This is a genomic window from Streptomyces sp. Ru72 (assembly GCF_002920635.1).
Taxonomy (GTDB): domain Bacteria; phylum Actinomycetota; class Actinomycetes; order Streptomycetales; family Streptomycetaceae; genus Streptomyces.
On the sequence record NZ_PQSR01000052.1, the window covers coordinates 1 to 52,171 of the forward strand.

Here is a 52,171-nt window from a genome sequence, read left to right on the forward strand (position 1 = left end):
CGGGCAGGGACGCCTTCGGCACGTCCGTGTCGTCCTCCGGTACGTCTCGGGGGCTCCCGCGATCTCCGAGCGCTCGGCGCGCAGCGCACGCGCCGTGCGGCGGGTGTCGTCGGCGGCGCGCTGGGCGGCGCGCCGGTCCTCGTCGGCGGCGCGGGCCCGCTCCAGGCAGGCCTGGGCGCGGGCCTCGGCCTCGACCGCCTCGTCGGCGAGTTCGCGCAGTTTCACCTGCCAGCCGGCGCGTTCGCGCAGTCGGAAGGCGAGTCCGGCCAGGGCGTCGGCGGCGCGGCGGGCCTTCTGCGCGGCCTCCTGGCGCTCGTCGCGCACCTGGGCGGCCTCGGTGGCCGTCTCCTCGGCCTCCGCCCGGGCGGTGCGTGCCTCGGCCAGTTCGGCCTCGGCCTCCTCTGCGAACGCGCGGGCGTCACGGGCGGCCTGCGCCAGCTCGGTGAGCCGGCCCGCCGGGCATCCGGTGCGCCAGGAGGCGAGCCGGGCCGCGAGTTCCCGGTCCTTGCCGAGCCGGGCCGCGAGCGCCCGGATCTCCTCGTCCCGCTCCGTGGCGCGGGCGCGCAGCGCCTGCCGCTCCTCGTCGGCTGCGTGTTCGTCGTGCATGGCCGGGTTCGGCGGGACGAGGAACACATAGCCGCTGTCGTCGCATTCGTCGACGGGCGGGGTCGGAGCGAGCAGCGCGGCGGCGGTGCCGACGGCGACGGCGGAGCGGGGCAGCAGCGCGGCCTCGCTCAGGGCCTGACGGGCCCGGAGGTGCGACTCCGGGTCGGTGATGATCACACCGTCGACCAGCTCGGGCCGGGCGGTCAGCACGCGTGCGTGGTCCGCGGGGTCGACGGCCTGCGCGAGGTAGCGCCAGCCGGGCAGCGCGGGAATGCCGTGCTCGCCGAGGTACTCGACGGTGGCGAGTACGTCCGGGCCGGGGGGCAGCAGCCCGCCGTCGCCGAGGGCGCCGAGGATGCGCGCGTCGTCGGCCGCCGCGGTCCGCAGTTCGAAGAGCTGCCGCTCGGCGGAGGAGACGGAGTCGTCGAGCAGTTCGCGCAGTTCGTCGGCGAAGCGGTCCAGTTCCTCGGCGGTGAGACAGCCTTCCGGTGCCGTCGCGGCGTCGGCCTCGCCGGTGTCCTCGTCGCGCCGGGGCCCGGGGACCCGGGGACGCGCGCCGGTGCCGGACAGGCCCAGCAGTTCCGCGAGGCGCTCCTCGGCCGCCAGCGCCTCGGCGGTGCGCCGCTCGGCCTCGTACGCCCGCTCGGCGGCCGTGGCCGCGTCCGCGGCGCGGGCCGCCGTCAGCTCCGCCCGGGACTCGGCGGAGGCCGCCTCGCGCGCGTGCTCGGAGGCCCGGCGGGAAGCCTCACGTGCGGCGTCCCAGGCGGCGACGGCGGTCTTCTCGGCGTCGCTCGCGGCGAGCGCGGCCCGCGCCGGGTCGGCGTCGGGGGCGCTGTCGTCCAGCCAGCCCGCGCGCACGGCCTCGGCGGTCTCCTGCTCGACCTCGGTCAGCCGCTGGCGCAGATGCCCGGCCTCGCTGCGGGCGCGCTGCGCCTCGGTGGCGGCGGAGGTCGAGTCCCGGTAGGCGGACTCGCTCACCTCCTGCAGGGCGGCGGACCGCTCCTCCTCCTCGTTGGCGAGGGACTCGGCGCTCTCGGCGGCGGCGTGCAGCGCCCGTACGAGATCGACGGCGGCCTTGGCGCGGGCGGCGAGCGCGGGGGCGGCGTCCCGTTCGGCCTCCTGGATGGCGGCCGACACGCGGGCCACCCGGTCGGCGGCGGCACGGTGCCGCAGCACCGCCTCGGCGGCCTGCCACGCGGAGTAGAGCTGGCGGGCGTCGGCCAGTTCGCGCTTCTGCGCGGCGGCGGCCTTCTCGGCACCGGCGAGCGCCAAGGAGGCGTGGCGGTAGGCGAGTTCGGCCGCGATGAGCGCGCTGCGCCCGCGGGCGGTCTCGGCCTCGCTGACGGCGTGCGCGGCCGCGGTCACCTGCTCGGCGAGGTCGGCGGCGCGCATCCGCTCCTGAACCCCGCGCGCGGACAGGCGCCGCGCCAGCGTGCGTGTCCGCCGCTCGGCGCCCGCGTGGATGTCGCGCGCCCGCGAGCGGGCCTCGGCGGCGTCGACGATACGCCCGAGCAGGTCCACGGACCCGGCGGTGAAGTCCCGTTCGGCGATCAGCTCGGCCCGTCGGCCCAGCTTGTTGCCGAAACCGCTGACCAGGTCCGCGAGTCCGTCGGTGTCCCGGGTGTCGGTGACGGCACGCAGCAGCAGATCCGTGAAGTCGGAGTCCTTCTTGACCGCGAAGAGACCGGCGGCCTCACCCTCGTCCGCGTTCATCTCCCGCTGGTAGCGGAAGAGTTCGGGGTCGAGGCCGAGGTCCGTCAGGTGCTCGTTCCACCGGTCGTGGATCTCCTCCCAGTGCACCTCCAGATGCGGGTACGCCTTGCCCGCCTCCATGAGGGCGTCCCGGAAGCCCTTCATCGTGCGGCGCCGCCCCTGGGCCCCGGAGGTGCCCTCGACGGGCGGCCGTACCGCGGTGGACTCGGCGACGGGCAGGTTGTCCAGGGTGAGTCCGGGGCCCGGACGGAAGGAGTACCAGGCCTCGGCGAACTTCCGCGGGTCGTTGGACACCTGGCGCCCGCGCCACTCGCTGACCTTGCCGACGACGACGCACTCACCGGTCTGCACGTGCTGCCACTCCAGGGCCACGTGTCCGCAGTCGTCGGCGAGCAGGAACTTGCGCAGCACGCCGGAACTGGCGCCGCCGAGCGTGTTGCGGTGGCCCGGCAGCATCACGGAGAAGATCAGCTTGAGCAGGACGGACTTGCCGCCGCCGTTCTCCAGGAAGAGCACGCCCGCGGGGGCGGGCCTGCGCGGCGGCCCGACGGGCTCCTCCTCGAAGAACTCCGCCTGGGTGGGCGCGGGTTCGGGCACCGGATCACCCACGCCCCGCAGGTCCAGCACGGTGTCGGCGTAGCGCGCACCGGCCGGGCCGATGGAGTAGAGGCGGACCCGGGACAGCTCGTACATGGCGGCGGACTCTCGTCGTAAGTCTTGCTGGTGTTCGGAAAGGGCGGGGTCAGGAGTGGAACGGAAGTCCGGCGTCGGCCACGAGCTCGAGGTCGTCGGTGTCCTCCGCGGGAAGCAGGGTCGCCGTGCCGTCGGTGACCGGGACGATGCCCAGCTCGAGGAGTTCGGCCATGGCGGCGCTGCCGGCCATGTCGCGCACCTGGAGCTGGTAGCGGGCCGTCGTGCGATACGTGCCGCCGTTCTCGTCGCCCGTGCGCTGGAGGAATCCGGAGTCGGTGAGGAACCCGACGGCCTTCGCGACGATGCCGGTGGTCGAGGCGGCCGGGCGGCGCGCGTCCTTGGTGGCCCCGGTCGCGCTGCGTCTGGCCCAGACCCGCCAGGCGGCCTCCAGTCCGGGCGCGTCGGTGGCCGGGTCGGTGTTCTCTCCCTGCTCCTCGGCCCGCTCCTCCAGGCGGCGGCAGGCCTGGCGGACGAAGGCGTCGACGCCGTTGACCGTGACGCGCCCGATGTAGCCGTCGTCGGCGAGGTCCTCCGGGCGCGGGAACGCCAGGGCGGCGACGGCCAGATGGGCGAGCCCGTGCAGGAAGCGGTCGGCGGAGTCGGCCGATGTGCGACGCGCGTAGTCGCCCATGCGCACCGCGAACACCGAGTCCTCGGCCGCGGTGACGGCCATGCCCGCGCGCGGGGACACCTCCAGGACGATCAGGCCGAGCCCGGTGGCGACGGCGTCGGCCAGCCGCGCGAACGGCGGGTCCTCTCGGTAGCGGCGCAGCAGGTCCGCGTACTCCTGGTCGCGTGCCGGCTGCAGCTTGGGCTGCAGGCCGAAGGCGACGAGCCGCGCCGCGTCGGCGGCGTCGGCGGGGGTGACGGCGCTGCTCACCGGCGTGGCGGCGGCCTCCGGCTCACTCCACTCGACGTGCTCGGTCACGGTTGGGGCTCCTTGGTGCGCTGGTGCTTGTTCGTGGTCATCGGCATCAGGCCGCTTCCGTCCGGTCCGCCGCCATGCCCGCCGCGTCCAGCAGGGCCGTGCCCACGATCAGATCGGCCCCGCCGAACTCCGGGTCGTCCAGCTCCGTGCCGTCGTCCACCGCGAACAGCAGCTTCTCCTCCCCCTGCCGGTACGCCGTGCCCACCGGCGGGCTCGCCGCGTGCACGGCCAGCAGGGCGACCAGATAGGGCAGGTCGGGGTCCTTGCGGCGCGCCTCGGCCAACAGCCCCGACAGTCGCCGTGGCGCGTCCGCCGGCAGGTCGAGCAGTTCCATGGCGGCGGCCATCTGCTCCTCGCTGAACCTGCTGTCGTCCGGTGTGGCGATCAGGTCCGGCTCGGGCATCTCGGCGCCCAGGTGCTCGCGCTCCACCGGAGGCGTCAGCAGCAGGTCGACGAGGTCTCCGGTCCGCACGGAGAACGGCGTACGCAGCCCCGTACCGTGCGTGAAGAAGGCGTCCGTGACGCGGGTCGCCCGCTCGAGCGCCAGGGGCAGCACTTGCGCGACGAGCTGCCCGTACAGGTCGATCCCCGACGTCGCGACGGGCGTGGCGAACGCCTGCCGGTCCTGCTCGGCGCGGAACAGCGGGCCCGCTTCGAGGAGCCGGGACTGCAGCTGCGTGTGCCGGCGGATGCAGTCCTTGACGATGTCGACGAGTTCGGCGGCGCGCCGCTTCTGATCGGGGTCCTCGGACTCGTCCCGGGCCTTGCGGATGTTGGTGAGGATCGCGTTCTCGTGGCGGTAGCGCTCGGCGACGTGGTCCAGGGCCTCGGTGATCATGTCCGGGACCGCGTTCAGCCAGTCCACCGCGCGGACGTTGCGCCGGGTGGCGTCCAGGGCCTTGCGCAGGGACTCCGAGTACTGCACGGTCCGGTAGCGGGCCTGCTCGGCGGCGAGCTGGGCGTCGGCGAGGCGGCCCCGGCTGATCAGCACCTCCAGTTTGACCTCGGCGGCGATCTGGGCGCTGGTGACATCGGTGTCGAGGGCGCCGACGAGGACGTTGACCGCCTCGTCCGTCGTCCGCAGGTAGACGCCTCCGCCGTAGCCGGGGACCTCCTCGATCAGCTTGAAGTCGTAGTCACGGCGGACGTACGTGCCGTCCGGGGCGAACGTGCCGTAGACGGCCCGGAAGCCGCGGTCGACGCTGCCGACGTTGATCAGGTTCTCCAGGACCCAGCGGGCCACGCGCTCGTGCTCGGCGGGCGGGCGCCGCGGTGCCTGGGCGGCGATGCGCGGGATGAGGCGGGCGACTATCTGGTCGTGGTCCGCGCCCGTGTCGAAGTCCATGTTCAGCGTGACCAGGTCGATGGCGGCGAGGGCGATCTCCGCCATGCCGTACACCGAGTACTCACCCGCGAGGTTGGCCTTGCGTGCGTCCAGGTCGTGCAGCGGCGCGGTGCAGGCGAGCGCGCGCAGACGCCGGGCCAGCCCCTCGTCGGCGGCCGGCCCCGGAGCGGGGCGCGGCCCCGTGCTGAACTGGGGCGGAACACGATCCGTCGATGCAGGCGAAGTCACGGTGCACAGATTAGGTCCTGGGTCTGACAACGACCCAAATCGCCGGGTGCGCTCCGCCGGCCGCGCCCCGCGGGAAAGCCGCCGGTGTCAGGCCCCGCGCCCCGGACCCGTGTCGGCCACCCGGCGCCCGTACACCTCGACCAGGCCCGCTCGCGAGTCGTCGAGGTAGGCCGCAAGGAGCTGCTCGGCGCTCTCGCGCTGCCCGGCCTGCAGGGTCCGGAGGATCTGTTCGTTGCGGGCCAGGTAGGGCTCGTGCAGCCGGCGCGGGTCCGCCACCACGTGGAACGCCAGGCGCAGTTCGGCGAAGACGCTGCGCATCAGTTCGTCCGTGCGTTCGCTCCCGGCGAGTGCCACCAGTTCACGGTGGAAGTGGATGTTGGCCGTCGAGACCCCTTTCCAGTCACCTTCGCGTGCCGCCCGCTGCCCCTCAGCGACCGCAGCGGCGAGACCTTCCACGGCGTACGGCGGCTGCCCGAGGCCCCGTACGACGGCGCACTCGACGAGCGTGCGGGTGCGGTAGATGTCCTCGACGTCGTCCACCGTCAGGACTCGCACGAAGACGCCCCGGTTCAACTCGTGGACGAGCAGCCTCTCGTGCGTGAGCAGCCGGAAGGCCTCGCGCAGCGTGTTACGCGAGACGCCGAGCGCGCCGCCGATGCTGTCCTCCGACAGCCGGGTGCCGGGCGGGAAGTAGCCCTCGGCGATACGGCTCCTGAGGATGTCCGACACCCGCTCGGCGGTGCTGGTGCGCCCGAGCAGCGCGCGGTCGTCGGCCAGTCCCGTCAGCTCCTCTGCCATGCCCGGAATTCAAGCGCAGAGACAAGGACGAGACAACACGGGTATTGAAGGATCGTTCAACGATCCTCTACCTTGCTGGACACGGCACCGCTCCGCTCACCGTGGCGTCGCGGCTTCCGCACCGCACGGCTCATCCCGCAAGCACCCTCCGTCCCTCACTGCGAGGTGCCCATGAGCACGACTCCTTCCTCCCCGGCCCCGACGGCCGACGCCCGTTCCGGCGCCGGTGAACTCGGCGCCGACGACGGCGCCTTGGGCTGGTTGCGCGCCCTCGGCCCCCGTGGCCGCCGTGCCTTCGCGGGCGCCTTCGGCGGCTATGCCCTGGACTCGTACGACTACTTCACGCTGCCGCTGAGCATGGTCGCGCTGGCGGCGTACTTCGGTCTGGACAGCGGTCAGACCGGCCTGTTCACCACGGTCACGCTGGTCGTCTCGGCGGTCGGCGGCGCCGTGGCGGGTGTGGTCGCCGACCGCGTCGGACGGGTGAAGGCCCTGATGATCACCGTGGTGACCTACGCCGTCTTCACGGTCGCCTGCGGCTTCGCTCCGACCTACGAGACCCTGCTGGTCTTCCGTGCCCTCCAGGGCCTCGGCTTCGGCGGCGAGTGGGCGGTCGGCGCGATCCTGGTCGCCGAGTACGCGAGCGCCCGGCACCGGGGCCGTACGCTCGGCGCGATCCAGAGCTCCTGGGCCGTCGGCTGGGCGCTGGCCGCGGTCGTCTACACCCTGGTCTTCTCGTTCCTGGGTGACGACCTGGCCTGGCGGGTGATGTTCTGGACCGGTGCGCTGCCCGCGCTGCTGGTGATCTGGATGCGCCGCCGGGTGCACGACGCCCCGGAGGCGACGGCCCAGCGCGAACGGAGCGCCGAGAAGGGCTCGTTCGCCGCGATCTTCAAGCCGGGCAGGGACGGGCAGCCCGGCCTGCTGCGCACGACGGTCTTCGCCGGGCTGCTCTCCACCGGTGTCCAGGGCGGCTACTACACACTGGCGACCTGGGTGCCGACGTACCTGAAGTCGGAGCGAGGCTTGTCGGTCGTCGGCACCGGCTCCTACCTGACGTTCCTGATCTCCGGGGCCTTCCTGGGCTACCTCACCGGCGGCCACCTCACCGACCGGCTCGGCCGCAGGCGCAACATCTGGCTCTTCGCCCTGCTGTCGGCGATCTGCATCCTGGCGTACGCGAACATCCCCAGTGGCGCCAACACCCTGCTGCTGGTGCTCGGTTTCCCGCTCGGGTTCTGCATGTCGGCCATCTTCAGCGGCTTCGGGTCGTACCTGAGCGAGCTGTACCCGACGGCGGTGCGCGGCACGGGACAGGGCTTCACCTACAACGCCGGTCGAGCGGTGGGCGCCGCCTTCCCGACCCTGGTGGGCTTCCTCGCCGACAGCTGGGGCGTGGGCGGTGCGCTGGTCTTCGGCGCGATCGGGTACGGGATCGCGGCTCTGGCGCTGCTGGGCCTGCCGGAGACGCGCGGGAAGGAGCTGCGGTGAACCGGACGGAAGACCACTCCCCGACCCTCGCGGAAGACCGACCGCTGATCCTCGTCGACGAGCACGCGCACGCGTGGAGCGCGAAGGACGCCCGGGCCCGTGTCCGGGAGGGCCTGAGCGGCCCCACCGCCGGGGTCGCCGCGGGTCACACCCAGGTCAACCTGATCTCGGTGCCCGCCGACTGGGCCTACGACACCCTGCTGTTCTGCCAGCGCAACCCCAAGCCCTGCCCGGTCCTGGACGTCACCGACGCGGGCTCCCCCAGGACGGTTCTCGCGGAGGACGCCGACCTGCGGACCGATCTGCCGCGCTACCGGGTGTGGCGGGACGGGGAACTGGTGGACGAGCCGACGGACGTGCGCGCCCACTGGCGCGACGATCTGGTGTCGTTCCTCATAGGGTGCAGCTTCACCTTCGAGTGGGCGCTCGGCGAGGCGGGCGTGCCCCTGCGCCACATCGAGCAGGGCCGCAACGTCCCGATGTACGTCACCACCCGCCCCTGCCGTCCGGCAGGGCGGCTGCACGGCCCCATGGTGGTGTCCATGCGCCCGGTCCCACCACGGCACCTGCCCGCCGCGATCCGGGAGAGCAGTCTGCTGCCCGCGGTACACGGCGGCCCCGTACACTGCGGCGATCCGTCGGCCCTCGGCATCGCGGACCTGGGCCGACCCGACTTCGGCGACCCGGTGGACGCCGAACCGGACGACATCCCGGTGTTCTGGGCCTGCGGCGTGACCCCGCAGGCCGCGGTGACGGCCTCGCGCCCGCCGTTCGCCATCACCCACGCACCGGGGCAGATGTTCATCACCGACGCCCGCGACGACCAGTACCGCGTGCTCTGACGACGACCGGCACCGCGTCGCCCGACGGCGACCGGTGCCGCGTCGCCCGACGGCGCCCGACCAGGAGGGACCATGATCGATCTGAACGCCGATCTCGGCGAGGGCTTCGGCCGCTGGCAGCTCACCGACGACGAGCGGCTCCTGTCGGTCGTCACGAGCGCCAACGTGGCCTGCGGGTTCCACGCGGGGGACGCGGCCACCATGCGCCGGGTGTGCGAACTGGCGGCCGAGCGCGGCGTACGGATCGGCGCCCAGGTCTCCTACCGTGACCTGGCCGGTTTCGGGCGGCGCTCGATGGATGTGCCGCCCGACGAACTGGCCGCCGAAGTGGCGTACCAGATCGGCGCGTTGGAGGTCTTCGCGCGCGCGGCGGGCTCCCGCGTGTCGTATGTGAAGCCGCACGGCGCGCTCTACAACCGGGTGGTCCACGACGAACGGCAGGCTCAGGCGGTCGTCGACGGCGTGCTGCTCGCCGACGCCACGCTGCCCGTGCTGGGACTGCCCGGGTCGCGATTCCTGGAGGTGGCCGGCAAGGCCGGGCTCCCGGCCGTGACCGAGGCGTTCGCGGACCGCGCCTACACCGAGGAGGGCACGCTCGTGCCGCGCGACCGGGACGGGGCGGTGATCACGGACCCCGACACGGTCGTCGCGCGCTCGGTGGGCCTCGCCCGTGCCGGGACCGTTGCCGCCCACTCGGGGCGCGAGATCCCGGTGCTCGCACGCTCCTTGTGCCTGCACGGCGACACGCCGGGCGCGGTCGATCTGGCCCGCCGGGTGCGCGCCGAGCTGGAGGCCGCGGGCGTACGCGTGGAGGCCTTCGCATGAGGGTGCTGTCCGTCGGTGACGAGGCGCTGCTGGTCGAGCTCTCCAGCGGTGACGAGGCACAGGCCCTGCACGCCGAGCTGCTGCGCCGTCGGGCCTGTGGTGAGCTGAACGCGCGTGAGGTCGTCCCCGCGGCCCGCACGGTCCTCCTCGACGGTGTCGCCGAGCCCGCCCGGCTCGCGGCCCGGATCGCCGAGTGGGACATCCCGCCGGTCGCCACGCGCGCGGAGAAGCCGGTCGAGATCCCCGTACGGTACGACGGTCCCGATCTACAGGAGGTGGCCGCCGCGTGGGGCGTTTCGCGGCAGGAGGTGGCGCGGATCCACGCGGCGGCCGAATTCCGGGTCGCCTTCTGCGGGTTCGCGCCGGGGTTCGGCTATCTCACCGGCCTGCCGGACCGCTACCACGTGCCGCGCCGGGCCACCCCGCGCACGGCCGTCCCGGCCGGTTCGGTGGCGCTCGCGGGACCGTACACCGGGGTCTATCCACGTTCGTCGCCAGGGGGCTGGCAGCTCATCGGCACGACCGACGCGGTGCTGTGGGACCACGCGCGCGTGCCGGCCGCGCTGCTCACCCCGGGCGTCAGCGTCCGCTTCGTCCCGGTGGGGTCCTGATGGCGGACCGAGCTCTCGTCGTCGTACGCGCCGGGCTGCTGACCACCGTGCAGGACCGGGGCCGGCCCGGCCACGCCCATCTCGGCGTGCCGCGTTCAGGGGCGCTCGACGCACCCGCGGCGGCGCTCGTCAACCGGCTGGTCGGCAACCCACCGGAAGCCGCCGTCCTGGAAACCACGCTCAACGGCTGTGCGCTGCGCCCGCGTTCGACGGTCACCGTCGCGGTCGGCGGCGCGCCCGGCACGGTCACCGTGGACGGCCGCCCCGCCCCCTGGGGAGCGCCGGTCCGCGTGCCGGGCGGGGCGCTGCTGGAGGTGGGGCCCGCACGGGCCGGAGTTCGCGGGTACGTCGGTATCGCGGGCGGAGTGGCCGTGGAGCCGGTGCTCGGCAGCCGCTCCACCGACCTGCTCTCCGGGCTCGGCCCGCCACCGCTCGCGGACGGTGCCGTACTGCCCCTGGGGGTGCCGGCCGGCCCTCACGCGCACGTGGACACCGTTGCCCAGCCGGGGCCGCCGGACGAGCTGGTGCTGCGTGTGACGCTGGGGCCGCGCGCCGACTGGTTCACCCAGGACGCGCTGCGCACGCTCGTCACGCGCGCGTACCGGGTGTCCGCCGCGAGCAACCGCATCGGCCTGCGCACCGAAGGCCCCGCCCTGGAGCGCGCCCGGGCCGGTGAACTCCCCAGCGAGGGCATGGTGCTGGGCGCGGTGCAGGTGCCGCCCGACGGCCGCCCGGTCGTCTTCCTGGCGGACCATCCGACCACCGGGGGGTACCCGGTGATCGCGGTCGTCCGCACCGCCGACCTCGCGGCCGCCGCCCAGGCGGCCCCGGGCACCCCCGTGCGGTTCACGGCCGTCAGCCGCCGGTAGGCGGGCCGCTCACGCCGCGTCCGGCTGCTCCGCGACCGACAGCGCGGCCAGCGCGGAGGCCACCGTGGGCGAGGCGGACAGGTCCAGCCGGGCGCTGGTCCCCCCTGGCCTCGTGGCGGACCTCGTCGGCGGCCAGCGTGAGCAGCTGCGGCAGCCGATCGGTGCACCGCCCGGCCACCCAGCCCGTCCCGGCGGTGGCCGGCCACCACAGGCTCGCCGAGCGGCTCGGCGCCGGGAACTCGGGCTCCGCCGAAGCACGGCACCGGTGGCGAGACCCGCCTGCGAGAGCAGCGCGTGGAAGCGCAGGGCGAGCTGCCGGTGCCCGCGCTCCCCCGGATGCAGCCGGTCAGCGCTCCACATCGCGCGGTCGCTGATCCAGTCCCCGTCCGCCCCGTGCACATGCACCGCCCCGTGCCGCTCGGACAGCGCGTGCACGACCGTGTCGACGGCCCGCTGCCTGCGCGCCAGCGCCCCGGGCAGCCGCAGCATCGTCCACCAGGGTCGGGCAGACAGGCCGTGAGCAGCACCGTGCCGTGCGCGCGGAACACGCCGTACACCTGGTCGAGGCGGGCGGCCACGGCGTGGATGTCGAAAGTGCAGCGCAGGGTGTCGTTGACGCCTATGACCACGGAGACGACATCGGGGCGCAGGTCGAGCGCGGCCGGGGTCTGCCGCTGAAGGAGGTCCCGGGTCTGGGCGCCGCTGACGGCGAGGTCGGTGAACTCCGCGGGGCTGTCCGCCGGGGCGAGCCCGTCGGCGAGGAGCGCGGCCACCCCGCCAGGTGTCCCCGACGGGGTCGCCCACACCTTCCGTCAGCGAGTCGCCGAGTGCGACACGAACCGCAGGGGTCTCATCGCACGCCCTCCCGGGCCGCCTGCGGGCGGGCGTCACCGGCCGCCGGCGGAGCGTCGAACGGCAGGGCGTCATGGGCCGCGAGGAACGCGTTTACCGCCGTCTTCCAGCCGAAGCACTCGGCACGCGCGCGTGCCGTCTCCCGGCGCTCGCCCTCGGATCGCTCCATGAGCAGCTCCACCGCGTCGGCGAAGGCCTCACCGGTGTTCACGGCGGTCGCCCCGGCCGAGCCGATCACCTCGGGCAGCGCGGACAGGGCGCTGGCCACCACGGGTGTGCCGCACGCCATCGCCTCCAGGGCGGCGAGCCCGAAGGTCTCGGCGGGCCCGGGGGCCAGGCACACGTCCGCCGTGGCCTGCAGCGCGCCGAGCAGATCCCGGTCGGCGACGTGGCCGAGGAAGGTGACGGGCAGGCGCCGCTCCTCGGCCCGCTGTTGGAGCCGGGCCCGCAGCGGCCCGTCCCCGGCGACCGCCAGCGCCACGCGCCGTCCGCGGTGCAGCAGGGCCTCCAGGGTGTCCAGGGCCGTGCCGGGCTTCTTCTCCACGGACAGCCGGGAGCACAGGACGAGCAGCGTCTCGTCCCCGCGCGCGTACCGTGCGCGCAGCCCCGCGTCCCGCAGCGCCGGGTGCCGCTGGTCGAGGTCGACGCCCAGCGGTGCACGTACGACGTTGCGGGCGCCGATCCGTACGAACTCCCGCTCGGCGAACTCGGTGGTGCACACCACGCGCGCGTAGGTGTGCGCCGTACGGGTGTTGAGGGCGTCGGCGGCGCGCCGGGACATGGCCTCGGACAGGCCCCAGGTGCGCAGGACGCCGTCGGCGGTCTCGTGGGAGACCATCACGGCGGGGACCCGGGCGCGCCGGGCCCACTTGCCGGTCCAGCGCAGGGTCGTGCGGTCGGAGACCTCGAGACGGTCGGGGTCGAGTTCCTCCAGGAGGGCGGCGACGCGGCGCTTGTCCACGAGGACGCGGTAGCCGCCGGTGCCGGGCAGCAACGGCCCCGGCAGGGTGATGACCCGGCCCTGCTCGGTCGTCTCGTCGCAGTGGCGCTCGCCGGGCACGATGAGCAACGGCTCGTGCCCGGCCTCCTTGAAGCCCTTGCCCAGCTCGCGCAGCGCGGTGCGCAGACCGCCGGATGCGGGGGCGACGAAGTTGGCGAGCCGCACGATGCGCAGCCCGGCGCCGGTCCGCTCGGTGGCGAAGCTCATGCCGCCACCACCGTCCTGCGCGCGGCGAGCACGTCCGCGTAGTGGCCGATGAGCCGGTCGCCGACGGCAGCCCAGGTGCGCCCCTCGACGAGGGTGCGCGCTGCGGCCCCGTAGGCGGCCCGCAGCGCCGGGTCGGCGGCCAGGGACCATACGGCGTCCCGGAAGGCGGCCGTGTCCCCGGGCGGCACGAGGAGTCCGGTTCGGCCGTGGGCCACCAGGTCGAGCGGGCCGCCGGCGGCGGGCGCGACGACCGGCACGCCGCTCGCCATGGCCTCCTGCACGGTCTGGCAGAACGTCTCGAAGGGGCCGGTGTGCACGAAGACGTCCAGCGAGGCGAAGATCCGGGCGAGTTCGGCGCCGGTGCGGCGGCCCAGGAAGACGGCGCCGGGCAGGGCGGCGCGCAGGGTGGTCTCGCTCGGCCCGTCGCCCACGACGACGACGCGTACGCCGTCCAGACCGCAGGCGCCGGCGAGGAGTTCGACGTGCTTCTCGGGAGCGAGCCGGCCGACGTAGCCCACGATCAGCTCACCGTTCGGGGCGAGTTCCCGGCGGATCGCCTCGTCCCGCAGGTCCGGCCGGAAACGGACGGTGTCGACGCCGCGCGGCCACAGCTGCACCCGGGGCACGCCGTGTGCCTCCAGGTCGTGCAGGGCGGCGCTGGAGGGCGCGAGGGTGCGGTCGGCGGCGGCGTGCACGGAGCGGATGCGCCGCCAGGCCGCTGCCTCACCGGCGCCCATGTAGGTGCGGGCGTAGCCGGCGAGGTCGGTCTGGTAGACGGCGACGGCGGGGATGCCGAGCCGGACGGCGGCCGCCATGCCGCGGACGCCGAGGACGAAGGGGCTGGCCAGGTGCACGATGTCGGCGCGGTGTCCGGTGATGGCCGCGGCGACGCGTCGGCTGGGGAGAGCCACGCGCACCTGGGCGTAGCCGGGGAGCGGCAGGGAGGGGACACGGACGACGGGGCACGGCGCGAGGGCGTCGGGCCCGGTGCCGACGGGGGCACCTCCCTGTTCGCACGCAGTGGAGAACTTCGGGGAGGTGGCCGGAGCGACGACGAGGGGAGCATGACCGCGATCGACGAGGTGCCGGGCGGTCTGCAGCGCGCAGTGGGCCACGCCGTTCACATCGGGGGGAAAGGATTCGGTCACGATGACGACACGCATACCCGTGTTCTCGCCGCGCCGGACGTGGCCGCGTCAACGTCGATCTTTCCGGCCGGGGAACGTCCCATGAGCGTTGTGCTGCACAGTCGAGCAGGTCCGCCCGTGTCCACGCCCTCCTGGCACGCGGGTCACCGGATGTTCACACGGCCGGCATGTCGGGTCCGATCCGGCTGCGTACGGCGGTCTGCACCTCGGCCTCCTCGGCCGGATCCGCGGCGAGCCGGCGCAGCCGCTCCACGACGCGGGCGTCTCCGGTCTCGGCGTGCCGTGCGGCGATCTCACGGGTGGACTCCTCGCAGTCCCAGAGGCACTCGACGGCGAACCCCGAGGCGAAGGAGGGGTCGGTGGCGGCCAGCGCGCGGGCGGCTCGCCCCCGGAGATGGGAGGACGCGGTCTCGCGGTAGACATGGCGCAGGACGGGTGCGGCGCAGGCGATGCCGAGCCGTCCGGCGCCGTCGACGAGGGTCCACAGCGTCGGCGCGTCGGGGCCCTCGCCCCGAACCGCCTCCCGGAGCGCCTCGAGGACCAGGTCGCTGTCGTGGGCACCACCACGGCAGGCGAGCATGCGCCCGGCGGCGGCCCCGAGGGCGTCGGGCCGGCGGGCCCAGCCGCGGGCCCGGTCAACGGCGGCGAGACTGCGCATACGTTCGAAGGCGTCCACGGCCGCGTCGACGACGAACGCGGAACCCGTGGTCACGGCATCCTCGATGAGCTCGAGGGCGTCCGGATCGTTGCTGTCGGCGAGGTACCGCAGGGCCGTCGAACGGGCTCCGTCGCCGCCCGAGCGGGCGGCCTCGACGATCTCGGCGCGGTCCTCGGGCCCGGCGACGGCGGTGAGGCAGCGGGCGGCGGGCACGTGCAGCGCGGCACCCCGTTCGATGCCCTGCTGCGCCCAGTCGAAGACGGCCCGCACGCTCCACCCCGGGCGAGGTCCCTGGGGCCGCAGTTGCCGCTGCCAGCGGTCGAAACAGCCGGCCTCCTGTGCGGCACGCACGCGTGAGGCGATGGATTCGCGGGGGTCGTCGGCCCACAGCCGCCAGGGCCGTGGTTCGAAGGCGTCCCGGACGGCGGCGGCGAGTTCGGCCTCGCCCTCGGGGTCGGCCGGGAAGCGGGCCAGGACGGGAGCGGCCAGGGCGCGCAGGCCCGCGTCGTCGTCGCGCAGGGCGAGCTCGTCCAGGGCCCAGGCCCAGTTGGAGCCCGAGGCGGCGTACCTGCGCAGCAGTTGGAGCGCGTCGCGCCTGCCGTACGAGGCGAGGTGCCCGAGGACGGCGAGCGCGAGTCCGGTGCGGCACTCGTCCGCCTCGAGGACGTCCTCGGCGCTGAACAGGTGCGCCTCGATGGCGTCCAGCTCGCCGCCCAGGTCGAGGTAGAGCCGGGCGTAGTACAGCGAGCGGTTCTCCACCTGCCAGTCGTGGCGGGGGTCGCGCAGCACACAGTGGTCGAGGGCAGCGAGCGCCTCGGCGCGGGGGGCGGTGAGCGCGTGCAGCGTGCCGTCGCCGCGGCCCCTCTGGAGCAGGCCGAGCAGCGTACCGCTGGGCGCTATGACCGGTTCGAACATGGGAAACAGCCTCACATCAAGCGTCGACGCAACCGGGGGACACGCATCACCTGGCCGCGTGACAACACGTCGGGGCGCCCGCCGTCTCTTGCTTGCTGAAGACCATCTTCCTCTGCCTCTCGTCGGTGGCCCGTGGGGACCGATCACGGTCCGCGCGGTGCGGCATCACCTGCCCGGCCGTCGCGTCCGTGAATCACGACGTCATGATGACCCGGGCTCTCGCGCTGCCGCGACCTTATTTCGGGCGGTCCGGTACCGCCTCCCCCGTTTTCGTCTTTTTCGCTGGTCAGTGTGTTCGGATCAGGGTGCGCCGAACAGTTCGAGCAGGTCCGTCCTGGCGAACATCTTGGCGGTGTCGATCGCCGAGGGGGTCCCTGCGGCCGGGTCGGCGCCACCGTCCAGCAGGGCCCGGATGACCTCGGCCTCGCCCTTGAAGACGGCTCCGGCGAGCGGTGTCTGGCCTCGGTCGTTGGCCCGGTCGGCCTCAGCGCCGCGCTCGAGCAGGGCCCGCACGGCGTCGGCCTGGCCGTGGTAGGCGGCGAGCATCACCAGGGTGTCGCCGCGGTCGTTGGTGAGGTTGGCCGGAACGCCCGCGTCGACGTACGCCGCGAGCGCCTCGGTCTCGCCTCGGCGCGCCAGATCGAAGATCTTGGTCGCCAGCTCCACGACCTCGGGGTCGGGGGCTTCACTCATCGGCCGGACCGCCTCTCCACTACGGCTGCTGGTACTGATGCCCGAGGGTGCCGGGACTGGTGCCCCGTACGGGTGAATCGCCAGCGTACTGGCTTCCGCGTCACATGACCGGCACCGTATGCGGCAAAGATCACGACGAGGCCGTGGCGGGCGTCAGGGCTGGTCAAGGGGTCGGGGCGACTCCGCCGACCGAAGGAAATCCGGTGAATTTCACCCAGTTGCACCTTTTATCGTATGGATACATTCTGTGAGCCTGGAAGGACTCATGGTGACTGTCCCCACGAACCAGGAGAGAGCAATGATTCTGAACATCTCGGGCGTCGTGCTGCTCGGCACCATCGTCTTCCTCTTCTTCCGCAAGGACGGACTGAAGGGCTCGCACGCAACCGTCTGCTCGCTGTTCGGGTTCTACCTCTCGAGCACCGCCATCGCCCCCAGCATCAAGGCAGGCGGGGCGAGTCTCGCCGGCCTCCTCGGCGGGCTCAACTTCTGACCCGGCTCCCGTCCGCACACACCCTCAGGAGAACGACGTGGCTCGGCGTCCCCTCCCCCGCATTCTGAGCAACGGCGGCGACCGGATCGCCCGCAGCCGGGAGCTGGCGCGGGCGGCGGCCGGCGGCGCCACCGACGTCCTCCACCCGCTGATCACCATCACGCGTGGCCTGCGCAGGCTGGCGGCGGCCGGACGGCGCACGTGGGCGGACACACCGAAGGACCGTCGGGGACCGCTGCTCTTCCTGGTGGCCTCGGTGATCCTGGTCGTGGCGCTGGTCCCGTACGGGCCGCTGCTCGCCGCCATCACGTTGATGGCGGCGTCGGCCTGGAAGGGCCGGGAGAACAGGCCGACGGCGCCCCCGGGCCCGGACCCCGCGCAGACCAAGCGGCTGGGTGCCCTGTACGAGGCTCTGGTGCCGTACTTCTCCGCCGCCGAGGACCCCGCACCGCTGTACGCGCACGGCGGGGACTTCACCCGGGCGTTCTCGTCCTGCGAGTTCGACGACACCGGCCGCGTCTCGCGCCTGGTCATCCGCTATCCCGCCTACTTCACCGACGGCGAGCCGGCGTCGAGGGGCAGGATCGAACAGCTCCTGCGCGCCAAGTCGGGCCGGGACCGCGAGTACCACTTCGCCTGGGACGAGGAAGGCAACGAACTGACGGTCACCGCACTGCCTCCCCTGCCCACCGACATCGCCGCACAGCGCTTCGTGACCGCCCCGGGCGAGACGGTCCTCGGCTTCACCGACCCCACCGGGGTCCAGCGCACGCTCCCCCTCACCCACGGCGAGGAGCGACGCGACGTGCCTCCGGTGCTGTGGCGCACCGGCCCCCGGTGCGCCGAGCCGCACCTGCTGATCGCGGGCACACCCGGCAGCGGCACGACGACGCTGGTGCGCTCCATCGCCCTGCAGGCGCTGCAGCACGGGGACGTGCTGATCGTCGAGGGCGGCGGCACCGGGGAGTACGCGTTCCTGACGGGCCGGGAGGGCGTGCTGGCGGTGGAGTCCGGACTCGCCGGGGCGGCGGCGAGCCTCGAGTGGGCGACCCATGAGACGGAGCGCCGGCTGATCGCCGCCAACCGCGCCCGGCAGGCCGGGCACCCCCCGCCGGACGACGTCAGGCGCCCGCTGTGGATTCTGCTGGACCGGCCGACCGCCCTCGGGCCTCTCGCAGCCGCCGACGGACGCGCCGATCCCCAGGCCCTGCTCCAGGTACCACTGCGGCACGGCCGGGCGGCGAACGTCACGGTGGTGGTCGCCGAGCAGGTGGACGCCCTGGACGGCCTGTCCGACGCGGTCCTGCAGCACACCCGCGCGCGCGTGGCGCTCGGGCCCGCGGCCCCCGGCGAGCTGGAGACGGTGCTCGGCGCGCCGCCGCACACCACCCCCGTCAAGGACGTGCCGCCCGGCCGCGGTTACGCCCGTCTGGGCACGGGCCCGGTCCACCGCCTCCAGGTACCGGCCACCCCGGACCCGTACGACGAGACCGCCGGCGAACAGCACCGGCAGGCGGTTCTCGCCCTGCTGCCCCGCCGCAGCGAACCGATCGCCCCGAGCGCACCGATCGAGCCGAGCGCACCGATCACCCCCGGCGCTCCGATCGACTGCGGCAAGCCGACCGGCCGCAGCGCACCGGTCGAGTCGGTCCCGACGGAGGCGCTGGCCATGGAGGGCTGACCGCAGCCCGTACCAGCCCCCTGATCAGGCCACGAACGTCCGCGGTGCCTCCGCCGGCCCCGACGCGCCCGTCTGGACGAGGCGGGCCGCGGCCGCCAGACGCACCGCCGCCTCCTCCGCCACCGCGCCGCCCACCGTGAACGGCAGTCGCACATAGCCCTCGAAGGCGCCGTCCACGCCGAAGCGCGGCCCGGACGGCACCCGGACACCGACCCGCTCCCCGGCCTCCGCGAGACGGGAGCCCGACAGGCCGCCGGTGCGCACCCACAGCGTCAGGCCGCCCCGGGGCACCGAGAACTCCCACGTCGGCAGCTCCTTGCGCACCGCGGCGACCAGGGCGTCCCGGTTCTCCCGGGCCTGGCCGCGCCGCAGGTCCACCGCCTGCTCCCAACCGCCCGTGCTCAGCAGCCAGTTCACGGCCAGCTGCTCGAGGACCGGAGTGCCGAGGTCGGCGTAGGCGCGGGCCGCGACGAGGCTGCGGATGACATCGGGGGCGGCCCGCACCCACCCGATGCGCATGCCCGCCCAGAACGCCTTGCTCGCCGAGCCGACGGTGATGACGGTGGAGCCCGCCGGGTCGAAGGTGCTCACCGGGCGCGGCATCTCGAGCCCCTCCTCCAGGTACAGCTCGCTCATCGTCTCGTCGACGACCAGGACGGTCCCGGCGGAGCGGGCCGCCTCCACCAGGCGGCGGCGCTGGTCCTCGTCGGCGAGCGCGCCCGTCGGATTGTGGAAGTCGGCGACGACGTAGGCGAGCCGCGGCGCGGCCTCGCGCAGCACCTGGCGCCAGCGGTCCAGGTCCCAGCCGCCGAGCCCCTCGGCCATGGCGACGGGGACGAGCCGGGCGCCCGCCTCCCGCATCAGCTGGAGGATGTTGGCGTACGACGGCGACTCGACGGCGATGCGCTCACCGCGCCCGGCGAACAGGTGGCAGATCGCGTCGATCGCCCCCATGGCGCCGGTGGTCACCATGATCTGCTCGGGCATGGTCGGGATGCCGCGCGCCGTGTAGCGGTCGGCGAGCATGGACCGCAGCGCGGGCAGGCCCGCCGGGTAGTCGCCGTGGGTGTGGGCGTAGGGCGGCAGTTCCTCGAGGGCGCCCTGCACGGCACGGGTGAGCCAGGGCTCGGGCGCGGGCAGCGCGGCGCAGCCCAGGTCGATCATCGAGCCGAGCGCCTCGGGCGGGAGGGGTTCGAGGCCGCGCGCCGGCAGCGGATTCCCGGCGGGGACGGCGGTCCAGCTGCCGGCTCCGCGGCGGGACTCGAGGAAGCCCTCGGTGCGCAGCGCCTCGTACGCGGCCGCGACCGTGGTACGGCTCACCGACAGGGCGAGCGCCAGCTCCCGCTCCGCGGGCAGCCGGGCGGCGACCGGTACCCGGCCCTCCAGCACGAGCAGCCGGATGCCGTCCGCGAGCGCCCGGTAGGCGGGTGGGCGGCGGCTGCCGGGGCCCGCGGGACGGTCCTGCTGGGAGGTGAGCAGCCGCGCCAACTGAGCCGCGCCCACCGCTGAGGTCCACTGCGCCATGAGTCCCAGTCCACCTTCCCGGAATTGGCCATGGATGGCTTGCACTTCCAAGCCACAGAGTGACATGTGTCAGGCCACTAACACCACAGGGGGGCACGTTTTGTCTGCCGACTCGCCGAGCGACCCGTCCATTGACAAGTCCATGAGGAGTCGTCCCGGGCGGCGGCTCCTCCAGCTCTACGCCGGTCTGGCCCTGTACGGCGCGAGCTCCGCCCTCCTGGTGAAGGCGGGTCTCGGCCTGGAGCCGTGGAACGTCCTGCACCAGGGTCTGTCCGAGCTCACCGGGCTCAGCATGGGTGTCGTACTGACGATCGTGGGCGCGACCGTCCTGCTGCTGTGGATCCCGCTGAGGCAGCGTCCGGGACTCGGCACCGTCTCCAACGTCCTGGTGATCGGTTTCGCCATGGACGCCACCCTGGCCGTGCTCCCCGAGGTGCGCTCACTGGCCGTCCGCGTGCCCCTCCTGGCAGCGGGCGTGGTGCTGAACGGGGTGGCGACCGGCCTCTACATCGCCGCCGACTTCGGTCCCGGCCCACGCGACGGCCTGATGACCGGACTGCACCGGCGCACCGGCCGCTCGATCCGGCTGATCCGCACAGCCGTGGAGATCACCGTCGTCGCGACCGGCTTCGCCCTCGGCGGCACCGTCGGGATCGGCACCATCGTGTACGCGCTGTCCATCGGGCCGCTCGCCCAGTTCTTCCTGCGCGTCTTCGCCGCCCCCGCGGCATCGGGGCGCGGCACGGTCGTTGCCGCCGGGCAACCGGAGCGCGCGATACTGCGTCCGTGACCACCCTCATACGCCACCCCTACCTCGACCATCCCGGTCCGATCGCCTTCGCCCACCGGGGCGGGGCGGCCCACGGCCTGGAGAACACCATGGCGCAGTTCCGGCGCGCGGTGGCGGCGGGCTACCGCTATATCGAGACGGACGTGCACGCCACGGCCGACGGGAAGCTGGTGGCGTTCCACGACGCGACCCTGGACCGGGTGACCGACGGCGCGGGCCGGATCGCCGACCTGCCCTGGGACGACGTGCGGCACGCGCGCGTGGCGGGCAGCGAGCCGGTGCCCCTCCTCGAGGACGCGCTGGAGGAGTTCCCCGAGGTGCGCTGGAACGTGGACGTCAAGGCGGAGCCCGCGCTGCGGCCCCTGCTGGACCTCATCGAGCGCACCGACGCCTGGGACCGGGTCTGCGTCGGCTCGTTCTCCGAGGCACGCGTCGTGCGCGCCCAGCGCCTGGCCGGACCGCGCCTGGCGACGTCGTACGGCACCCGCGGTGTCCTCAACCTGCGGCTGCGTTCCTGGGGCATCCCGGCGGCGGTGCGCCGCTCGGCGGTCGCCGCCCAGGTGCCGGAGTCCCAGTCGGGCGTCCCCGTGGTCGACCACCGCTTCGTGCGCACCGCCCACGCGCTCGGACTGCAGGTGCACGTGTGGACGATCAACGAACCCGATCGCATGCACCGGCTCCTGGACCTGGGAGTGGATGGCATCATGACCGATCACATCGACACACTGCGCAAGGTCCTCGAAGAACGGGGCACCTGGGCCTGAACGCCCCGCGCACGATCACGTTCCACGGGGAAGCGAGGGCACGGGTGGGCACCGACACCGTGCGGGCGCAGGCCGGCGACGAGGCCGCCGAGCGGCGGCGCGAACAACGCGGCTGGTATTTCTACGACTGGGCGTGCTCGGTCTATTCGACGAGCGTGCTGACCGTGTTCCTCGGCCCCTATCTCACCTCGGTGGCCAAGTCGGCGGCGGACGCGGACGGATACGTCCATCCGCTGGGCGTTCCGGTGCGCGCCGGCTCGTTCTTCGCCTACTGCGTCTCGGCCTCGGTCGTCGTGGCGATCGCCGTCATGCCGCTCGCGGGCGCGGCGGCCGACCGCACCGGCCGCAAGAAGCCGCTGCTCGCGCTGTGCGCGTACCTGGGCGCCTCGGCCACGACGGGCCTGTTCTTCCTGGACGGTGACCGGTATCTGCTCGGCGGCCTGCTGCTGATCGTCGCGAACGCGTCGGTGGCCGTCTCGATGGTGGTCTACAACTCGTATCTGCCGCTGATCGCCCCGCCCGAGGAGCGTGACGCGGTCTCCTCACGCGGCTGGGCCTTCGGCTACGCGGCCGGTTCACTGGTCCTGCTCGCGAACCTGGTCCTGTTCACGGCCCACGACTCCTTCGGCGTCTCGGAGTCGACGGCGGTCCGCATCTGCCTGGCCTCGGCGGGTCTGTGGTGGGGCGCCTTCACCCTGATCCCGCTCAGGCGCCTGCGCGACCGCCGTACGACGTCCCCGGGTGCGGCGGTGCACGGCTGGCGGCAACTGGCCGCGACGGTCCGGGACATGCGCCGCACCCCGCTCACCCTCGCCTTTCTGCTGGCGTACCTCATCTACAACGACGGCATCCAGACGGTGATCTCACAGGCGTCGGTGTACGGCTCCCAGGAACTGGGCCTCGGCCAGTCGACGCTGATCACCGCCGTGCTGCTGGTGCAGGTGCTGGCGGTGGGCGGCGCGCTGGGCATGGGTCGGCTGGCCCGGACGTACGGCGCCAAGCGCACCGTCCTCGGCTCGCTGGTCGCCTGGACGGCGACGCTCGCCGCCGGTTACTTCCTGCCCGCGGGCGCGCCGGGCGGGTTCTTCGCACTGGCGGCCTGCATCGGGCTGGTCCTCGGCGGAAGCCAGGCACTGTCCCGGTCGCTTTTCTCACATCTGGTCCCGCCCGGCAAGGAGGCCGAGTACTTCTCCGCGTACGAGATGAGCGACCGCGGCATGAGCTGGCTGGGCCCGCTCCTGTTCGGGATCACGTACCAGCTGACGGGAAGCTACCGGGACGCGATCATCTCGCTGGTCGCGTTCTTCGTCCTCGGGTTCGCGCTGCTGGCCCGGGTTCCGGTGCGCGAGGCGGTGCGCGACGCGGGCAATCCGGTGCCCGAGAGGATTTAGCGTCCGAGCACAAAGGGCGGTAGTGTACGCGTTTGGCCTGCCAGGCGTACCGTTACTGCGCGTCAAAGGAGCCGAAACGCTGGGTGACATCTGCTAGCAGATGTGACAAACCGGGCGCCGGTGGGTACAACAAGGGGCGGCTACGACGGCGACGCATGACCCGGAACGGGACTCGGAACGGGAATCTTTACCGCCGACCGGACGTTGACCGGATGACGACGACAGCGACACCTGTCCTGTGGGCGACAAGCCCGGGAGGCACGATTCATGAGTGAGCGAGCTCTTCGCGGCACGCGCCTCGTGGTGACCAGCTACGAGACGGACCGCGGCATCGACCTGGCTCCGCGCCAGGCCGTGGAGTACGCATGCGAGAAGGGGCACCGGTTCGAGATGCCCTTCTCGGTCGAGGCGGAGATCCCGCCGGAGTGGGAGTGCAAGGTCTGCGGTGCCCAGGCGCTCCTGGTGGACGGCGAAGGTCCGGAGGAGAAGAAGGCGAAGCCCGCGCGTACGCACTGGGACATGCTGATGGAGCGGCGCACCCGTGAGGAACTCGAAGAGGTCCTCGAGGAGCGTCTCGCGGTGCTGCGGTCCGGGGCGATGAACATCGCGGTGCATCCGCGGGACAGCCGCAAGTCCGCGTAGTCCCTCCGGGGTCGGGCGGGGTACCGCGCGCGCCAATATCGGTGGGCGCCGTACGTCTTTGTGACGTACGGCGCCCACTGTTTTGTTCGCGGCGCCCACTGCCTCGCTTTCGGGTGGCCCGGTGCGCCGGACACCCCGCCCCCTGGGGCCCGGCCCCGGAAAGTCAGCGCGGCAGGGGCGGGCGGGGCTCCCCCCGGGTGTCCGCGGGTTCGTCCCTGACGACCTCACCCTGGACGATCTTCCCGTCGGGGCGGTGCATACGAGCCTGCTGGAAGGCGTCACCGAAGCTGCCGTACGGGGACTGGCGGAGTGTGCGGTCGATCGTGCGCTCGGCGTATCGGCCGACCGCCTTCTGGACCGGCGGGAGCAGGAGGAGCAGGCCCGCCGCGTCGGAGACCAGACCCGGCAGCATCAGCAGCAGGCCGCCGAGCATCATCAGGCCGTTGCCGCCGGTCCTCGACGGGGAGCCGCCCCTCTGCAGCGCCTCGTTCAGGTTCCGGAAGGCACGGCGGCCCGCCCGCTTGACGACCAGGGAGCCGAGCACCAGGCCGGCGACCAGCAGCAGGAACACCGTGAGGCCGCCGGTCGCACCGGCGACCACGGTCAGCAGCCAGATCTCCAGCACCAGCCACGCGGCGACGCCCAGCGGCAGAAAGGTGCGCAACCGGGAACGCCGGGGCCGGTTCGTGGTGCGGGGAGAGGTCGAAGCGCCAGTCGTCATGCTCCCAGTGTGCCCGGACCCGGCTCAGTGCGGGATAAGGGGCATCAGCGGCGCCCGTGACGCCGCCCGTGCCCTTACCGGCGCGTCTTGTCGCCCCGGCCCAGGACCTTGCCGAAGCGCTCCTCCGCGCCCCACGCCGTGACGCGCCAGAGCGCCTCCACGACGATGTTCCGGCTCATCTTGGAATCGCCGAGCTCGCGCTCCACGAACGTGATCGGCACCTCGACGACGTGGAATCCGGCCTTGACCGCACGCCGCGCCAGGTCGACCTGGAAGCAGTACCCCTGCGAGGCCACCTCGTCGAGCCCGAGGCCCTCGAGGGTCTCGCGGCGGAAGGCACGGTAGCCGCCGGTGATGTCGCGCAGCGAGAGGCCGAGGGCCAGACGCGAATAGGTGCTGCCGCCGCGGGAGAGGAACTCGCGGGACTTGGGCCAGTTCACGACCCGCCCGCCCGGCACCCACCGGGAGCCGAGCACCAGGTCCGCACTCTTGAGCGCGGTCAGCAGGCGCGGCAGCTCCTCCGGCTGGTGGGAGCCGTCGGCGTCCATCTCGACGAGGACGCCGTAGCCGCGCTCGAGGCCCCAGCGGAAGCCGGCGAGGTACGCGGCACCCAGCCCTTCCTTGCCCTTGCGGTGCATGACGTGGACGTGATCGTCCTCGGCCGCGAGTTCGTCCGCGAGCTTGCCGGTGCCGTCGGGGCTGTTGTCGTCCGCCACGAGGACATGCGCCTCGGGCACCGCCGACCGCACCCGGCCGACGATCGTCTTGATGTTCTCCGCCTCGTTGTAGGTCGGAATGATCACCAAGGCGGTGCCGAGCGGACCGAACTGCTTGCCCTGGGCCGATGCCCCGAGGGTCCCGTCGCCGTGGTTCACTGCTGCCCCTTCACATCCGTACGCAGAGGTCCACCATAGTGGTCGCCGCACGGGCCTCCGCCACAGCGGGTTCCTTTGGGGGTGTCGATTCCGTAAGAGCCGGGTAAGAATGTCCACCGCACCGGCGGCATGCGCCGACCGGTCGCACAGGTGCCCACGGGGTCTTTAAAGCGGGTCCCGTGCCGGCCACGCCCCGGGCGGCTGCGGATCGGGGCCCGGCGCCCTTCGGGCCGACCTGGGACCCGCTGGCTGCGGATCGACCGAAAGCCGTTGTCTACTGGACGTCCGGGCCCCACCCGGGTCACACCCTGCCGACCGACCGGAACGTTGCCCTCGCCGTGGCGCGGGCGCTGAGCCTGGCTCCCAGTGGTGATGCGCCGGCGCGGCACACCATCCCTGACCCAGCGGCGCTCTGGCGACTGCGCGGAGGTTCCCCGGCCGGACGACTCGGTGGTGGACCCGCCCGAACCTACCGGCCCTCCGCGCCTCACTGTCAATAGCCGTCCCACCTGCGGGTCTTCGGCGAAGGGCCTGGTGGCAGCGGAGGATACGCAGGTCGCGCGACGGGGTTCTGACGGCTCGTCGCCGCGGCGCCGCCTCAGGAGATCACTCGCCCGGCCCTACGAACACGGTCCGGCCCCCGACCACGGTGCGCAGGCAGAGGGGAAGGTCGGTGCCGGGGGTGAGATCGGGCAGTCCGGGGGTGCCGGAGCGGGGGTCGGTGGACCAGCGGGCCACCCGGTCGTCGGGTGCCTGGACGACGAGTGCGTCGGTGCGCCACACGGCGTAGTCCGCAGGGGCGCCCGGCACCAGGACGCCCGCGTCGTCCCGTCCGATGGCCCGCCAACCGCCGCGCGTGTGCGCGGTGAACGCGGCGCGTACGGAGACCCGGTGTTCGGGGGTGCGGTGGAACGCGGCCGCGCGGACCGTGCCCCAGGGGTCGAGGGGGGTCACCGGGCTGTCGGAGCCGAACGCCAGCGGGACGCCGGCGCGCAGCAGGGCCGCGAACGGGTTCAGCGTGCGGGCCCGTGCGACGCCGAGGCGCTCGGCGTACATGCCGTCCTCGCCGCCCCACAGCGCGTCGAAGGCGGGCTGGACGGAGGCGGTCAGGCCCAGTTCGGCGAAGGCCGTGATGGTCTCGGGTGTGAGCATCTCGACGTGCTCGACGCGATGGCGGGCGGCGCGGACCCGGGCCAGGCCCACCTTCTCGGCGGCGGCGCGCACCCCTTCCACCACGGCCGTGACGGCGGCGTCGCCGATGGCGTGGAACCCCGCCTGGAGCCCGGCCTCGGTGCACGCGACGACATGCGCGGCGACCGCGGCGGCGTCCAGGTACGCGGTGCCGGTGTGGGCGGCGTCCGCGTACGGCTGGTGCAGGCAGGCGGTGTGCGAGCCGAGGGCGCCGTCGACGAAGAGGTCGCCCGCGGCGCCGAGCGCACCCAGGTCCCGGGCCTTGGCGACGTCCTGCTCGGCCCAGTAGCCGACGACACGCGGCCCGGGCTCCTCGGCGGCGAGGCGCAGCAGCCCGGTGAAGTCGTCCTGGGAGGAGATCTCCGGGCCGGCGCACTCGTGGAGCGAGCCGATGCCGAGGGAGGCGGCGTGGGCGAGGGCGGCGCGCTGGGCCCCGGTGCGCTGCGCGGGGGTGACCGCGGCGAACGCGGCGGCCCGTACGGCGTGGTGGGCGTCGCGGGTGAGCGGCTCGCCGTCCGTGAAGCCGGCCTTGTCGCGCACGCGCGGGGTGAGGTCCAGCAGGGCGGTGGTGACGACGGCCGAGTGGACGTCGATACGGCTGAGGTACAGGCGACGCCCACCGGTGGCCTCGTCGAGCTCTTCCCGTCGCGGGGCCCGTCGTTCGGGCCAGCGCGCCGCGTCCCAGCCGTGGCCGAGCAGGACCCGGTCGTCCGGCCGGGCGGCGGCGAAGTCCCGTACGAGGGCGAGGGCGGCCGTCAGGGACGGTGCACCGGACAGGTCGAGGCCGGTGAGCGCGAGGCCGGTGGCGGTGGTGTGCACGTGCGCGTCGGTGAACGCGGGAGTGACGAGGGCGCCGTCGAGGTCGATCACCTCGTCGACGCCGTCCGCGAAGGCGTCGGCCGCGCCCTCGGAACCGACCCAGGCGACATGTCCGGCCTCCACGACCATCGCGGTGGCGAAGGGATCGGCGGGGCTGTGGACCTCTCCGCGGCGCAGGAGGACGGTCTTGGGCTCGGCGGTGCGCTCACTCATGGGCAACAGTGTCGCCCCTGGCGGGGGACGCCCCGCAGGGAGGTCGATCAGATCCGCGGCGGCCGTGCCTCGTACGGGGTGGACAGGACCACGGTGGTGCGCGTCGACACCCCCGCGAGCGTCCGCAGCCGGGCGAGCAGCTCCTCCAGTTCGTGGGGCGTGGCCACACGGACCTTGAGGATGTAGTTCTCGTCGCCCGCGACGCTGTGGCAGGCCTCGATCTCCGGGACGCCCGCGAGGCGTTCGGCGATGTCGTCGGGGGCGCTGGGGTCGAACGGCTTCACCGAGATGAAGGCGGTCAGCGGCAGGCCGACGGCCTCGGGGTCGACGACGGCGGCATATCCGCGGATGACGCCCCGCTGCTCGAGCCGGCGCACCCGCTGGTGCACGGCCGACGTGGACAGGCCCGTGGCCTTGCCCAAGTCGGTGTAGCTCATCCGCCCGTCCTTGACGAGCAGCTGCACGATCTGTCGGTCCAGCTCCTCCATGGCGCTAGAACCTACAGTGCGCCCTGACTCCGCGGATACCTCAGCAGCGCAGGTCATGCCCGGTTTGTGATGTTGGTGAGAGCGGTCTGTGAGCCGCCCGGGTGACCCGCGGCCGCGCGAGGCACCATGCGAGTGGCATGTGACGAACACCACAGCGCCCGACGAGGCTTCGTGATGCTCTCGTGATTACCCCGGAGACGGGACGGGAAGTGCTTGCTGTGGTCGAGGCCGCAGTGCCTTGTCGGCCCAGCCCGAGGGGGAGAAACCCATGCAGAATCCCAAGCGCCCTGGTCGTACCGTGCCCAAGCGGCAGCAGCCGGTCATCGAGCCCGAGCCGGAGGGCGTCGAACCCGACGCCCTCGACAGCGAGGAGCCCGACGCGTACGACACCTTCGAGATGTACCGGGTGATCTGCCCGGACTGCGCGCAGCCCATCGCGCTCCTGGCGGACGAGGAGGTCCTGCCCGAGCACGCGCTGTGCGCCTCGCCGTGGAACCCGTTCGGTCTCACGGTCTGCTCCGGCACGGGCCGCGCGGCGGCCGACGCCCGCCCGGCGGACGAGTCCGTGGAACCCCAGGAGCAGGACACCGCCCTGCTGCTGACCCTCCCCCAGGGGCTCGACTGGCGCACGCAGCCGTTCTCGCACGTCGGCGGCCCGGGCTCACGCCCGCTCCGGATGGCCGCGCTGCGCCGCCAGGCCGCCTGACACTTCGCGAACAGCGGCGGTTCCCCGGGCGGTCCGCCGCGGAACTCACGCTCGATTAGCGGGGTCGGTGACCTCGGCGGGCGTCGGGGCGTTGCTCCGGGTATGAGCCCCAGTTATTCGGCGACCGGGCCCCGGCGGCCGGTGTTCATTCCGGTGCCGGCGGCCACGCTGCCGCCGCCGCAGCCGCAGGATCCGCCCATCTACCGCGCACTGATGCGCACCTGGGCCGACCGCGGGCGCACGCTCCCGGGGCGCCACGACCCGGAGTGGGTGCGGCTCGCGGCGCCCCCGGCCGGCGCGCGCCGGCTCGCGGCGGGCCAGGAGTCGTTCAGCGGGACTCGGGACCAGCGAGGTGACGGGCGATGACCATGCGCTGGATCTGGTTCGTCCCCTCGACGATCTGCAGCGCCTTGGCCTCCCGCATATAGCGCTCGACCGGGAAGTCCATGGTGTAGCCGTACCCGCCGAGCACCTGGACGGCGTCGGTCGTGACCTTCATCGCCGTGTCGGTGCAGTGCAGCTTGGCCATGGCAGCCTGCTTGGCGAACGGCCGCCCGGCGTCGCGCAGCCGTGCCGCCGCCAGGTACAGCGCCCGGCCCGCCTCGATCTGCGTCGCCATGTCGGCGAGCAGGAAGCGCAGCCCCTCGAAGTCCGAGATCGGCCGCCCGAACTGCCGGCGCCCGGTGGCGTACGCGACGGCCTCGTCCAGCGCCGCCTGGGCCAGGCCGATGGCGCAGGCCGCGATGCCGAGCCGCCCGGAGTCGAGCGCGGACAGCGCGATCGCGAAGCCCTGCCCCTCGTCGCCGATGCGCCGTGCTTCGGGCACGCGCACCCCGTCGAAGTGGACCTGTGCCGTGGGCGACCCCTTCATGCCCATCTTCTTCTCCGGCGCCGCGGCACTCAGCCCCTCGGCGTCGCCGGGGACGAGGAACGCGGTGATCCCGCGGGGGCCCTCCTCGCCGGTGCGCGCCATCACGGTGTAGAAGTCGGCGACGCCTCCATGGGTGATCCATGCCTTGGTGCCGTTGATCACCCAGTGGTCGCCGTCCCGGACCGCCTTCGTCCGCAGGGACGCGGCATCCGACCCGGACGACGGCTCGGAGAGACAGTAGGCGCCCAGAAGGCCCCCGCCGAGCATCGCGGGCAGGTGTTCCAGCTGTTGCTCCTTGGTGCCGTAGTGCGCGAGGGCGTGACAGGCCAGGGTGTGGACACTGACGCCGAGGCCGACGGTGAGGCGGGCCGCGGCCAGTTCCTCGAGGACCTGCAGGTAGACCTCGTAGGGCTGGTCACCACCGCCGTACTCGGAGTCGTACGGCAGGCCGAGCAGTCCGGAGTCGGAGAGCAGGCGGAAGATCTCGCGCGGGAAGTGCCCGGAGTGCTCCTCCTCGGCCGCCTTCGGGGCGATCTCGTGCTGCGCGATGTCGCGGACGAGCGAGATCAGATCCCGGGCCTCGTCCGTGGGCAGTTGCCGGTCCACCGGCTGCGGGGCGCGGTCGGGCATGGCGACGCTCTCCTCCCTCTTGGGCACGTCGGCGGACATGCGCCTTGGGTGGGGCGGCGCCGCCGGGTCTCACTGAGCCTGGCCGATGCTCGCCGCTCCGGGTCGCGGAGGCGGCTGACCAGCGGCTGTGGCGCTTGGAGTATGCCCGATCGGAGGCACGGCGTCACCGGTTAACGACCGCTTACTTCAAGAAAGCGGATGCCGTGCCGCGGCGTGATCGGCATTCGGCGCAGGGGTCTCGTCCCCAGGCCGTCTCGGCTCGCCGTGGAGCGACCCGTGACGGCTTCGCCGGCACCCGCGTGGGACCGCTGGGACGTCGCTCGGTCCTCCCGGTGCGGTCAGGTCGACCGGCGGGCCGGAGGCGGGGCCGCGTACGCGGGTTCCAGTTCCTCGATCGCGCGCAGGGTTCCCCCCAGCGTCTTCGCGAGCAGGTCGCACATCGTGTCGCGGGACAGTGCCGGGCGGTCGATCCAGTCGAGGGTCACGCCCTCCACGCCGCACACCCAGCCGAGCAGCCCCGTGCGCACCAGCGGAGCGATGTCGCGCCGCCCGTACGCTCCCTCGGCGATCGTGGTGACGATCGCCTCGCGCACCCCGTCCCGGATGGCGTGGACCTGTGCGTCGAAGCCCACGCCGCCGCTGACGATCGTGCGGTAGGCGGCCTGGTTGTGCTCGGCGTAGCGCAGATAGCGGTCGATGGTGCGGTGCACCCGTTCCACCGGCGGCAGGTCCAGGCCGGCGGCCGCGGAGGTCACGAGGTCGGCCACGGAATCCTCGACAATGGCGAGGTAATAACCGCGTTTCGATTTGAAGTAGTAGTAGATGAGCCCTTTCGCCACCTGGGCGTGGCGCGCGATGTCGTCCATCGACAGAGCGTCGTAGGACGTGTCGGCGAATAACTTCCGTCCGATGGCGATGAGTTCGGCGCGGCGCGCCTGGGAGCGGTCGGTACCGCGCGCCTGGGGGCGCACGGTACCGCGCTGTTGACTGCTCTTCACTTTCGGCCCAAGTCTCCAACTGGCGGCAGGACATCCGCAGTATTGCAGAATGACACCATCAGCATGTTCGACTCCGATTCGCGAAGTCGATCGACGGAGTCGGACGCCGTTGGGAGTTGTGCCGCCCGGTATCCCCGGTGGACGCGTCAGCGGACGCCCACCGCCGCCAGTGCCTTGCGCTGCCGGGAGGTGGGACGGGCAGGGAAGTACAGGTAGCAGACGCCGCCGGTGCCGGAGGCGACCTTGCCGGAGGCGTTGTACCGCTTGGTGCGCAACCAGATGTTCTCGAACTCCCGCCTCCGGTACACGCGCCGCACCGACTCGTCGCTCGGCGACGCCGGGTCGTTCGCGATCACGTCGCCGTCGGCGGTGAACCCGATCACGGCCATCAGGTGCCCCGAGGTCCCGTACCCGGCGCCGGTCAGCTCGTCCTTGAGGAACGACTGCGACGTCATGGCCGGGATGCCCGCCGCGATCAGCGTCTCCAGATCGGTGAGCGAGGAGAGCCGGGTGACCACTCCCTGGAGGTCCTCGAACGTCGCCGCGTAGGCCGCGTTGAAGGGCCAGTTGCCGCAGCCCTGGTACTGGTGGTCGTAGGTGAACCGGGCCGCGTGGCAGACCTGCGGGTCCGCGTAGGACGGGTCGACCCAGGACAGTTGCCCGGGGGTGAGCCTCCGCCCCCAGTATTCGATGACCATCTGCGAGGAGGTGGGGCTGCACCAGGCCTCGCCGCCGTTGTCGTACTCCGGGTACTGGCCCTTGTGGATCTCCTGCGAGTACCGCGGAACGATCAGCTCCTTGGCCGGCCCCGGCGTGGACGCCGGGACGGTGAACCGGTCGGGGATGTCGGAGCCCATGGCTCCGAGCCGCCACACCGTCGGCGTGATCCACGTGCCGGGCGTGCGGTACAGGGTCAGGCGCAGACGGTACGACGCCAGGCGCAGACCCGAGGCGGGATCGGCGATGGCGAAGGTGTCGGTCCAGATGTTGCTCCTGCCGTCGCTCTGGCCGTCCACGGAGGTGCGGCAGATGTCCTGGTCGCCGGCCGCCCAGCGGCCCATCACGTACCAGGGCGTGTCCGTACCGTCGGAGTAGGCGCCCTTCAGCTCGACCTGGAGCCAGGTGCCTGCCGGGGTGTGCGCGTTCCAGGAGGCGACGAGCTCGGTGGAGGGGACGGCGAGGCGGTGCGCCGGGGAGGTCCAGGTGGCGTATTCCCAGGTGGCCGACTTCCCGGTGTGCGGGTCGGTGTAGTCGGTACGACCGGCGGGCGTGTCGATCACCAGTCCGGGGCGAAGGCCGGCGAGGGCCCGAGCGCCCCGCGCGGCGCCGCTTCGCCAGTCCGGATACGAGGTCCAGGCGCGGTAGTCCACGAGGCTCGGGGATGCTTTCGTCGGTCCGGCGGTCGGTGTGGCCGCGGCCGCCGGGCCCGCGGTGCCGGCCGCCGTGGCCGCGGCGACCGCCGCGGCGAGCATGGTTCTGCGGGACGGCTCTGAAGCTCTGGTCATCGGTGGGTGACCCCCAGGAGTCCTTCAAGCAGCGGTTGGACGCACGGTGTGCGCCAACTATGGCCGCCACGCACGGACTTCTGCCAGCACTTCGGCCGTCGACGCGCCCACCAATATTGGTCCCGACCTGTGGCGGTCTCCCTGGAATGAACGACGGGAATTCGAAGAGGCGAATCACCCGCGTTCACACGAACCCGAAGTAGGGCGAAATTCAGGAGAGAGGTCGCTTTCACCGCGAAGAGGGACAGCCCATTGCCCGGGTAAACTGTCCCCTCGGAAAACATGCCGAAACCTGCCGACACACCTTCTCGCCCGGGAATCGCCATTCACGCTCTCGCGTCCCGTCTTCAGCGCCTGCCGCCCTCCTGCGGCCCCGTCCGTCTCGTCGGCGTCGACGGGCACGCGGGGTCGGGGAAATCCACGTTCGCCGCACACTTGGCGGCCGCACTCGGCGGCGCGCCCGTGCTGCACCTGGACGACATCGCCACCCATGAGGAGCTGTTCTCCTGGACGGACCGGCTGCTGCGGGAGGTGATCGAGCCGCTCGGCGACGGCCGGACCGCGCACTACCGGCCGTACGACTGGCGCACACGGCGCTTCGGTCCCGCCCGTGCGCTGCCACCCGCCCCCGTGATCCTGATCGAGGGGGTCGGCGCCGGCCGCCGGGCACTGCGGCCGCATCTCGCCCGGCTGCTGTGGATGGACCTGGGGCACGAGGAGGCGTGGACGCGCGGGCGCACCCGGGACGGGGAGGAACAACGCGCGTTCTGGGACGGCTGGGTCGAAGCAGAGCGCCGGCACTTCTCCGAGGACCCCTCGCGACCCCACGCCTGCCTCCTGGTGCATCAGATACCCGAGGGATATGAGGTGTTTTCCGGGCCTGGCGGGCTTCCTGATCCGGACCAGGATCTCACCGACAGTGACGACCCATCGGCAGTGTGCTGAACTTGTGAAGACCCTCGCCGGGCAACTTCCTCCAGTGCCCCAAGTCGGCTTGACCGGGGGGCCGTACAGGTCTTACGTTCTCAATGTGCGGCTTTCGCAGTCGCACCCAGACGCGAAGCCCCCGGTTGTTCCCCCGTGATCGGGGGCTTCGTTCTGCCCTCAGCACCTTGTCCGGGCGCCACGAGGCGTGATCCGCTCACACTCGGTCACGACGCGCCGGGCGTCTCTTCTGCTCCCACCTCGCCGAACGGCCCGTGCGGCACCCTTCGTGCGCCCCTCCCCCGCAGGTACGATGCCTCTCGGTGCGACGTTCGGACGCTGCTCTGCGCACCGTGGCAACTCCGGTCCGCGGCACAGCGGTTCGAGCAAGGCGGCCGACGGGCACGGGCCCGGCGGTGAACCAACGGGGGCACGGTTTGTGGGGGACGTGATGGACTTCGGCACGCAGGGCCCTCAGGCCCCGGCCGACCTCGCCTGGCTGCGAGGGGTCGACGCCTACACGATGGGCGCCTATCCGCAGGCGGAGGAGGAGTTCCGCGCCGCGGTCCGGATGGATCCCGGGATGGCCGACGGCTGGCTCGGGCTGCACGCGCTGCGCGTCGACACGACGACCGCGCTGCTGAGGATGTACCGCCACCGCGACCGCTTCGGGGAGCAGCGGGCGCGGCACCGGCGCGGCCTCAACTCCTGGTACTGGCTGGGCTGGTGGGTGCAGCCGGTCCTCGAGAGCCCGCGCGACCTGCTGCTCGCGCACGCCTCGCACTGGCTGGACGGCCGCCACGTCCCGGAGCTGGACCGCGCGCTGGCGGGCCTGCCGCCGGTCGACACCGACCCCCAGGTGCGCTTTCTGCACGCCTGCCGGGCCTACCTGGTCAAGGACTGGGAACAGTTGGTCCGGCACACCGATCCGCTGATCGACGATCCCATGCTCGGCATAGAGGCCGGCCTGTTCGGCGGCATGGCCCGGGTCCGCCTGGAGATGTACGGACAGGCCGAGCCGCTGCTCGCCACCGCCCTGATGCGCTGCCGCAGCGAGCAGCCGCAGCGCAAGGAGCTGCGGTACTGGCTGGCCCGGGCGCACGAGGGCACGGGTCGCTCGGCCGCCGCGCTCCCCCTCTACCGGGCCGTGCACCGGGTGGACCCGGCGTTCATGGACACCTCTGCGCGGCTCGCCGCGATCGCCGAGGGGGACGGGTACGACGACTCGACCGACCTGACGGCGATGGCGCTCGCCGGAGGCGGCGACACACTGGAGGCACCGGACGGTCTGGATCCGCTCTTCGGCGCCGAGGGCCGGGACGTGAAGCTGTCCGATCCCGAACCACCGCCGACGGGTCCACTGCCGGCGCAGGACGACCTCGTGCGCGAGAAGGCCGCCTCGGTACCGGCGCAGTCGTGGCCGGCCGGGCCCACGGACCCCGCACTGCTGGAGGAGGCGCTGGCCGAGCTGGAGCGCATGGTCGGGCTGGAACCGGTCAAGCGCCAGGTCAAGGCGTTGTCGGCGCAGTTGAACATGGCCCGGCTGCGGGCCGGCCAGGGCTTACCCGTGCAGCCGCCGAAACGGCACTTCGTGTTCTCGGGGCCCTCCGGAACCGGCAAGACGACCGTGGCGAGGATCCTGGGCCGGGTCTTCTACGCGCTCGGCCTGCTCGGCGGCGATCACCTGGTGGAGGCACAGCGGGCGGACCTGGTCGGCGAGTACCTGGGCCAGACGGCGGTGAAGGCGAACGAGCTGATCGACTCGGCGATCGGCGGCGTCCTGTTCGTGGACGAGGCGTACTCGCTGTCCAACTCGGGATACGGCAAGGGGGACGCCTACGGCGACGAGGCGCTTCAGGTGCTGCTGAAGCGGGCGGAGGACAACCGGGACCACCTGGTGGTGATCCTCGCGGGGTATCCCGAGGGGATGGACCGGTTGCTGGCTGCGAACCCGGGACTGTCCTCACGCTTCACGACGCGGGTCGATTTCCCCTCGTACCGTCCCTTGGAACTGACGGCGATCGGCGAGGTGCTGGCCGCCGAGAACGGGGACGTCTGGGACGAGGAGGCTCTGGAGGAGCTGCGGTCGATCGCCGGTCACGTGGTGGACCAGGGGTGGATCGACGAGCTCGGGAACGGGCGGTTCCTGCGGACGCTGTACGAGAAGAGTTGTGCGTATCGGGATCTGCGGCTGAGCGGCTATCCGGGATTGCCGTCGCGGGACGACTTGTCGACATTGCGGTTGCCGGATCTCATGCAGGCCTACGGGGAGGTCCTGTCCGGCCGGGGGCCGCAGGATCCTTCGGGGCTGTAGCGGCGCCCCCCACCAGCCCGGTCGTGTTTGCGCGCGTGCGGCTGCGGGTTCGTCGTGGCTCGTGGCCACGGAGCAGGGCCACAGAATCGGCAGGGCCCCGCGCCCCTGAACGAGGCGCGGGGAACCCTTCTCAACTCGGTACCGCTTCCTTCGGCTCCGCCGTGCGCGGCTGAGGCGGAGCCTCCCGGTGCGCCGGGTCCCTGACCTCGCCGACCAGGAGTTCCAGTACGTCCTCCAGCGCGACCAGGCCCAGGACCCGGCCGGAGGTGTCCGCCACCTGGGCCAGATGGGTGGCCGCCCGGCGCATCACCGTGAGCGCGTCGTCCAGCGGGAGCTCCGCCGCGAGCGTCGTCATGGGCCGCCACAGCTGCTGCGGCACCGCCCGCTCGGATTCCTCGAGGTCGAGGACGTCCTTGACGTGCAGATAGCCCATGAAGGCGCCGTTCCCCGCGGCCACGGGGAAGCGGGAGTAGCCCGTGCGCGCGGTGAGCGCCACGACCTCGCCCGGGGTCACCGTCGGCTCGACCGTCACCAGCAGGTCCGGGTCCAGGAGCACGTCCGTGACCGGGCGCGAGCCCAGTTCCAGGGCGTCCTCCAGACGCTCCGCCTCCTCGGGGTCGAGCAGGCCGGCCTGGCCGGAGTCCTCCACGAGCTGGTTGAGCTGCTCACTGGTGAAGGCGGCCTCGACCTCGTCCTTCGGTTCGACGCGGAACAGTTTGAGAATCACCTGGGCGCAGGCGCTCAGCGCGACCGTGACCGGACGGCACAGCCGCGCGAACGCCACCAGGCCCGGGCTCAGCCACAGTGCGGCCTTCTCCGGGGCCGCCATCGCCAGGTTCTTCGGCACCATCTCGCCGATCACCAGATGGAAGAAGACGACCGCCGCGAGTGCGATCACATAGCCGAGCGGGTGGACCAAGTTGTCGGGGAGGTGCGCCGCAGCGAACACCGGTTCGAGCAGATGCGCCACGGTCGGTTCGGCGACGGCGCCCAGCGTCAGGGAGCACACGGTGATCCCGAACTGGGCCGCGGCCATCATCTGTGGCAGCCGTTCGAGGCCGTACAGCACCTGCCGCGCCCGGGCGGTCCCCAGCGGCTCGATCTGGCTGCGGCGCACGGACACCAATGCGAACTCGGCGCCGACGAAGAACCCGTTGACGAGCACCAGAAGCGCCGCGAACAGGAGTTGCAGCAGACTCATCGCACCGCCTCCGCGGCCGGCGCGGGGGCGTCCGCGAGCTTCACGAGCCTGACCCGCTCGGCGCGGTAGTGGCCGACCTGGCGGACGGTGAGCCGCCAGCCCGGCAGCTCCGCACGGTCACCGAGGGCGGGAATCCGGCCCAGCAGGTCGGCGACCAGTCCGGCCACGGTCTCGTACGGCCCCTCGGGCACGTCCAGGCCTATGCGCTTCAGGACGTCGACGCGGCAGCTTCCGTCCGCGTCCCACGCGGGCCGCCCGTCCTCGGGCGGCGCGACGGCGAGTTCCGGCAGATCCAGGCCGTCGTGCTCGTCGCGCACCTCGCCGACCAGTTCCTCGACGATGTCCTCCAGGGTGACGACGCCGGCCGTGCCGCCGTACTCGTCGACGACCACGGCGATGGGCTGCTGGCTGCGCAGCAGCTCCAGAAGGGGCTGCACAGGCAGCGTCTCCGGGACCAGCAGGGGTGCCTGGGCGATCCGGGTGACGGGGGTGCGCAGCCGTTCGTGTGAGGGCACCGCGAGGGCGTCCTTGAGGTGGACCATGCCGACGATTTCGTCGATCTTGTCGTGGTAGACGGGGAAGCGGGACAGTCCGGTGGCCCGGGTCAGGTTGACCACGTCCTGCGCGGTGGCGGAGGACTGCAGCGCACTCACCCGTACTCGCGGAGTCATGACGTGCTGGGCGGTCAGGTCACCCAGGGAGAGCGTGCGGACGAACAGGTCGGCCGTGTCCTGTTCCAGTGCGCCCGCCTGCGCGGAGTGGCGGGCCAGCGAGACCAGCTCGCCCGGGGTGCGGGCGGAGGCCAGCTCCTCGGCGGGTTCCACGCCCAGGGCCCGCACCAGGCGGTTCGCGACCGCGTTCAGGGCCGCGATGACCGGCCGGAACAGCCGGGAGAACAGGTGCTGGGGGCCCGCGACGAAGCGGGCGACCTGGAGGGGCCGGGACACCGCCCAGTTCTTGGGGACGAGTTCACCGATCACCATCTGCGCGGCCGAGGCGAGCAGCATGCCGACGACGACCGCGACGCCGCTCGCCGCGCCCTCGGGGAGCCCGACCAGCGCGAACGGGGCGTGCAGCAGCTCGGCGAGGGCCGGTTCGGCGAGCATGCCGACGACGAGCGAGGTGATGGTGATGCCGAGCTGGGTGCCGGAGAGCTGGAAGGACAGCTCCCTGAGCGACTCGACGACCGTACGGGCCCGCCGGTCGCCCTCGGCCGCGGCCCGTTCGGCGTCCGGGCGCTCGACCGTGACGAGCCCGAACTCGGCCGCCACGAAGAAACCGTTGGCGAGAATCAGCAGGAACGCCGCCCCGAGGAGCAGCAAGGGGGTGGTCATGATGCCGCCGCCTCCGCGTTCGCACGGAGACGGTCCGCGCTATGTCGGCAGGGGGCGGCGCAGGTACTACAGGACGATCCGTCCATCGCCGGAGGGAGTCACTCCTCGGGTAGCAGGAACCCCTGAGCACCGGGTGGAACCTCAGGGGCGGAGGCGCCACGTAAGCGCCTCTGCCCACCAGATTAATCAAGACTCCGCCCTGTGCGGCAGGGTGGACGTCCCTGAGTCAGCCCTGATGTCGTTCGGGATCGGCGCTGGAGCGGGCTTCGGCGAGCGCCCGGAGGGTGTGTGCGTCCTCGATCGCTCGTTTCTTTGCGATGCCCGGCTGGATGCCGAGGGCGGGCAGGCTGGTGCCGTCGCTGAGGTTCAGGAACACCCAGGGGTCGCCGGGACGCAGGTTGACCTGGACGATCTCCGCCCAGTCCAGCTGACGCCGGCTGGCGATGTTGACGACGATGACCCCGCTCTCGTCGGCGACGACCTTGGGCCGGGCGAGCAGCAGCAGCACCCCGAAGAGAAGGGCCGCCGTGAGGATGAAGCTGAGGCGTTCCCCGGTGGTGAGCTGGTCCAGCAGCAGCGCGACCGTGGTGATCACCACGAGTATCGCGACGCCGGCGGTCAGCAGCACGGCGCGGGTGCGGCCCGGCCGGAAGGTGACCGGAAGGGTGGGCAGGTCCGACATCGGTGCGCCGTCCCTCAGAGGCGGCAGGCGTGGATGGCCGTGGTGAGGATGGCCCGGGCGCCGATGTCGTACAGGTCGTCCATGATCCGCTGGGCCTCCTTGGCCGGGACCATGGCCCGCACGGCGACCCAGCCCTCGTTGTGCAGCGGCGACACGGTCGGGGACTCGAGGCCCGGGGTGAGGGCGACGGCCTTCTCGAGCTGCTCGACGCGGCAGTCGTAGTCCATCATCACGTACGTCCGGGCCACCAGGACGCCCTGGAGGCGGCGCAGGAACTGCTGGACCTTGGGCTCTTCGGCGTCGGCACCGGTACGGCGGATGACGACCGCCTCGGACTTCATGATCGGCTCGCCGATCACCTCCAGGCCGGCGTTGCGCAGCGAGGTACCGGTCTCTACGACGTCCGCGATGACCTCGGCGACGCCGAGCTGGATGGCGGTCTCCACCGCGCCGTCCAGGTGGACGACGGCGGCGTCGATGCCGTTGTCGGCGAGGTGCTTGGCGACGATGCCCTCATAGGAGGTGGCGATCGTCATGCCGTTGAGGTCCTGCACGCCGTTCGCCGTGCCGGGCTTGGTGGCGTAGCGGAAGGTGGAGCGGGCGAAGCCGAGCGGGAGGATCTCCTCGGCGTTGGCGCCGGAGTCGATCAGCAGGTCACGACCGGTGATGCCGATGTCGAGGCGGCCGGAGGAGACGTAGATCGCGATGTCGCGGGGGCGGAGGTAGAAGAACTCGACCTCGTTCTCCGGGTCGACGATCCTCAGCTCCTTGGACTCCCGGCGCTGCTGGTAGCCGGCCTCATGCAGCATCTCCGCCGCAGGGCCGGACAGTGAACCCTTGTTGGGGACGGCGATGCGCAGCATGAGGTCGGCTTCCTTCGTTCGTGCGTACAGAGGTACGGGTATTCGATTTACGGCGGCTTACGGCTCAGAGGTGGGCGTAGACGTCGTCCAGGGAGATCCCGCGCGCCACCATCATCACCTGGACGTGGTACAGCAGCTGGGAGATCTCCTCGGCGGCCGCCTCCTTGCCCTCGTACTCGGCGGCCATCCAGACCTCGGCGGCCTCTTCGACGACCTTCTTGCCGATGGCATGGACGCCCTTGCCGACCAGCTCGGCGGTACGGGAGGTGGCGGGATCGCCGTGGGCGGCCTTGTGCTGGAGCTCGGTGAAGAGCTCCTCGAACGTCTTCTTGGACATGGTGGTCCTAACCCTACGCGCTGAGGGCCGTACCTCAGTGCCAGGGTTCAGATACTGAGCGGAGCGTGGCGGCCGTCGCCACCGCCGCCGTCACCGCCTCGTGCCCCTTGTCCTCGTTGGAACCCTCGAGGCCGGCGCGGTCCAGGGCCTGCTCCTCCGTGTCGCACGTCAGCACCCCGAAGCCGACGGGGACGCCGGTCTCGACGGAGACCTGGGTCAGGCCCTGGGTGACGCCCTGGCACACGTAGTCGAAGTGGGGGGTGCCGCCTCGGATGACGACGCCGAGGGCGACGATCGCGTCGTATCCGCGGCCCGCGAGGACCTTCGCCGCGACCGGCAGCTCGAAGCTGCCGGGGACCCTGAGCAGGGTCGGCTCGTCGATCCCCAGCTCCCGCAGGGCGCGCAGGGCGCCGTCGACCAGACCGTCCATCACCTTGTCGTGCCACTGTGCCGCGATGACGGCGACCCGCAGGTCGCTCACGTTGCGTACGGACAGCTCCGGTGCACCCTTGCCGCTCACGTCTCTCCTCAGTGCTCTGTTACTGGTTGCCGCAGGCGGACACGGCGGTCGCGTCCAGCCAGGGCAGGTCGTGCCCCATCCGGTCCCGCTTGGTGCGCAGGTAGCGGAGGTTGTGTTCACCCGCCTGGACGGGCATCGGTTCCCGGGCGGTGACCTCGAGGCCGTGGCGCAGCAGGGCGTCGGTCTTCTCCGGGTTGTTGGTCATCAGGCGCACGCCGCTCACGCCGAGATCCTTGAGGATCTGGGCGCCGGCGGCGTAGTCCCGGGCGTCGGCGGGCAGGCCCAGCTCCAGGTTGGCGTCCAGGGTGTCACGGCCGCGCTCCTGGAGTTCGTACGCCCGCAGCTTGGACATCAGTCCGATACCGCGTCCCTCGTGGCCGCGCAGGTAGACGACCACGCCCCGGCCCTCGGCCTGGATGCGCTGCAGGGACGCCTCCAACTGGGGGCCGCAGTCGCAACGGGCGGAGCCGAAGACGTCGCCGGTCAGGCACTCGGAGTGGACGCGGACCAGAACGTCCTCGCCGTCGCCGATCTCCCCGTGGACGAGGGCGACGTGCTCGACGCCGTCGACGGTGGACCGGTAGCCGTACGCCGTGAAGGTGCCGTGGGCGGTGGGCAGCCGCACCTCGGCCTCGCGACGGACGGTGGGTTCCTCCGAGCTGCGGCGGTAGGCGATCAGGTCCTCGATCGAGATGATCGTCAGGCCGTGCTTGCGGGCGAACGGGATCAGCTCGGGCAGCCGCAGCATGTGGCCGTCCTCTCCGGCGATCTCCACGATGGCGCCGGCCGGGCGCAGTCCGGCGAGCCGGGCGAGGTCGACGGCGGCCTCGGTGTGGCCGTTGCGGACCAGGACGCCGCCGGGCTTGGCGCGCAGGGGGAAGACATGGCCGGGGCGCACGAAGTCCGAGGGCTCCGCCGTGCCGCTCGCCAGCAGCTGGAGCGTGGTGGCGCGGTCGGAGGCGGAGATACCGGTGGTCACGCCGTGGGCGGCGGAGGCGTCGACGGAGACCGTGAAGGCGGTCTTCATCGACTCGTTGTTCTCGTCGACCATCTGGGGGAGCCCGAGCCGGTCCAGTTCCTCCCCCTCCATGGGGGCGCAGATCAGGCCGCGGCACTCGCTCATCATGAAGGCGACGATCTCGGGGGTGACCTTCTCGGCGGCGATCACGAGGTCGCCCTCGTTCTCGCGGTCCTCGTCGTCGACGACCACGACCGGGCGGCCGGCCGCGATGTCGGCCACGGCCTGCTCGACCGGGTCGAGCGCGAAGTCCTCGATGGTGTCCGTGCTGTAGAGAATCGGCGCCGTGCTCATGCGGCGGCTCCTTCCAGGACGGGCCGCGCGGCCCTGCGGGAGCGCAGCCACCAGTCGCGCATGCCCCACAGGACGAGTGCGCCGTAGATGACGTAGACGAAGCCGGAGAAGGCGAAGCCGTTGGCGAAGTTGAGCGGGACGCCGACGGCGTCGACGAGCAGCCAGGCGAACCAGAACTCGACCATGCCGCGCGCCTGGGCGTACATGGCGACGATCGTGCCGACGAAGATGTACGCGTCCGGCCACGGGTCCCACGACAGTGCCGGGTAGGCGGTGAACAGGCCGGCCACGGCGAGGGTGCCCACGGCCGCGGCGCCGGCCAGGATGCCGCGTTCCCGCCAGGTGGCGAAGCGCGGTGCGATGTGGCCGTCCGCCGCCTGGCCCTTGCCGCGGTTCCACTGCCACCAGCCGTAGACGGCGACGACCATGACGACGACCTGCTTGCCGGCGCTGCCGGAGAGGTGGGCCGTGGCGAAGGCGGCGAAGAGGATCAGGCCGGACAGGAACTGCACCGGCCAGCTCCATATGGAGCGCCGCCAGCCGAAGGCGAGGCCGAGCAGACCGATCACGTTGCCGATCATGTCGGACCACTTGATGTGCTGGCCGAGCAGCGTGAACGCCTCGGAGTTCAGCCAGTTCACTTGGTGGCCCCCTGACCGGCGAGCAGGCTCTCGACGTACTTGGCGATGATGTCGACCTCGAGGTTGACCGGGTCGCCGGGCTGCTTGAGGCCCAGGGTGGTCAGCGCGAGGGTGGTCGGGATCAGGCTCACGGAGAAGTGGTCGCCTCCGGTCTCGACGACGGTGAGGCTGATGCCGTCCACCGTGATGGACCCCTTCTCCACGACGTAGCGGGACAGGTCCGCCGGAAGCGAGATCTTCACGATCTCCCAGTGCTCGGAGGGCCGGCGCTCCAGGACCGTGCCGGTGCCGTCGACATGGCCCTGCACGATGTGGCCGCCGAGACGGGTGCCGACGGCGGTGGGGCGTTCGAGGTTGACTCGGGAGCCGACGGTGAGGGCGCCGAGGCTGGAGCGGTTCAGGGTCTCCGCCATGACGTCGGCGGTGAACTCGTCGCCCTCGTGCTCCACGACGGTGAGACAGACGCCGTTGACCGCGATGGAGTCGCCGTGGCGGGCGCCTTCGGTGACGACGGGTCCACGGAGCCGGAAGCGGGAGGAGTCGCCGAGATTCTCGACGGCGGTGACCTCACCCAGCTCTTCGACGATTCCGGTGAACACTTCCCGGGTCCTCCTGCCTCGATGGGGCACGGACTCCGGGGCCTGTCGATGACGACAGCAGACACGAGCGAGGACACCGGGGGCGACGCCGGACGGGCCTCGTCCGCATGGACGAGCCGAGACGGCGGCGCGCACGAATGCCCGCCCGCCGCGCACTGCCTCCCATCCGGACTTTAACCGTCGGTCCAGGAATTCCACCTGGTCAACCGGCCGCTGGAAGCGACCGGGTCGCGGACTGTAACCGCCGGTTCGGACTTTCACCGACCCCGGAGTGCGCTGCTTCTGGTACAGCCTCAGTGTGCCACGACTGATCGTCGGCCAACCGGGTTAACTGCTGTGCGGTGCCTCACATGTTCACATGCTGGACATCTCCGGCGGCAGACGCAGACCCGCACTCGTCGCCGCGGCGACAACACGCAGCCCCTGAAGGCTACTTGAGTATTGGTCCATACCTATTGACCGGGCCGGTCGACCCCGCCTAAGGTCGGCGCTCGCGGCGCGGTGCGCCGCCCGCGAACGGCCCGGCGGCGGTGACGAAGGCCCTTGCCCGCCGCCGGGCCTGCGGGCGGCATGACCACGGTGGGCCCACTATCGCTCGGGCGGCGTGAACAGCTCCTCCTGGGCCCCCTCCCGTGCCGTCAGCAGTGCTCCCCGCAGGACCGCCCCGCCGCCCAGGGTGCTCGCGCGCACCTCGGTGGCCAGCGGTGACACACGGACCAGACGCTCCGCCACCCGCGCGGCGAGGACGTCCCCGCCCGCCTGCCCGACCTCACCCCCGAGCACGACACAGCCGGGGTCGAGGATGGCGGCGACGGAAGCGGCACCGATGGCGAGCCGATCGGCGAGGGCGTCGAGGAACCGGTCGGCCCGCTCGGCCGGGGGCACGTCCGTCACCCCGCTGCCGCCGCCCGCCGCGACCGTCGCGACCGCCCCCCGCACCAGGGCCGCCACCGGCAGCTCACGCGCGGCGCTCCCCGCTGACAACCCGTACTCCCCCGCCAGCTCCACGATCGCCGCCGCCCCCGCCAGGGAGTGGAATCCGCCCTCGCAGTCCGCCGCCGAGGGCATGGTGCCGGTCCCCGGGACCGGCAGGAAACCGATCTCGCCCGTGCCGCCCGAAGCGCCGCGGCGCAGTGCGCCGTCCAGGACCACCGCCGCGCCCGTGCCGTGGCCCAGCCACAGCAGGACGAACGTGTCGCGGTCCCGCGCCGTTCCCTCGCGCTGCTCGGCCAGCGCCGCGAGGTTGGTCTCGTTCTCGACGATCACCCGGGCGGGCAGCCGCTCCTGGAGCGCGGCGACCAGGCGGCGGTGCCACTCCGGCAGCCCCGCGGAGTCGCGGAGTTCGCCGGTGACGGGGTCGATGAGCCCGGGCGCCCCGATCCCGACCGTGTGCAGCCTGTCGGCACCGGCCTCCTTCGCGGCACGCTCCACCAGCAGCACCGCCTGCTCGACCGCCGGGCCGGTGCCGGTGTCGCCGCCGATCGGCACGGACGCCTCCGCGAGCACCCCGCCCAGCAGATCGGACACCAGCACGGAGACACTCTCGGTGCGCACGTCCAGGGCAGCGAGGTGGGCGCGGTCGGCGACGATCCCGTACAGCCGTGCGTTCGGACCGCGCCGTTGCTCGCCCGACTCCCCCACCACCGCGATCAGGCCGGCGGCCGTGAGCCGTTCGACCAGGTCGGCGACCGTGGGCCGGGACAGTCCGGTCAGCTGCTTCAACTGCCCTGCCGTCAGGGGGCCCTCCTGCTGCAGCAGACGCAGGGCGAGCCGGTCGTTGATGGCCCGGGCGGTGCTCGGGGATGCGGGCATGCCGGGATCCTTCCAGATCGGCCACCGCGCCGTTCAGGCGCGCCTTCGGCTCCCCTATCTATCAGGCAGGGTTCCTGATAGTTTACGTCGGCGCGTAGGGGGAGGACACCGCCGGGAGGGGCCCGAGAATGAGCGAGATGAGCGAAGCGAGCCGGCAAGAGGTGAGGCGCGCCCGGTACGCCGTGGCGGCGGTGTTCGCCGTGCACGGTGCCGTCACCGGCTCGTTCGCCACCCGCGTGCCCTGGGTCCAGGACCACGCGCACGTCAGCGCCGGCCAGTTGGGCATCGCCCTGGCGTTCCCCGCGCTCGGCGCGTCCCTGGCGATGCCGCTCGCGGGCCGGATCAGCCACCGGTTCGGCGCTCGGACGGCGCTGCGCGGACTGCTCTCCCTGTGGACGCTGTCCCTGGTCCTGCCGTCCCTCTCCCCCGATCTGCTCACCCTGTGCGCGGCCCTGTTCGTCTACGGCGCCTCGGCCGGCATGGCGGACGTCGCGATGAACGCGCTCGGCGTGGAGGTGGAGAACCGTCTCGGCAGGTCGATCATGTCCGGGCTGCACGGCCTGTGGAGCGCCGGCGCCCTGATCGGCTCGGCGGCCGGCACGCTCGCCGCCCACCTCGGCTCGGACGCCCGGCTCCACCACGCCCTGGCCGCCGCGGTGCTGACCGTGCTGGGTCTCGTCGCCTGCACCTGGGTCCTCGACCTGCAGCCCGCCGAGGACGAGGAGCCGCCGCCCCGGTTCGCGCTGCCGCCCAAGTCGGCGCTGCTCATCGGTGCGGTCGGCTTCTGCGCGGTGTTCGCGGAGGGCGCGAGCCTTGACTGGTCGGCGGTCTATCTGCGCGACGAGCTGGAGAGTTCCGCGGGATTGGCCGCCGCCTGCACCACCGGTTTCACGCTCACGATGGCACTCGCGCGGATCGCGGGCGACAAGGTGGTGGACCGCTACGGGGCGGTGCGCACCGTCAGGGTGAGCGGCGTCCTCGCCGCGCTCGGCGGGCTGCTCATCGTCGTCGCCAACCACCCGGCTGTCGCCATGGGCGGCTTCGCGCTGATGGGTCTGGGCATCGCGGTCGTCGTCCCGCTGTGCTTCGCGGCGGCGGGCCGCAGCGGACCCAACCCGAGCCAGGCCATCGCGGGCGTGGCCACCATCACGTACACCTCGGGCCTGGTCGCGCCGGGCGCGATCGGCACGCTGGCCCAGGCCACGAGCCTGGTGGTCTCGTTCGGCCTGGTGACCGTGCTGGCGTGCGGGCTCGCGGGGTTCGCGGGGGTCCTCCGGGCGGGCGACCGCGACCGCCCGAAGGTCACTCCGCCGAGCGCAGCAGTTCCCGGCCCGCGGCCCTGAACCGCTCGCTCCACGACGTGGGCCGCAGCGTGGTCGCGTCGAGCCGCACGAGGACCCTGGTGCCGTGCGCGTATGTCTCCGCCCCGTCGGCCGAGCACAACCGGAACCCGTAGGTCAGCCCGGTGTTCCCGAGCCGTTCCAACCACAGGTGCACGGCGTACGCGCCCGGCCTGGTGACCGGTGCCTAGCTGATCCGCAGCTCCTTGACGGCGTTGCAGAAGTCGCCCGCCGCCTCCCAGTCGCCCTCGAAGCGGAAGCCGCGCTCCTGCCACAGGGTGGACCAGGCACGCTCGACCATGACCGGGTAGCGGGCGTTGTGGAGCAGTCCGAGGGCGTCCAGGTCGTCGAAGTGGACGGTGACGGGGATCAGCCTGCCGTACGACACGGCGGGCGTGGACTGGGCTTCGACGGTCACGGGCGGGGCTCCTCGATCTGACCCGGTGAGGCGCTCGCGACGCTGCGGCGCTTGATCCCAGCCATGGTAAGCGCCCGCTCAGGACCTCCCGCCCACGGATCGGCCGGCGATCGAGTCCGGCTGCCCGGCGACCTGCCTCAGCGCCCACAGGTCACCGCCGGGCCGCCTCCAGCAGGTGCACCGCCTTCTGGGCCCGCTTGTCGCGATCACTGCTCTGGACGTCGTTCACGAGGGAAACCATGTGAACGCAGGGCCCCCTGGTGCCGGTGACAATGGTTCGGACAGTTCTTCACGTACAGAGAAAGAGAAGCCGCACCATGGACCTCGGCGTGCGCTGGAAGCTGCACGGTGACGGGCGCACGCCCGCACCCGGAGCGGTCGTCCGTCCCGACGAACGCCTCTCCTGGCCCCGTACGGTCGGGCTCGGCGCCCAGCACGTCGTGGCCATGTTCGGTGCGTCGTTCGTGGCGCCCGTGCTCATGGGCCTCGACCCCAACCTGGCGATCATGATGTCCGGCGTCGCCACCGCGATCTTCCTGCTGGCGACGCGCGGGCGGATACCGAGCTACCTCGGCTGTTCCCTGTCCTTCGTGGGTGTGGCCGCGGTGATCCGGGCGCAGGGCGGCACCAGCGCCACCGTGACCGGCGCGGTGTTCGTCGTGGGCATCGTGCTGTTCCTCGTCGGCCTCGCGGTCCAGCGGTTCGGGGCGCGGATCATCCATGCGACGATGCCGCCGATCGTGACCGGCGCGGTCGTGATGCTGATCGGCTTCAACCTGGCGCCGGTGACCGCGTCGACGTACTGGCCGCAGGACCAGTGGACCGCGCTGCTGGTGATGCTGTTCACCGGGCTGGCCGTGGTGTGCCTGCGCGGGTTCTGGTCCCGGATCGCGATCTTCCTCGGGCTGGTGTTCGGGTATGGGATCTCCTGGCTGTCCGACCGCGTCTTCGGGAAGATCCACTCGGTGGACGCGAGCGGAAAGCTCACCGACCACTGGCGCCTGGACCTGTCCGGCGTCGGCAAGGCGGACTGGCTCGGCCTGCCCCACTTCCACGGGCCGTCCTTCCAGTGGTCCGCGATCCTGGTGGCGCTGCCCGTGGTGATCGCTCTGGTCGCGGAGAACGCGGGGCACGTCAAGGCGGTCGGCGAGATGACCGGCGATCCGCTGGACGACAGGCTGGGCACGGCGATCTCCGCCGACGGGGTCGCGTCCATGCTCTCGACCGCGGTCGGCGGCCCGCCCAACACGACGTACTCCGAGAACATCGGGGTGATGGCCGCCACCCGCGTCTACTCGACCGCCGCCTACTGGGCCGCGGCGGGCTTCGCCCTCCTGTTCGGGATCTGCCCCAAGTTCGGCGCGGTCGTGGCCGCCATCCCCGGCGGAGTGCTCGGCGGCATCACCGTCATCCTGTACGGCATGATCGGTCTCCTCGGCGCGCAGATCTGGCTGCACGCCAAGGTGGACCTGCGCAATCCGCTGAACCTGGTGCCGGCCGCGGCGGGCATCATCATCGGTGTCGGCAACGTCACCATGAAGTTCACCGACCACTTCTCGCTGAGCGGCATCGCACTGGGCACGCTGGTCGTGATCACCGGGTACCACGCGCTACGGGCGTTCGCCCCCGCCCACCTCAAGGCCCAGGAGCCGCTGCTGGACTCGGGCACCTCCGCCTACGACGAGGAAGCCGGCACGGAAGCCGACGCGAAGGCTCACCGCGCCAAGTCGTAGGCGTACGACGGCGAGAACGTCCCCGCGGCTCCCTTGCAGCCGTCCGACTCGCCCGGCAGCTTCACCCACAGATAGGCGTCGATCCGGGCCTGTCCCGTACGCAGCGTCGGGGCCTGCCCGATCCTGCGGCCGGCCGGGTCGCACCACCGACCGTCGGCCGGGGGGCCGTTGCCGTTGCGGCTGGTGTCGATGACGGCGCCCAGGCTCGCGGGACCGCGGAGGCCGGCCAGCACCTGGCGGGCGTAGGCGATCTCGTCGGTGGTGCGCTGGAAGTTGGACACGTTCGTGAAGATGCCGTCGGAGCCCTGGGGCGAGCCTGCGCCCGCCTGCTCCAGGAGCGAGGCCTGTTCGGTGGCCGGCTTCCAGCCGGAGTGACCGCCGTCGTAGTAGACCCGCGCCCGGCGGTCCGCCGCCTTCAGGACGCGGCCGGCACGGGCGAGCGAGGCGAAGCGGCCGGCCTGCTGCTCCTTGGTGAGGCAGTCGGATTGGGCGACCGAGTCCGGCTCCAGGATCACGATGACCTCGCCGGAGCCGAGCCCGGCCGCGAAGGCGTCGATCCACGCGTCGTAGGCGGCGAGACCGGGGGCGCCGCCCCCCGAGGCCCCGCCGCAGTCGCGGTCCGGCACGGTGTACGCCACCAGGACCGGAACGCGGCCCTCGGCAGCCGCGGCCGAGGTGACGGCCCGCACGCGCGCGGTGATCGTCGACGGCGAGGGGTCGGCGAACCAGACGGCGGCGGGGCGGTCGGCGATGCGCGACTCGATGACGGCCCGCCGGGGGTCGTCGCGGTGGGTGGCGATCCAGTCCAGCACCTGCGAGTCGGTGTGCCGGTAGAGCCGCACGGGCGCGACCTCGGTCCTCGGCCTGCGGGCGGAGGGAGTGGGGCTGGGAACGGCGGACGAGACCCGGGTGGAGCTCGGTGCCGGGGACGTCCCGGGCGTTTCGGCCGGCGTCGACGACGGGGCGGGCGGCGGCTGTACGACGGCCCGGCGGGTCACGGCGGGCCGGGCCCGGTCGGTCCCGCGGCCGTCGTCGAGCGCGGACATCATCCCCGCCGCGGTGCCCACCGCGACCACCGCCGACGCCACCGCCACCATGGCGGCGCGGCGCGCGGCGCGCCTGCGGGCGGCCCGCCGCTCGGCCAGCCGCCGGATGCGTAAGCCGGACACCTACCGGTCCCCCTGTCCCCCTCATGGCCCATCGGTGCCATCCCCCGTTCCGGGGAAGCCCGCGGGCCGGTGGTGCTCCGGTCAGCGTAGGGCTGGAACTCTGCCCTCATGGTGCGGTTGGAGCAGTTCACGACGGAAGTGGACACGGTCGTCACACGCATGCGCGCGCTCGGCGGGACCTGGCCGAAGGACGACGGCGTCGCGGTCTTCAACCGGGTCTACCTCGCCGTCACCGAGGAGATCGACCGGCGCCTGGACGCCGGGTACTTCGCCGACCGACGGCAAGCCGTCACGCTGGACGTCCGGTTCGCCGAGCGGTACCTGTCCGTGGCCGAAGGGGCACCGGTCCCGGCCTGCTGGCGACCGCTGTTCCAGTTCCGGCGCCATCCCGGCGTACGGCCGCTGCAGTTCGCGCTCGCGGGCATCAATGCGCACATCGGGCACGACCTGGCGCTCGCCGTCGTGGACGCCTGTCGTACGCTCCGCTGCGAACCGGCCGATCTGGAGGACGAGTTCGAGCGCGTGGGCGACCTCCTCGTCGCCCTGGAGGAGCGCATCCGCGAAGATCTCATGCCCGGTCCCGACGTGCTCGAGATCGCCGACCCGCTCACCCATCTGATCGGCGCCTGGAGCCTGGAGCGGGCACGCGAGGCGGCCTGGTCGGCGGCCAGGGCCCTGTGGGCGTTGCGGAGACTGCCGGACGTGGCCGAGGAGTTCGAAGGGCGCCTTGACGCCGCGGTGGGGTTCGCGAGCCGGATGCTGCTCACGCCACTGCCGCACCGATCCGGCCACCCCTGCCTGTCGGGCGGGAACTCCCCTGAGATCGCTGTACGTTGACCCGCGCAGACCCCCTTGCGAAGGAGCACAGGCATGGCGACCAGGCTCGGACTCGGCCTTCCGCAGAACCGGCAGTACCACATCGGGAAGGACGTGCCCGACGTGGCACGCACCGCCGAGCAGATCGGCTACGAGAGCCTGTGGGTGTACGAGCGGGCCCTGTACCCGGAGCCCGCCGGTCAGGGCCTGTACGGCATCGAGGGCCTTCCCTGGCCGGACTCGTATCGCAACGTGGCCGACCCCCTGGTCACCCTCACCCTGGCCGCGGCGGCCACCGAGCGGGCCCGGCTCGGCTCGAGCGTGCTGGTCGCCCCGTTGCACCAGCCGTTCCAGCTGGCCAAGGCCCTGGCGTCGCTGGACGCGGCGAGCGGCGGCCGGGTGATCGCCGGCTTCGGCACCGGCTGGTCCCTGGACGAGTACGCGGCCGCGGGCATCCGCCCGATCAAGGAGCGCGGCCAGGTGCTGGACGAGGTGATCGATGTGTGCCGCGCGGTGTGGGGCCCGGACCCGGTGCGCTACGAGGGCCGTATCACGAAGATCACGTCCGCGGTGGTCGGCCCCAAGCCCGCCCGGCCGATCCCGATCCTGCTCGCCGCGAGCAACAGGAAGGCCCTGACCCGGCTCGTCGACCACGCCGACGGCTGGCTGCCCGTCGGCATGGGCGTCGAGCAGATCGCCACCCAGTGGCAGGAACTGCAGGACCTGGCGGCCGAGCGCGGCCGTCCGGAGCCCCTGCAGACGGTCCTGCGGGTGAACGCCGAGTACCAGGCCAAGGCCTACGACGGTGCGGACCGCCGCCCCTTCCAGGGCAGCGCCGACCAGATCGTCGAGGACCTGGTCGCGCACGCGTCGATCGGTCTGGAGGAGATCCTCGTCGACCTCCAGGCCACCCCGCGGGACGCCGAGGAGCTCAAGGACGTCGCCGCGGAGGTGTACGAGAAGGCCCGGGCGGCCGGGGTCTGACGGCTCCCGGGAGGGCTCAGTCCTCGGGGAGTTCGACGGGTGCTATCTCGTCGTAGACGTCACCGGGGCCGGGGTTGGCCGGGTCGGTCGCGCCGCCGAGGTGGTGCATCACACCCCACACGGCGTTGAGCGCGGTCTGCACGGCTCCCTCGGCCCAGCCGGCCGTCCAGGAGATGTCGTCGCCGGCGAGGAAGATGCCCCGCTTGTCGGCGGGCAGCCGGTCCTGCATGAAGTGCGTGAACAGGCGCCGCTGGTAGCGGTAGTGGCCGGGCAGGTTGGCCTTGAACGCGCCCATGAAGTAGGGCTCGTTCTCCCAGGAGACCGTGACCGGGTTGCCGATGATGTGCTTCCTGATGTCGACCTTCGGGTAGATCTCGCCGAGCGACTTCAGCATGACCTCCATCCGCTCGTTCGCGGACAGCGGCAGCCACTTCAGGCTGTCGTCGCA

46 protein-coding genes, 3 pseudogenes and 1 riboswitch are annotated in these 52,171 nt (G+C 72.6%); of the genes and pseudogenes, 19 read left to right on the top strand and 30 right to left on the bottom strand.

What is annotated here, in order from left to right:
• From C3488_RS22905 to C3488_RS22920, 4 genes and pseudogenes are all read right to left on the bottom strand, one after another.
• Positions 1 to 3,012 (bottom strand): annotated as a pseudogene (locus C3488_RS22905) (hypothetical protein); the annotation flags it as partial.
• Positions 3,013 to 3,061: 49 nt separating this feature from the next.
• Complete coding sequence (locus C3488_RS22910) at positions 3,062 to 3,940, bottom strand: hypothetical protein (protein ID WP_103842256.1); 879 nt, start codon at positions 3,938 to 3,940, stop codon at positions 3,062 to 3,064.
• A 46-nt stretch (positions 3,941 to 3,986) separates the two neighbouring features.
• Positions 3,987 to 5,513 (bottom strand): hypothetical protein, encoded by a 1,527-nt coding sequence (locus C3488_RS22915; protein WP_103842258.1) that lies wholly within the window; start codon positions 5,511 to 5,513, stop codon positions 3,987 to 3,989.
• 87 nt (positions 5,514 to 5,600) lie between these two features.
• Positions 5,601 to 6,311: a GntR family transcriptional regulator gene (locus C3488_RS22920; RefSeq protein WP_103842260.1), complete on the bottom strand. Its 711-nt coding sequence runs from the start codon at positions 6,309 to 6,311 to the stop codon at positions 5,601 to 5,603.
• A gap of 171 nt (positions 6,312 to 6,482) precedes the next feature.
• Here C3488_RS22920 and C3488_RS22925 point away from each other — a divergent pair, with 171 nt between their 5' ends.
• The 5 genes from C3488_RS22925 (at position 6,483) to C3488_RS22945 (ending at position 10,949) form a co-directional block, all read left to right on the top strand.
• On the top strand, positions 6,483 to 7,802 hold the full coding sequence (locus C3488_RS22925; RefSeq protein WP_103842262.1) for an MFS transporter: 1,320 nt from the start codon (positions 6,483 to 6,485) through the stop codon (positions 7,800 to 7,802).
• Entirely contained in the window at positions 7,799 to 8,644 is an 846-nt protein-coding gene (locus tag C3488_RS22930) for a putative hydro-lyase (RefSeq protein ID WP_103842264.1), read from the top strand. Before C3488_RS22925 ends, C3488_RS22930 begins: the two co-directional genes overlap by 4 nt.
• Positions 8,645 to 8,716: 72 nt before the next feature.
• Positions 8,717 to 9,469, top strand: a complete 753-nt coding sequence (locus tag C3488_RS22935) for a LamB/YcsF family protein (protein WP_103842266.1) — start codon at positions 8,717 to 8,719, stop codon at positions 9,467 to 9,469.
• Positions 9,466 to 10,080: a 5-oxoprolinase subunit PxpB gene (gene pxpB / locus C3488_RS22940; protein WP_103842268.1), complete on the top strand. Its 615-nt coding sequence runs from the start codon at positions 9,466 to 9,468 to the stop codon at positions 10,078 to 10,080. The genes C3488_RS22935 and pxpB overlap by 4 nt, the downstream gene beginning before the upstream one ends.
• Entirely contained in the window at positions 10,080 to 10,949 is an 870-nt protein-coding gene (locus tag C3488_RS22945) for a biotin-dependent carboxyltransferase family protein (protein WP_103842270.1), read from the top strand. Before pxpB ends, C3488_RS22945 begins: the two co-directional genes overlap by 1 nt.
• Before the next feature lie 9 nt (positions 10,950 to 10,958).
• Here the strand turns inward: C3488_RS22945 and C3488_RS22950 are convergent.
• The 5 genes and pseudogenes from C3488_RS22950 to C3488_RS22970 all read right to left on the bottom strand — a co-directional run bounded on the left by C3488_RS22950 (position 10,959) and on the right by C3488_RS22970 (position 16,422).
• A pseudogene (locus C3488_RS22950) lies at positions 10,959 to 11,803 on the bottom strand (SGNH/GDSL hydrolase family protein).
• Positions 11,800 to 13,008, bottom strand: coding sequence for a glycosyltransferase (locus tag C3488_RS22955; protein ID WP_103842272.1), 1,209 nt, complete (start codon positions 13,006 to 13,008; stop codon positions 11,800 to 11,802). Before C3488_RS22955 ends, C3488_RS22950 begins: the two are co-directional and overlap by 4 nt.
• Positions 13,005 to 14,171: a glycosyltransferase family 1 protein gene (locus C3488_RS22960; protein WP_103842274.1), complete on the bottom strand. Its 1,167-nt coding sequence runs from the start codon at positions 14,169 to 14,171 to the stop codon at positions 13,005 to 13,007. Before C3488_RS22960 ends, C3488_RS22955 begins: the two co-directional genes overlap by 4 nt.
• Positions 14,172 to 14,310: 139 nt before the next feature.
• Positions 14,311 to 15,729 (bottom strand): hypothetical protein, encoded by a 1,419-nt coding sequence (locus C3488_RS22965; RefSeq protein WP_103842331.1) that lies wholly within the window; start codon positions 15,727 to 15,729, stop codon positions 14,311 to 14,313.
• A gap of 300 nt (positions 15,730 to 16,029) precedes the next feature.
• The gene (locus C3488_RS22970) at positions 16,030 to 16,422 is read right to left on the bottom strand and encodes an ankyrin repeat domain-containing protein (RefSeq protein WP_103842276.1); all 393 of its coding nucleotides are present in this window, start codon (positions 16,420 to 16,422) and stop codon (positions 16,030 to 16,032) included.
• 298 nt (positions 16,423 to 16,720) lie between these two features.
• Here C3488_RS22970 and C3488_RS22980 point away from each other — a divergent pair, with 298 nt between their 5' ends.
• Positions 16,721 to 16,915, top strand: coding sequence for a hypothetical protein (locus C3488_RS22980; RefSeq protein ID WP_103842281.1), 195 nt, complete (start codon positions 16,721 to 16,723; stop codon positions 16,913 to 16,915).
• 37 nt (positions 16,916 to 16,952) lie between these two features.
• On the top strand, positions 16,953 to 18,596 hold the full coding sequence (locus C3488_RS22985) for an ATP-binding protein (RefSeq protein WP_258053602.1): 1,644 nt from the start codon (positions 16,953 to 16,955) through the stop codon (positions 18,594 to 18,596).
• 24 nt (positions 18,597 to 18,620) lie between these two features.
• On the opposite strand, the gene C3488_RS22990 is transcribed toward C3488_RS22985, so the two are convergent.
• Complete coding sequence (locus tag C3488_RS22990) at positions 18,621 to 20,120, bottom strand: PLP-dependent aminotransferase family protein (RefSeq protein ID WP_103842283.1); 1,500 nt, start codon at positions 20,118 to 20,120, stop codon at positions 18,621 to 18,623.
• A 64-nt stretch (positions 20,121 to 20,184) separates the two neighbouring features.
• Between C3488_RS22990 and C3488_RS22995 the strand changes: the two genes are divergently transcribed.
• The 4 genes from C3488_RS22995 (at position 20,185) to C3488_RS23010 (ending at position 23,707) form a co-directional block, all read left to right on the top strand.
• Positions 20,185 to 20,910 carry a YitT family protein gene (locus C3488_RS22995; protein ID WP_181139154.1) on the top strand — a complete coding sequence of 242 codons (726 nt, stop codon included), beginning with the start codon at positions 20,185 to 20,187 and terminating at the stop codon, positions 20,908 to 20,910.
• On the top strand, positions 20,907 to 21,674 hold the full coding sequence (locus tag C3488_RS23000) for a glycerophosphodiester phosphodiesterase (protein WP_103842286.1): 768 nt from the start codon (positions 20,907 to 20,909) through the stop codon (positions 21,672 to 21,674). Before C3488_RS22995 ends, C3488_RS23000 begins: the two co-directional genes overlap by 4 nt.
• A 44-nt stretch (positions 21,675 to 21,718) precedes the next feature.
• Positions 21,719 to 23,065, top strand: a complete 1,347-nt coding sequence (locus tag C3488_RS23005; RefSeq protein ID WP_103842287.1) for an MFS transporter — start codon at positions 21,719 to 21,721, stop codon at positions 23,063 to 23,065.
• A gap of 267 nt (positions 23,066 to 23,332) precedes the next feature.
• Complete coding sequence (locus C3488_RS23010) at positions 23,333 to 23,707, top strand: RNA polymerase-binding protein RbpA (RefSeq protein WP_099500427.1); 375 nt, start codon at positions 23,333 to 23,335, stop codon at positions 23,705 to 23,707.
• A 163-nt stretch (positions 23,708 to 23,870) separates the two neighbouring features.
• On the opposite strand, the gene fxsA is transcribed toward C3488_RS23010, so the two are convergent.
• The 4 genes from fxsA to C3488_RS23030 all read right to left on the bottom strand — a co-directional run bounded on the left by fxsA (position 23,871) and on the right by C3488_RS23030 (position 28,014).
• A complete protein-coding gene (gene fxsA / locus C3488_RS23015; RefSeq protein WP_103842289.1) occupies positions 23,871 to 24,428 on the bottom strand; it encodes an FxsA family membrane protein in 558 nt (185 codons plus the stop codon).
• Positions 24,429 to 24,502: 74 nt separating this feature from the next.
• Complete coding sequence (locus C3488_RS23020; RefSeq protein ID WP_103842290.1) at positions 24,503 to 25,303, bottom strand: polyprenol monophosphomannose synthase; 801 nt, start codon at positions 25,301 to 25,303, stop codon at positions 24,503 to 24,505.
• Positions 25,304 to 25,909: 606 nt separating this feature from the next.
• Positions 25,910 to 27,526: an amidohydrolase gene (locus tag C3488_RS23025; protein ID WP_103842292.1), complete on the bottom strand. Its 1,617-nt coding sequence runs from the start codon at positions 27,524 to 27,526 to the stop codon at positions 25,910 to 25,912.
• A 47-nt stretch (positions 27,527 to 27,573) separates the two neighbouring features.
• Entirely contained in the window at positions 27,574 to 28,014 is a 441-nt protein-coding gene (locus tag C3488_RS23030; protein WP_103842293.1) for an Lrp/AsnC family transcriptional regulator, read from the bottom strand.
• Between the two features lie 268 nt (positions 28,015 to 28,282).
• Between C3488_RS23030 and C3488_RS23035 the strand changes: the two genes are divergently transcribed.
• Entirely contained in the window at positions 28,283 to 28,720 is a 438-nt protein-coding gene (locus C3488_RS23035; protein WP_103842295.1) for a hypothetical protein, read from the top strand.
• 102 nt (positions 28,721 to 28,822) lie between these two features.
• On the top strand, positions 28,823 to 29,086 hold the full coding sequence (locus tag C3488_RS41740) for a hypothetical protein (protein WP_103842297.1): 264 nt from the start codon (positions 28,823 to 28,825) through the stop codon (positions 29,084 to 29,086).
• Here the strand turns inward: C3488_RS41740 and C3488_RS23045 are convergent.
• From C3488_RS23045 to C3488_RS23055, 3 genes are all read right to left on the bottom strand, one after another.
• Positions 29,049 to 30,221, bottom strand: a complete 1,173-nt coding sequence (locus tag C3488_RS23045) for an acyl-CoA dehydrogenase family protein (RefSeq protein WP_103842333.1) — start codon at positions 30,219 to 30,221, stop codon at positions 29,049 to 29,051. The two genes, C3488_RS41740 and C3488_RS23045, sit on opposite strands and share 38 nt — an antisense overlap.
• Positions 30,222 to 30,559: 338 nt before the next feature.
• The gene (locus C3488_RS23050) at positions 30,560 to 31,219 is read right to left on the bottom strand and encodes a TetR/AcrR family transcriptional regulator (protein WP_103842299.1); all 660 of its coding nucleotides are present in this window, start codon (positions 31,217 to 31,219) and stop codon (positions 30,560 to 30,562) included.
• A 146-nt stretch (positions 31,220 to 31,365) separates the two neighbouring features.
• The gene (locus C3488_RS23055; protein WP_103842301.1) at positions 31,366 to 32,724 is read right to left on the bottom strand and encodes a peptidase C39 family protein; all 1,359 of its coding nucleotides are present in this window, start codon (positions 32,722 to 32,724) and stop codon (positions 31,366 to 31,368) included.
• Positions 32,725 to 33,006: 282 nt separating this feature from the next.
• Here C3488_RS23055 and C3488_RS23060 point away from each other — a divergent pair, with 282 nt between their 5' ends.
• Together C3488_RS23060 and C3488_RS23065 are read left to right on the top strand one after the other, a co-directional pair.
• Complete coding sequence (locus tag C3488_RS23060; RefSeq protein ID WP_103842302.1) at positions 33,007 to 33,669, top strand: uridine kinase; 663 nt, start codon at positions 33,007 to 33,009, stop codon at positions 33,667 to 33,669.
• A gap of 430 nt (positions 33,670 to 34,099) precedes the next feature.
• Positions 34,100 to 35,962, top strand: coding sequence for an AAA family ATPase (locus C3488_RS23065; RefSeq protein WP_103842304.1), 1,863 nt, complete (start codon positions 34,100 to 34,102; stop codon positions 35,960 to 35,962).
• Between the two features lie 130 nt (positions 35,963 to 36,092).
• On the opposite strand, the gene C3488_RS23070 is transcribed toward C3488_RS23065, so the two are convergent.
• From C3488_RS23070 to C3488_RS23115, 10 genes are all read right to left on the bottom strand, one after another.
• On the bottom strand, positions 36,093 to 37,163 hold the full coding sequence (locus C3488_RS23070; protein ID WP_103842306.1) for a hemolysin family protein: 1,071 nt from the start codon (positions 37,161 to 37,163) through the stop codon (positions 36,093 to 36,095).
• Complete coding sequence (locus C3488_RS23075; protein WP_103842308.1) at positions 37,160 to 38,497, bottom strand: hemolysin family protein; 1,338 nt, start codon at positions 38,495 to 38,497, stop codon at positions 37,160 to 37,162. Before C3488_RS23075 ends, C3488_RS23070 begins: the two co-directional genes overlap by 4 nt.
• A 226-nt stretch (positions 38,498 to 38,723) precedes the next feature.
• Positions 38,724 to 39,179 (bottom strand): PH domain-containing protein, encoded by a 456-nt coding sequence (locus tag C3488_RS23080; protein WP_103842309.1) that lies wholly within the window; start codon positions 39,177 to 39,179, stop codon positions 38,724 to 38,726.
• A 14-nt stretch (positions 39,180 to 39,193) separates the two neighbouring features.
• Positions 39,194 to 40,042, bottom strand: coding sequence for an ATP phosphoribosyltransferase (gene hisG, locus C3488_RS23085; protein WP_103842311.1), 849 nt, complete (start codon positions 40,040 to 40,042; stop codon positions 39,194 to 39,196).
• Between the two features lie 64 nt (positions 40,043 to 40,106).
• Entirely contained in the window at positions 40,107 to 40,379 is a 273-nt protein-coding gene (locus C3488_RS23090; protein ID WP_007491392.1) for a phosphoribosyl-ATP diphosphatase, read from the bottom strand.
• Between the two features lie 34 nt (positions 40,380 to 40,413).
• On the bottom strand, positions 40,414 to 40,899 hold the full coding sequence (gene ribH, locus C3488_RS23095; protein ID WP_103842313.1) for a 6,7-dimethyl-8-ribityllumazine synthase: 486 nt from the start codon (positions 40,897 to 40,899) through the stop codon (positions 40,414 to 40,416).
• A 19-nt stretch (positions 40,900 to 40,918) separates the two neighbouring features.
• The gene (locus tag C3488_RS23100; RefSeq protein ID WP_103842315.1) at positions 40,919 to 42,211 is read right to left on the bottom strand and encodes a bifunctional 3,4-dihydroxy-2-butanone-4-phosphate synthase/GTP cyclohydrolase II; all 1,293 of its coding nucleotides are present in this window, start codon (positions 42,209 to 42,211) and stop codon (positions 40,919 to 40,921) included.
• Positions 42,208 to 42,852: a nicotinamide mononucleotide transporter family protein gene (locus tag C3488_RS23105; RefSeq protein WP_103842317.1), complete on the bottom strand. Its 645-nt coding sequence runs from the start codon at positions 42,850 to 42,852 to the stop codon at positions 42,208 to 42,210. The genes C3488_RS23100 and C3488_RS23105 overlap by 4 nt, the downstream gene beginning before the upstream one ends.
• A complete protein-coding gene (locus C3488_RS23110; RefSeq protein WP_103842319.1) occupies positions 42,849 to 43,451 on the bottom strand; it encodes a riboflavin synthase in 603 nt (200 codons plus the stop codon). Before C3488_RS23110 ends, C3488_RS23105 begins: the two co-directional genes overlap by 4 nt.
• A gap of 148 nt (positions 43,452 to 43,599) precedes the next feature.
• Positions 43,600 to 43,730, bottom strand: a riboswitch (FMN riboswitch).
• 309 nt (positions 43,731 to 44,039) lie between these two features.
• Complete coding sequence (locus C3488_RS23115) at positions 44,040 to 45,263, bottom strand: ROK family transcriptional regulator (protein WP_103842321.1); 1,224 nt, start codon at positions 45,261 to 45,263, stop codon at positions 44,040 to 44,042.
• A 137-nt stretch (positions 45,264 to 45,400) separates the two neighbouring features.
• Here C3488_RS23115 and C3488_RS23120 point away from each other — a divergent pair, with 137 nt between their 5' ends.
• Positions 45,401 to 46,606 carry an MFS transporter gene (locus C3488_RS23120; RefSeq protein ID WP_103842323.1) on the top strand — a complete coding sequence of 402 codons (1,206 nt, stop codon included), beginning with the start codon at positions 45,401 to 45,403 and terminating at the stop codon, positions 46,604 to 46,606.
• Here the strand turns inward: C3488_RS23120 and C3488_RS23125 are convergent.
• A pseudogene (locus C3488_RS23125) lies at positions 46,566 to 47,021 on the bottom strand (acyl-CoA thioesterase). The gene C3488_RS23120 and the pseudogene C3488_RS23125 overlap by 41 nt on opposite strands.
• Before the next feature lie 317 nt (positions 47,022 to 47,338).
• On the opposite strand from C3488_RS23125, the gene C3488_RS23130 reads away from it, so the two are divergent.
• Complete coding sequence (locus tag C3488_RS23130; RefSeq protein WP_103842325.1) at positions 47,339 to 48,754, top strand: uracil-xanthine permease family protein; 1,416 nt, start codon at positions 47,339 to 47,341, stop codon at positions 48,752 to 48,754.
• Here C3488_RS23130 and C3488_RS23135 read toward each other — a convergent pair.
• Complete coding sequence (locus C3488_RS23135; RefSeq protein WP_103842335.1) at positions 48,736 to 49,851, bottom strand: glycoside hydrolase family 6 protein; 1,116 nt, start codon at positions 49,849 to 49,851, stop codon at positions 48,736 to 48,738. The genes C3488_RS23130 and C3488_RS23135 overlap by 19 nt on opposite strands.
• Before the next feature lie 180 nt (positions 49,852 to 50,031).
• On the opposite strand from C3488_RS23135, the gene C3488_RS23140 reads away from it, so the two are divergent.
• Together C3488_RS23140 and C3488_RS23145 are read left to right on the top strand one after the other, a co-directional pair.
• A complete protein-coding gene (locus C3488_RS23140) occupies positions 50,032 to 50,760 on the top strand; it encodes a DUF5995 family protein (protein ID WP_103842327.1) in 729 nt (242 codons plus the stop codon).
• A gap of 33 nt (positions 50,761 to 50,793) precedes the next feature.
• Complete coding sequence (locus C3488_RS23145; RefSeq protein WP_103842329.1) at positions 50,794 to 51,723, top strand: LLM class F420-dependent oxidoreductase; 930 nt, start codon at positions 50,794 to 50,796, stop codon at positions 51,721 to 51,723.
• A 16-nt stretch (positions 51,724 to 51,739) separates the two neighbouring features.
• On the opposite strand, the gene C3488_RS23150 is transcribed toward C3488_RS23145, so the two are convergent.
• A partial coding sequence (locus C3488_RS23150) for an FAD-dependent oxidoreductase (protein ID WP_146067910.1) occupies positions 51,740 to 52,171 on the bottom strand: 432 nt, incomplete at its 5' end.

Bases quoted from the DNA above. Each gene is read 5' to 3' on its own strand.
- C3488_RS22920 (WP_103842260.1), bottom strand. From the start codon at position 6,311: ATGGCAGAGGAGCTGACGGGACTGGCCGACGACCGCGCGCTGCTCGGG.
- C3488_RS22925 (WP_103842262.1), top strand. From the start codon at position 6,483: ATGAGCACGACTCCTTCCTCCCCGGCCCCGACGGCCGACGCCCGTTCC.
- C3488_RS22935 (WP_103842266.1), top strand. From the start codon at position 8,717: ATGATCGATCTGAACGCCGATCTCGGCGAGGGCTTCGGCCGCTGGCAG.
- pxpB (WP_103842268.1), top strand. From the start codon at position 9,466: ATGAGGGTGCTGTCCGTCGGTGACGAGGCGCTGCTGGTCGAGCTCTCC.
- C3488_RS22945 (WP_103842270.1), top strand. From the start codon at position 10,080: ATGGCGGACCGAGCTCTCGTCGTCGTACGCGCCGGGCTGCTGACCACC.
- C3488_RS22955 (WP_103842272.1), bottom strand. From the start codon at position 13,008: ATGAGCTTCGCCACCGAGCGGACCGGCGCCGGGCTGCGCATCGTGCGG.
- C3488_RS22960 (WP_103842274.1), bottom strand. From the start codon at position 14,171: ATGCGTGTCGTCATCGTGACCGAATCCTTTCCCCCCGATGTGAACGGC.
- C3488_RS22965 (WP_103842331.1), bottom strand. From the start codon at position 15,729: ATGTTCGAACCGGTCATAGCGCCCAGCGGTACGCTGCTCGGCCTGCTC.
- C3488_RS22970 (WP_103842276.1), bottom strand. From the start codon at position 16,422: ATGAGTGAAGCCCCCGACCCCGAGGTCGTGGAGCTGGCGACCAAGATC.
- C3488_RS22980 (WP_103842281.1), top strand. From the start codon at position 16,721: ATGATTCTGAACATCTCGGGCGTCGTGCTGCTCGGCACCATCGTCTTC.
- C3488_RS22990 (WP_103842283.1), bottom strand. From the start codon at position 20,120: ATGGCGCAGTGGACCTCAGCGGTGGGCGCGGCTCAGTTGGCGCGGCTG.
- C3488_RS22995 (WP_181139154.1), top strand. From the start codon at position 20,185: ATGTGTCAGGCCACTAACACCACAGGGGGGCACGTTTTGTCTGCCGAC.
- C3488_RS23010 (WP_099500427.1), top strand. From the start codon at position 23,333: ATGAGTGAGCGAGCTCTTCGCGGCACGCGCCTCGTGGTGACCAGCTAC.
- fxsA (WP_103842289.1), bottom strand. From the start codon at position 24,428: ATGACGACTGGCGCTTCGACCTCTCCCCGCACCACGAACCGGCCCCGG.
- C3488_RS23025 (WP_103842292.1), bottom strand. From the start codon at position 27,526: ATGAGTGAGCGCACCGCCGAGCCCAAGACCGTCCTCCTGCGCCGCGGA.
- C3488_RS23030 (WP_103842293.1), bottom strand. From the start codon at position 28,014: ATGGAGGAGCTGGACCGACAGATCGTGCAGCTGCTCGTCAAGGACGGG.
- C3488_RS23035 (WP_103842295.1), top strand. From the start codon at position 28,283: ATGCAGAATCCCAAGCGCCCTGGTCGTACCGTGCCCAAGCGGCAGCAG.
- C3488_RS41740 (WP_103842297.1), top strand. From the start codon at position 28,823: ATGAGCCCCAGTTATTCGGCGACCGGGCCCCGGCGGCCGGTGTTCATT.
- C3488_RS23045 (WP_103842333.1), bottom strand. From the start codon at position 30,221: ATGCCCGACCGCGCCCCGCAGCCGGTGGACCGGCAACTGCCCACGGAC.
- C3488_RS23055 (WP_103842301.1), bottom strand. From the start codon at position 32,724: ATGACCAGAGCTTCAGAGCCGTCCCGCAGAACCATGCTCGCCGCGGCG.
- C3488_RS23060 (WP_103842302.1), top strand. From the start codon at position 33,007: ATGCCGAAACCTGCCGACACACCTTCTCGCCCGGGAATCGCCATTCAC.
- C3488_RS23065 (WP_103842304.1), top strand. From the start codon at position 34,100: ATGGACTTCGGCACGCAGGGCCCTCAGGCCCCGGCCGACCTCGCCTGG.
- C3488_RS23070 (WP_103842306.1), bottom strand. From the start codon at position 37,163: ATGAGTCTGCTGCAACTCCTGTTCGCGGCGCTTCTGGTGCTCGTCAAC.
- C3488_RS23075 (WP_103842308.1), bottom strand. From the start codon at position 38,497: ATGACCACCCCCTTGCTGCTCCTCGGGGCGGCGTTCCTGCTGATTCTC.
- C3488_RS23080 (WP_103842309.1), bottom strand. From the start codon at position 39,179: ATGTCGGACCTGCCCACCCTTCCGGTCACCTTCCGGCCGGGCCGCACC.
- hisG (WP_103842311.1), bottom strand. From the start codon at position 40,042: ATGCTGCGCATCGCCGTCCCCAACAAGGGTTCACTGTCCGGCCCTGCG.
- C3488_RS23090 (WP_007491392.1), bottom strand. From the start codon at position 40,379: ATGTCCAAGAAGACGTTCGAGGAGCTCTTCACCGAGCTCCAGCACAAG.
- C3488_RS23100 (WP_103842315.1), bottom strand. From the start codon at position 42,211: ATGAGCACGGCGCCGATTCTCTACAGCACGGACACCATCGAGGACTTC.
- C3488_RS23115 (WP_103842321.1), bottom strand. From the start codon at position 45,263: ATGCCCGCATCCCCGAGCACCGCCCGGGCCATCAACGACCGGCTCGCC.
- C3488_RS23120 (WP_103842323.1), top strand. From the start codon at position 45,401: ATGAGCGAAGCGAGCCGGCAAGAGGTGAGGCGCGCCCGGTACGCCGTG.
- C3488_RS23130 (WP_103842325.1), top strand. From the start codon at position 47,339: ATGGACCTCGGCGTGCGCTGGAAGCTGCACGGTGACGGGCGCACGCCC.
- C3488_RS23135 (WP_103842335.1), bottom strand. From the start codon at position 49,851: ATGGTGGCGGTGGCGTCGGCGGTGGTCGCGGTGGGCACCGCGGCGGGG.
- C3488_RS23140 (WP_103842327.1), top strand. From the start codon at position 50,032: ATGGTGCGGTTGGAGCAGTTCACGACGGAAGTGGACACGGTCGTCACA.
- C3488_RS23145 (WP_103842329.1), top strand. From the start codon at position 50,794: ATGGCGACCAGGCTCGGACTCGGCCTTCCGCAGAACCGGCAGTACCAC.